A 43,851-nucleotide genomic window follows, 5' to 3' on the forward strand; every position below is an offset into this window, starting at 1 on the left:
GTGAGGCGGCACGACTCCCGGTGCGTCCACACGCGACATCGCACCCCTCCGCCCCGGCGGCCCCCCCCCCCGGGGCGAAGGGGTGCGATGCATCCGTGGTCAGACCCGGCCGCGGGCCAGACGGGTGAGCGGGCCGGTGGTGGGCTTGGCTGTGGAGCGCCCCACGGCGAAGGCGGTTCCGGCGACTCCGGCGACGGCTGCGGCGGCCCCGGCGACCATCGCCTTCCGGTGCTTGACCACCGTCCATGCGGTCGTGGCCACCGTCGCCGCCTTGGTGGCCGTGGCGGTCACAGCCTCCTGTCCGTTGGACAGTCCCGCGGCCGCGGCGCGGCCCGCACGCCTGGTGGCCGCACCGGCCGACCGGGCACCCTCCGATGCGGACTTCTTCGCGTCAAGGGCCGCCGACGCCGCACCTTCCGCTTCCGTCTTGGCCTTGGACGCGGCGTGCCCTCCGGCACGCTTGGTGGCGGCAGCCGTCTTGGGGCTCGCGGCCTTCTTCGCGCTGCGGCCGCCAGTCTGCTTGGTGTCATTGTTTTCAGCGGTCATAACATTGCTCCTTGCCTCACAACATGGTCTGAAACGCTCGCTGTTGTGATGTCGTCGTGGCTTCATTCCTGCCTGGGCAGCAGCGAGCCGAGAGGTCCGAGATCCAGATTCAGATCGTCCAGTGTGAGGTCGTAACGCTCACACAGCTCAGTCATGCGCTCCTGGAGGATCATCAGCGTCATACCGATGCGTTCCTCTTGTTGCTCGCTGAGGTCGCCCTGGTCAACGCGGTGGAGGGCCGTCCGCTCCATCAACTGCCGCAACAACTCCACGATGGTGAGGACGAGCTTCATCAGGTCCCGTTCCACCGACTCGGGGTCCGTTTCCAACCGTTGCGCGATGGCGTTTCCGGGACTGCGGGATGCGTTGGTGCCCGGCATGCGAACCTCCTCTGCTGATGGCTGTGCGGCCCTGTGTGCTGGGCTGTTTCCGTACATCACCAGGGGGCCGGTTCGTCAGCCGTGATGGACCGGATGACGGCCCGGAGACTGATGTGCACGAGATCGACGTCGGCGATGGACAGCACAAGGTCCCCGGTGACCACTGCTCCCCCGTTGAGCAGGCGATCCAGCAGATCGATGAGGGCCACAGGCGGGCCCGCAGAGGCACCGTCGTTCCGCGATGGCGTCCGCGCAGCGGTGGCCGTGGTCGCCCGGGAGGCGGTTTCCGGTGTCATCGCGAGGCGTCGCCCCCGTGCTCCAAGAGGCCCGCGAAGGAATACGGGGCCCATGGCCCGGTGACCTCGATTCGCACGCCAGGGCTGTCCCGGACCAGGGCGTCGAGGACTTCGCGGAACCGGGCGGCGTGCGACGCGGGCACCAGGTAGGCCTCGTTGGTGATGTTCGTTCCGGGGGCTGACGCGAGATCACCCTGTTGCGGACGGTGGACGACCCGGGCGGCGGCAAGGCCGGCCGCCTCGTGGACGGCCTCCTCGGCGACGGCGGCGGCCCGCCGGTGGAGGTCCTGACCGCTGCGCCGCTGTGCCCGGCGTTGCTGGAGGTAGGCACGCCCTGTGCCGGCAGTGGCGGTGCGAGGTGCCGCGTCCGCGGACTCGGTGCGGGGAGGCTCGACGTACACCTTCACCCCGAGCTCGACGTGCTGGTGGAGCCGATCGAGCAGCCCTTCGAACTCCGAACGTCGTTGCCGCAGTAGAGCGCGCACCCGGGCGTCGTCCAGGTACACGGTCGCCAACCGCATGGGAAGCACCGTACCCACGGCGAAAGCAGACCCGACCACGGTGTGGTGAGCACGGGCGATGCTCTCGAGCCGGGAGAGGTCTTCCATCTGCTTCTTCAGCCCCTGTTCACCGAACGCGTCCGCCGGGACTGACGACACCAGGGCGGCGACCGCCCCCTCGCTCACCCAGCGAACCGCCCGGTCGTCGATGCCCTCGAGCTCATCGGCGATGTGCTTCAGCGCCGTGTCCTCCGGGACGATCGCGTACACGTACGACAGTTCCTGGTCAGTGGAGGCGTCGGCGGGTTCGGCGGTCACCGCTCGACCTCCCTTCCGGAGGTGGCTCCCTGCTGCCGCGTCTGCTCCGGCGTCGCCACAGGACCGGCTGCCTGGCGCAGTTCGGCGAGCTGGGCCCGCAGCAATGCGTTCTCCTCGGCCAGTGCCTCGGCTGCGACCGGTGTGGCCGACGGCGCGGGGGCACGGGACGACAGCGAGGGATCGCGTTCCCACCAGTCGATCCCCATCTCCTTCGCCTTGTCCACGGAGGCGACGAGCAGCCGGAGCTTGATGGTGAGGAGCTCGATGTCCAGCAGGTTGATCTGGATGTCGCCCGCGATGACGACGCCCTTGTCCAGTACCCGTTCCAGGATGTCGGCGAGATTGGCAGATGAGCCGTGCTGGCCGTGAAGCGGAACGCTCGCGCGGCCGGCGAGTGGTTGGGTCATGACTTCACCCCTGTGTGCGGTCGTTGCTCGCCGTCAGTGGCGGGCCGACGAGGTGCGGCGGCGGACGGGCGGCTCCTCCTCGGCCGCGTCCTCGTCATCGACCACCTCGTCATCCTGGAACTCGTCGGCGTCCTCGGCGTCCTCGTAGTCGAGATCGTCGTCTGCCATCTCCTCATCGGGGTGGTCCTCGTCCGGGACCTCCCCGTCGTCATAGGCTTCGTGCTCGCCGTCTTCAAGTTCTTCTCCGGCTTCGAGCTCGCCGTCTTCAGGTTCTTCTCCGGCTTCGTGCTCGATGGCGTCCTCGTGCTCGACGACGACTTCGCCGTCCCGGATCTCGCCGCGCCAGCCGTCCGTGGCCTCGCCCCGCATCATGATGAACTTGCGGTAGAGCTTGAGGTCCAGACGCGCACGACGGCCCTGGGCACGCCAGATGTTCCCCGTCTTCTCGAAGAGGCCCTTGGGGAAGTACTCGAGGACCAGGAGGACCCGAGTCAGGTCGTCCGTGATGCCGTGGAAGGTCACCACGCCTTTGACCGTGCCCTTGGCTCCCTCCGTGGTCCAGGCGATGCGTTCGTCGGGTATCTGCTCGGTGACGTTCGCCTTCCAGCTGCGTGTGGACTTGGCGACCTTCACCTTCCAGTTGCTGCTCGTGTCGTCCGCCTTCTCGACACTCACGACACCCTTGGCGAAAGTGCTGAACTCCTGGAACTGGGTCCACTGGTCGTACGCTTCGCGCACCGGAACACCCACGTCGATGTCCTCGACGATGGTGACGCTCTTCGACTTTCCACCGCCGCTCTTGCGCCCCTTGCCGAACAGACTCCTGACCTTCTCCTTGAGGGTGTCCTTCAGATGGGACGCTCCCGCGGCCACCATGGCCTGAGCAGGTGTCCTGCCGTCGCGGAGCGCTTTGCCGCCCTTGGCCACGCTCTTGGCCAACGTCCCTGAGCCGTGTCCCGGTTGGGCGAGCTGGGAAACTCCCTCGCCGAGGCGATGGCCCAGATTCGTCACCGCGTGCTCGGCTCGGGCGGTCAGATAGCCCCGGAGCTCCTCCTTGAGCCGATCGGCTTCCGCGCTGCGGCCGATGTCATCCTTGATCCTGCTCAGCATCGAGTCAGTCATTGGCCTCACCCCGGGTCTTGCGGCCCGCCGCGGATGTGGAACGGCGAGGGGCACTGCTGCGCTTGCGTGCGGCGGCGGTCTTCTTCTGTGTACCGCCCGACGCCGAACGAGTACGGGTGGCTGCCTTCTTCTTCGCCGCCGGGGGAGCCTCCTCGTCATCCGCAGCCGTGTCCTCGGCCTCCGGCTCATCCCCCTGGTTGAGTTCCAGCGTGCGCTGGTGGAGGGAGTCCGCCAGGCTCGTGGCCCGTTCGGAGAGCGCGGTGGTCGCGGCGGACCGCGTGGCCTCGAACAACTCGCGGCGGACCTGGTCGTTGAGAGGCCCCAGAAGCGACGAGTTGGCCAGCACCTTGCCGAGGTGCCTGGGATCGAGATCCAGCTTCCTGCCGGCCAGGAACATGCCCAGACCGATCGCCATCCTGGCCTTGCGTGTCCTGCCCAGGAAGTAGCCACCAACCAGTGCGACACCTATCTTGACGTTGGTCGTCATCTGCTCCTCCACCTCACACTTTCGTGCTCGGAAATCGCGTCGAGCCGGTCGAGAAGTTCATCCTCACGCCGGTCGAACTCTTCGTCGGTGATGCGTCCGGTGATCAGGTCCTGCTCCAGTGCGGCGAGTGCGCTGCGCACAGGCGCCGGGTCGTAGTACTCGCGCTCGGCGGCCAGGACCAACTGGTCGAGAACCCACGCCGTGCCCCGGACGGGAGCGAGCGGGAGGGTCAGGATGCCGGTGATAAGGCCCATGGCGGATGCCTTCGGTGTCGGTTCGTGGAACGCGAACGTCGGCAGTTCAGACGAAGCTGTACGGCGGCAGCGGTCCGGTCAGCGTGAGGGTGTAGGCGTCCCCGCGCCGCCCCGCCTCCTCCTGAACCACGCGTGAGAATGCCGCCGCCGTCTCGCCCTTGATGAGGAACGAGGCGTTGAGGAAGTGGTTCCTGGTGGGTTCGCCGAGAGAGGTGCGGGCCGCTGACGGCTCGAACCGCGCCACCAGTTCAGCCGCTTCCCGCTCCTGACGCGACGCCACTTCGTGGGCAACCCGCTCGCCGAAAGCCATCCGCTCGTCGGGCGCCGCGGATGCAGCCCGGCTGCGCTCGTTGAAGCGGCGGATCTCCTCGGAATCCGTCATGATCTCCCGCAGCAGATCGTCCTCGTCGCGGGTGACCTTGAGATTGAACTCGACGTGCCCGGAGAGCTCGGCGAGGCGTTCGCCGTAGGTGTCGCGCTGCTGCTCGAGAGCCTCTGCCACCTGCTCATCGTCGGATCCGACCAGTCCGAAACGCATCGGCAGCGTCGCGCCGTCACGCATCAGCCGTTCGATCACGGTCTGATGGGCGATCACATCACGGCGCTTGGCCCTCAGCCCGGGGGGCGCGTCACTCACGACCGCGGCCAGGCCCCGGGTGGTGATGGTCCGCAAGGGGAGTGGCGGGTCCCCGATGCCCGCGAGCTCGTCCAGGAGCAGGGGGTGGTCAGCATGCGTGATCGCGTATACGTACGTGGACACGGTGTCACTCCCCCTTGCTCTGCGCCGACTGGCGACTCGACGCGGACTTGCGCGCGGGGCGCTTTCGCGGTTGCTCCTCGGACTCCTCGCTCCTGCCCTGCAGCGAATCGGTGAATGCCTCAACGGCGCCGCTCAGCGCGCCTTTCGACTTGCCTTTCGCTCCGCTCTCCGTCATATCGCCGACGAGGTCGGTGAGCTGACTGGGTGCCTTGCGGCCCGCCTCCAGATCCAGGCGGTTGCAGGCTTCCGCGAAGCGCAGATACGTGTCGACACTCGCGACGACGACCCGCACGTCTATCTTCAGGATTTCGATGCCGACCAGGGAGACGCGGATGAACGCGTCGATGACCAGTCCGCGGTCGAGAATGAGCTCCAGGACATCGTAGAGATTCCCGGAACCTCCCGAACTGCTGGGTGCGTTGCTCTGCTGCACGATCGTCATGATGAAACTCCTTTCGGCGTCACTCTTTACGGTCGGTTCAGCGCCGGTCGATCTGACCTCTCGCGTACCGGCGTATGCGCTCGTAGCCGACGAGGTTGCCGCCGGCATCGAGAGAAACGCGGTAGGAGGCCATCACGCTCATGGTGTCGGGGACTCTTTCGAGTTCGACCACTTCCACATCGGCACACCAACCGTCGTCCGTGGCCTTCATCGCGGAAACGGTGCCCGGCTTGCACTGGAGCAGTTCCGCGAGCTGACCCGAAGCGCAACGCAAGGCGCTGGAGACGTCCATTCGCTTCTCGGGAGCCTTACGGCCCTTTTCCTCTTGGGTGTTCATGAGATCCACCTCACGGCCCGACTGACCCTTTTGACGAGCTTCAAACACATGGCCCGGATGTATTGCGCTTGCCCGGGGGATCCGAACGTATGCTCCGCCGCTCACCAGTTCCTGACTGAGCGCGTCTTGTGCCTCATCCGCCTCAGAGGTACGGAATGCGAAGAACCGGCTGACATGCGCCGTACGGGGTGGGACGGTGGACGTCGCCGTCCACACCGGACGGTGCGTCGGTCACGAGACGAGGGGGAACGACTGTGCCCAAGGGGACCTACGCCAAGGACGCGACGGAAGCCGAGACTGACCTCATCGCCTACTGCAAGGCGAGCCACTTCGACCGGGAGTGGATGAGCGACGAGCGATGGGCTACCACCGTCCGCATCGCCTGCGACAAGGAGTACGGCTACGACGAGGCCTACCGCACCATCGACACGGATCAGGTGGCCCTGCTCGCCGAGACCGCCAAGCAGGGGCGCAAGAGCAAGCTGGACGCCGACGAGGACGACCTTCTCTCCTTGGTGGAGCGCGCCGACGAGCTGGCGAAGACGCTCGTGCCGAACATCCTCCAGCAGTGTGCCGACGCCTACCTGGGCGGGCAGCGGGTCAATCTCGGCTTCTCCAAGGCCATGGCCCGCACCGAGTTCGCCCAGCTGCGCAAGGACTGGACGGTGGCGGGCGAGTACGCCACGGGCGACGGCATGTTCACCAACTTCCACAGCTTCCCGCCGCAGGACAAACAGAAAGCGGGCAAGGGTTCGGTGGGCGACACGCTCGCGCACCGGGGCACGCAGGGAAACCTGCTCGTGAAGATCGCCGGACGGACCTTCAACATGCATGTGGACATCAAGGATTAGGTGCTCTGTCGGCAATCGGGCGCGTCGCCTGCGGGTCCGTCATGGCTGATCGCGCAGTCCCCCCGCCCCATGGGGCGCCGCCGGACCGCGCCGGATCCGCTGAGCGACAGCGGACGTGAGATCGCCCTCGGCCGGACCGACTCACGTGCCCGCGGCGCCGGGCCGCAGGTCGGGGTGTTCCTCGACCAGTCGGTCCGGCGCCGCCTGCCTCCAGGAGTCGACGAGGATGTCGCGCAGCTCGTCCAGGTCCTCAAGTGCGGCCAGTCGCACCCTCACCCAGGCCGAGCTCGCCTCGTGCGGTGGCACCCAGAACTTCTCCGGCTCAGCGGCGATGAGCTCTGTGCGCTCGTGTCTGGGACAGCGCACGGCGAACGACGTCTGATCATCGGGAATGGTGATGTACATCTTCCCGGCCACGCGGAATGTGGGCATGTCCCACGCCTCTTTCTCCGTTGTCTCGGGAAGCGACAGGGCGATTCGGCGGATGTCGTCGGCTTCGATCATGCGCCCCACCGTAGCCAGCGACACTGACACGCTCCCACGGCCAGAAATCCGTTGGGCCATCGCCTGGATCGGCCCGTGATCGGCGGTCGAGAACGATAGAAATGCCCTGTGCGTGAATCTTCGGGGCAGATCAGGGATGAACCGCCGAAACCGCCCGGCGGTGGCCATGCGTCCGGGTGGAGCATGCGGCGGTCGCTACGGCGCCTGCGTTCCCTGCTGGATGTACGCAGCCTCGCAGGCCAGGTGTTCCTGCTCCAGTTGGGGGTGGTGGTGCTGGTCGTCGCCACGGCGCTGGTGGCCCTCGTCGTACAGGCGGGCCACCACAGCACGGAGGACGCCCAGCAGCGGACACTCACCGCGGCCCAGACCTTCGCACACTCGCCGGGGCTTCTCGCCGCTCTGGAGAGTCCCGACCCCAGCGCGGTGCTGCAACCGAGCGCCGAGGCGGTCCGCAAGGCCGCCGGTGTCGACGCGATCATCGTCTACCAGCGGGACGGAATCGCCCTGACCCACAGCGATCCGAACCAGATCGGCAAGCACGTCATCGGCCCCTACGCGGAAGCAGCCACGGGAAAGACGTTCACCAAGACCTTCCAGGGGGCACTCGGGCTCTCCGTGATCTCGGCCGTGCCCGTCAGGGACGGCCGGGGTTCCGTCGTCGCCATCGTCTCCTCCGTCGTGACGGTCGGGAAGGTGCAGGACTGGGTGAACCAGCAGCTGCCGGTCCTGTTCGGGGTCGCGATCGGGTCGGTCGCCCTGGCGGCGGGCGGATCGGCACTGGTGAGCCGCCGTCTGCGGAGGCAGACCCATGGCCTGGGCCCGGCCGAGATGACCCGGATGTACGAACACCATGACGCGGTACTCCACGCCGTACGGGAAGGAGTGCTGATCGTCGGGGCCGACGGCCGGCTGCTGCTGGTCAACGACGAGGCCCGCCGCCTCCTGGATCTGCCGGCGGACGCGGAGCACCGCCCCGTGAACGCGCTGGGGCTGAGCGCCGAACTCGCCGAACTGCTGACATCGGATCTCCCCGCCACCGACGAGGTGCATCTGGCCGGCGACCGGCTGCTTGCCGTCAACAAACGGTTCGCCGAACCGGAGGGTCCAGCGAGCAGGGTGATGACGCTGCGGGACACCACCGAGCTCCAGGCCCTCGCCGGCCGGGCGGAGACCGCCCGCGAGCGGCTCCAACTGCTCTACGACGCCGGGGTGCGGATCGGGACCACCCTGGACGTCACCCGCACCGCCCGGGAACTCGCGGAGGTCGCGGTCCCCCATTTCGCCGACGTCGTATCCGTCGAGCTCCTCGAACCGGTCCTGCACGGCGAGGAGCCGTCGGGCGCGAGCACCGAGATGCGCCGTACCGCCGTCGCGGGCCTGGAGCGGGACGATCTCCTGTACCCGGCCGGCACACTGATCCGGTTCGTCAGCTCCACTCCCACGGCGGCAGGCGCGGCGGACGGCCGGGCGGTCCTGGTGAAGGACCTGAGCGTCTCTCCGGGCTGGCAGGCCCAGAACCCCGAGCGGGCCCGCCGGATCCTGGAGCACGGAGTCCACTCCTTGGTCGTGGTGCCGTTGCAGGCCCGCGGGGTGGTGCTCGGAACAGCCCACTACTGGCGGTCGGAGGCCTCCGCGCCGTTCGACGAGGAGGACGTGACCTTCGCGGAGGAGCTGACCGCCCGGGCGGCGGTGTGCATCGACAACGCCCGCCGCTACACCCGAGAGCACACCACGGCGGTCGCGCTCCAGCGCAGTCTGCTGCCCAGCGGGGTGCCCGAGCAGTCGGCCTTGAAGGTGGCCTACCGCTACATGCCCGCCCGGGCCGGCGTGGGCGGGGACTGGTTCGACGTCATCCCGCTGTCCGGTGCCCGGGTCGCCCTGGTCGTCGGTGACGTCGTGGGGCACGGTGTGCACGCAGCGGCCACCATGGGGCGGCTGCGCACCGCCGTGCACAACTTCTCCGTCCTGGACATCCCGCCGGAGGAGCTGCTGGGGCGTATGGACGAGCTGGTGGCCCAGATCGACTTCGACGAGTCCGACGACGGCGAGGGGCTGGGGATCACCGGCGCGACCTGTCTGTACGCCGTCTACGACCCCGCATCGGGGCAGTTGACGGCCGCCACCGCGGGCCATCCAGGACCTGCGGTGGTCGGCCCCGACGGGAGGGTGGAATTCCCGCAGCTACCGGTCTCCCCGCCGCTGGGCCTCGGAGCCTCGATGCCCGCCGAAAGCGCCGAGCTGACCGTGCCCGAGGGGTCACGACTGGTGCTCTACACCGATGGGCTGATCGAGGACCGGGACCGCGACCTGGACGACGGTCTCGCTGCTCTGCGCGACGCGCTGACGGGGCCCGACCGGTCCCCGGAGGCCACCTGCGCAGCGGTCATGGACGCCATGATGCCCGACCAGCACAGGGACGACATCGCGCTGCTGGTGGCCCGTACCCACCGGCTCGCCCGCTCCCGGATCGCGGAATGGACGGTGACCCGCGACCCGGCGGCGGTCGGCCCGGTCCGCGCCGACTGCGTACGCCGGCTCCGGGAGTGGGGACTCGACCGGATCGACTTCGCCGCCGAACTCGTCCTCAGCGAGCTGATCACCAACGCCGTCAACTACGGCACCGATCCCATCACTGTGCGGCTCCTCCGCGACCGAGCCCTGATCTGCGAGGTCTCCGACGGCAGCAGCACCTCGCCACGGCTGCGGCGGGCGACGGTCACCGACGAGGGCGGTCGCGGGCTCTTCCTGGTGGCTCAGTTCGCCGAACGCTGGGGTACTCGCTACACCCCCACCGGCAAGGTGATCTGGGCGGAGCTTTCCCTCCACGGCGGCGCAGGCCCATCGGTGGACGGACCGGCCGATTTCCTGTTCGACGAGGTGGAGCCGCTTGCCGGCGCAGGCGGAGAGCAGGCCGGCACAGGACGGTGAGGGACAATCGTGTGGTCAGCGCGCCTCCGCTCCCCCGGCGCGCCCGAGGACGCGCCGCATCCTCCGAAGGCCCGTATCCGCGCGGCCGGGCCACCGTGCCTCGCCTGCGGAGCCACGCGTTTCCCCTCCCCTCCGTTCCCCGGCGCCCGTGTCCTGGAGCAATCGTGACCGCACCTTGTGTTCGATCGGCTGTGGCCGCAGGCTGCCTCGGTCTGCTGCTCGCGAGCGGCTGCAGCGAGGCACCGGACTCCAGGCCCGTGAGGCCCGCGGTCGCCACCTCGGCGGCTGAGGCGGGTGGGATGAACGCGCTGACCGCCGCGGCGAAGCGGGAGGGTGCGCTGAACACCATCGCGCTGCCGCGCGACTGGGCCAACTACGGCGGCCTGATCGACGGCTTCGAGAAGAAGTACGGGATCAAGGTCGCTGTCGCCGATCCCGAGGCCTCCAGCCAGGACGAGATCGACGCCATCAAGATGGGCGGGAAGCGTGCCGACGCCCCCGATGTCATCGATGTGGGGGACACGTTCGCCCGGGCTGCGGCCCGGCAGAAGCTGCTGGCGCCGTACCGGGTCGCCGCGTACGACTCGATCCCGGCCAGCCAGAAGGACGGCGAGGCCCGCTGGTCCAACAACTACGGCGGCTATATCTCCATCGGGTGCGACGCCACCCGGGTCAAGCCCTGCCCCCAGACCTTCGCCGACCTGCTGGATCCCCGGTACAAGGGGAAGGTCTCGCTGGACGGTGACCCCACCCGTTCCAACACCGCATTCGCCGGTGTGTACGCGGCAGCCCTCGCGAACGGAGGGTCGTTCGACGACATCCAGCCCGGGCTCGACTTCTTCGCCGAGCTCAAGGAGCGGGGCAACTTCAATCCCGCCGAGTCCACATCAACCGCGGTGGAGACCGGCAGAACCCCCATCAGCATCGACTGGGACTACATCAATCTCGACTACGCGGACCAGTTCCGCGACAAGGGAGTGGACTGGCAGGTCTCGATCCCCTTCGACGGAAGCTTCGCCCAGTACTACGCCCTGGCCGTCAACAAGAACGCCCCACACCCGGCGGCGGCCCGCCTGTGGCTGGAGTATGTCTTCAGTGTGGCGGGGCAGAACCTCCGGCTCGCGGGCTACGCCCGCCCGGTGCTGATGGAGACCATGCGCAAGGACGGCACCCTTGACGAAGCCTCAGCGGCGAGACTGCCGACGGTCGAAGGGGAGCCGCAGTTCCCCACGGACGCACAACTGGAGAAGGCGAGGCTGACGGTGGACCGGGAGTGGGCCAAGACCATGGGGGGCTGAACACGCCTGTCCCCGGATGGCGGTGTGCCGCCCAAGCGGCGGTGTACGGGATGAGGGCCGCAAAACCTTGCCATACGGTCGCCTCATGGTACGAACTGACGGTATGCGAATGTCGGCTCGGCGGCGCATTGTTCTCGCGGCCGTGCCGCACGTCATCCTGGGCTGTGCGCTGATCGCGCCCACGTCGGCCCATGCCGAGCGGTCCGCCGGAGACAGCGGGGACTCGGCGGAGACGGCGGTTGTCTTCGAGGTGAAGGCCACTGGTGGACTGAGCATCAGCGCACCCGCCGCGGCGACGCTCACGCACACGGTCCCCGGCGGAACCTCCCGCGGCAGCATCGGCGAGGTGGAGGTGGTCGACGAGCGTGCGGTCTCCGACGCCCAGTGGACTGCCGTCGTCTCGCTGAGCCGTGCGTTCAGCACGGGGGAAGGACACTGGCACCAAACCATCCCGGGTTCCCGTGTCCGGTACGACCCGGGGGAAGCGATCGATCCCGTGAACGGTCCCTTCGTCCCAGGACTTCCCGGCAGTCTCGCGGACTCTCGTGCGGCCTTCCGGCACCCGACCGGCTCGGGCAGCAATTCCGTCGCCTGGGACCCCACGCTGGAGGTCCATGTGCCGACGCTGGTGGTAGCCGGTACGTACCGGGGAGTCGTGACCCACTCGGTGGCCTGATATGACGGCACATCACCTCGCCCTCTTATGTCATTTCACTTGATTCGGAGTACGGAAAGTCCGACCAACAGTTCCCGGACAAGCCCAATAGCGAGAAGCAAGGACACGCGTATATCCAGCGCGCTCCCCGCGGAAATTCATCCCTATAGTTCCTCCGGGTCATCACAGATGGCCTCTGCGCCCCGACGCGAACCGGGGCCGACATCATGGACACGGAGGTCGCCGTGCTCGATCATCGGGCTCATCGCGTCGGACACTCTGCAGAAGCGCGCAGACACGGCACTTGGTGCGGCGGCGCCGAGATCCACCCCGTCGGGACCCGCGCCGGGACGGTGACCTGTCCTGTTGCGTAACCATCCATGGGCCCGGCTGTGCATCCGGGCCGCCACCGCGACTGTCGCGACGGCGGCTTCGCTGGGCGTACTGGCCGGCGCACCCGTCATGGCCACGGCCGTGGCCGATCCGGATCCGGGCCTGATCGGCGTCCGTCTCGTCGACGCGCCCGTGGCCCGGCGCGACGACCCACGCGCACGCAGGTACATCGTCGACCACCTCAGACCGGGCACCACCATCAAACGCAGGATCGAGGTCTACAACAAGTCGGCCGCAGCCCGGCGTCTCGACCTCTACGCCGCCTCCGCCGGCATCCACAAGAACACGTTCACCTTCGGTCAGAAGCACACCGCCAACGAACTGTCCGGGTGGATCAAGGTCAACCCCGCCTGGGTGGTTCTGGCGCCCCGCGCCAGAACCCAGGCCATGCTGACCGTCACGGTTCCGAGGACCGCGCTGGACGGAGAGCGCTACGCGGTCGTCTGGGCCGAAGCCCAGGCCGCCCCGGATGCGCAGCACAACGTCGGCAGCATCCACCGCGTCGGAGTGCGCGTCTACCTCGACGTGGGTCCGGGCGGCGAGCCGCTGTCCGACTTCGTCATCGAGAGGATGACGGGAGCCCGGGACGAACAGGGCCGCCCGAGCGTGACCGCCGTCGTGCGCAACCTGGGCAGACGGGCCGTGGACCTGAGCGGTCAGCTCACTCTCGCCAAGGGCCCCGGCGGAGTCACCGCGGGTCCCTTCCGGGCCCCTCCGGGCACCACTCTGAGCTCGCACGGCTCGGGCACAGTCGTCGTTCCGCTCGAACCCCGCCTGCCCGACGGCCCGTGGAAAGCCACCCTGGAGCTGCGGAGCGGCCCTGCCAAGCGCTCCGCCACGGCAACCGTGATGCTCTCCCAGTGGAAGGAACCCACCTCATACGCACACCTGTACGCGATCGGGGCGGCAGTTGCCCTCGTCGTGTGCGGGCTCATCGCATGGGTGCTGATCCGTCGCAGACGACGCAACCGCGCGCAGCCGGCGGACCAGCCGTCCCCCTGACTGTGGGGCAGAGAACCGCACAGACCCCGGGGCCGCGCCTCGTGCGCGGACCTGGGGCGTCCGGCTCTGTCACAGCGGCTTCTGGTCCTGGGGTGCCGTGTTCCGGCCGCCGCCATGGCGCCGGTACGCGATGAGCAGGAGCACGGCGATCAGAGGCTGAAGGATGTCGGTGTAGATCGGCTGGACGTTGTTCGGAGCCCTGTTGTCATGGGCGGCGAGCTGCATGATGTGGCCGATGGCGTCCCCCCAGTACAGGATCGCCAGCGCGATGACCGCAGCCGTCATGAAGGAGTCCCGGCGCCAGATGGACAGGAAGCCGATGGTGCCGATCGCGATGTCGGCCCAGCCGACTTCCCACTGGAACGCACTGTGGGCGAAGCCGATGCCGTCGGCGATCTCTGGCGCGTTGGGACCGATGTGTCCGAGGCCGGTGAGCACGGACAGGAGGCCGCTGGCGCCGACGAACCAGAGCAGCCAGATCTCGATGACGCGAAAGCGCGTTCGGCGATTGGGCTGTCGGTCGACGAAGGTGTGGATCAACGGGCAGGCAATAAGCACAACAAAATAGACCACCAGGAACATAAAGGGAGCATAGGTTTGCCGCGCCGCCTGGGATGTTCAGCCGCGACTCGGCTCAACCGAACGGGTACGCGGCAGCCCGGCCCCCGCGGGCAAGGTGTCGCGTTGCCCCGACGGCCGGGCGGACCTGGCGGAGATCCGCGAATCACCGTGGGGGAGCCATGGCCCGGCCGGCGGCGGCGACCAGTGCGTCGGTCGCCTCGATCGCCGTCTCGCGGCGGGCGGCCAAGTCGCGGCGGTCGGTGGCGTCGCGCAGGTCGAACGCTGCCAGGGCTGCCTGACGGGCAGGCTCCGCGAGGGACTGGTCGAGAACGGATACCGCGACCAGCGGGCTGGTCACGGCCGAGCGCGTGCCACGGGAGGCCGTGCGGGCCGCATCGAGGGCCGCCTCACTCGCGCCGTCCAGGCGCAGGACTTCACGATGCCACATGGCTCTCCGGTGGTCGCCGAGGGCGGCCACCAGTTCACCCAGCGCCCGCCGCAGCGCCTCCGCCCGCTGGTCGGCCCGGACGGCACGCTGGGCGATCCGGGCACTCTTGATCTGGAGCAACCCGGTGAGCGCACCCCCGAGCAGTGTGCCGGCCACGGCGATGATGCTGGGCCACATCGCTGAGTCCCCCCTTTTGAACAGCAGCGCGGACAGGCATCGCTGGGGACGCCCGTCATCCGGTGACCGGCACTGTGCTCCTGTCGGGCGGCCTGCACAACTCGACGCCGGGATCGGTCTGACTGCCCTTCACCGATCCGCCGAGTGCGTCGCACCCTTCGACCGTGAAGGCCGGGCGTCGTCGCCTGCGCGGTGGTCGCTCCGATGACGCTCACACTGCCGACGAGAGCATCTGCGGCGAGCGCGCGGCCGAGCCGGCGTGGGCCGCGCAGGGCTTGCCCTTTCTCCGGATGACGACTCCCCTTCACCGGCATGACACCCGCGGCTTCAGCGGCTTCAGCGGCTTCAGCGGCAAACTAGGGGCGGGTGAGGACGACCTTGCCGACGGCCTTGATGCGGCCTTCCTCGTAGTCGCGCAGCACGTCGATGGCGTCCCCCATCGCGAAAGTGGCGCCGACATTGGTGACCAGACGCTTCCTGACGATGGACTCGATGGCCCGGTCCAGCCCACTGGTGTCGGCTATCGCGAACGCGGGCCGCGCGCGCCGCTTCGACACCAGGGCCCCGAGATGCCTGGGACCGGGCGTCATGGTGCGGAAGCAGCCCTTCCGGGAGAGCGCGGCTTCGACATCGCGGTACATGTACCGGTCCGACAGGTCGATGACGGTGTCGAAGCGCCTGCCGCTCCCGGCAAGGGTCTGCGTCCGGTAATCGAGGACCTCGTCGAGTCCGAACGAGCGGAGTGTGTCCGCTGCCGGGCCGCCGGCGACGGCCGTCACGAGTGCACCCGCGTCGCGCGCGAACTGGACGGCGTAGAGCCCGATTCCGCCACCGGCGCCGAGGACGGCGACGCGGTGGCCTCTCTGTCCGTGGCGGGGTGTCAGATACTTGGCGACCACCTTCGCGCCCGTGGCGGCACCCATGGGCAGGGTGCTCGCTTCGGCGAAGCCCAGACCGTCGGGAATGCGGCGCACCTTGCCCTCCTTCACCTTGACGAGGTCCGCGAAGCTCCGGGACCGCGGGGCGGAGAGGCCCGTCACCGCATCGCCGGGCACGAGGGTCGAGACCTCCGGGCCGACGGCGCGGACGACGCCGGCGAAGTCGAGCCCCATGCCCCTCGGGGATGGTTCGAACATGTTCGCCACACCCAGCTCGCCCGTGCGCATCTTGATGTCGGTCGGATTGACCGAGGCGGCCCTGACCTCGACCACGATCTCCTTCGGCCCGGGCGTGGGCTCGTCGACTTCGGCCCATTCGAGCACGTCCGGTCCGCCGCGGTGCCGGTACTGCAGTCGCTTCATGTCGGGGTTCCTCTCCGATATCAATCATCCAGGTCGTATGATTACTGTTCCTGTCTATCACACATGACGTATGATTTGCGCCTGAGCCTCGACATACGGCCTGCACAATCACTCAGACCGGATGATTTACGCGCGTATGATCACCGCATGTCTAACCACCGGCGCCGCCCGGAGCTGAGCAACCCACGGGTCCAGCGCACCCGCGCCCGCGTGCTGGCGGTCGCCCGTGAGCTCCTGCCCGAGGCCGGCCCCGCGGGACTGACCTACGCGCTGCTGGCCGAACGCGCCGACGTCACCCGCCAGACCCTCTACCGACACTGGCCCAACCGCGCGAGCCTGCTGTCCGACCTGCTACTGGAAGGCCCCGACGTGGGCTACCCCGCACCCGGCACCGATGTGCGGACCGTCGCCAGGGAATGGCTCACCAGCCTGCGCGCCGGGCTCAGCGACCGGCCCACCCGCGCCGCCGTGCTCGCCGTCATCGCGCAAACCGACTACGACCCCGACAGCACCGAGGCCCTGACCCGGATCGTCGAGAACCGGCACGCGGCCTTCAACACCCTGCTGGAACCCTCCGGACGGCAGGTCACCGCCGATGAGTACGCGCTGCTGACCTCTCCCGTGCTCTTCCGTCTGATCGTGGAAGGCCTGGAGGTCACCGACCGGTTCATCGACGCCGTGGTCACCCAATGGCTCAGCGGGCCGGGGGAACTCTGACGCATCGTGCCGAATCCCGGCAGGTCGGCGGGTGGTTCGCCGGGCTGTCGCGCGACGGACCGGTATCGTCCGGCGCGACGGGCCGGGCAGCCGGCCTGCGCTCCCGCCCGCGCTGAGGAGGACCGCCGTGAGCGATCGCCGGCACCGCACCGGTCCGGATGACGGATCGGCATCGCAGCCGTCGGCGGGTCATGGCTCTGGCGCACGTGACACGGTGCGTCTCGCGCTGGTGATCGGTGCGCTCGGCGTGGTGTTCGGCGATATCGGGACCAGTCCGATCTACACCCTCCAGACCGTGTTCAACCCGGGCGACCCGCACCCCGTTCCGGTCAGCACGGCGAATGTCTACGGGGTCGTCTCCCTGGTCTTCTGGGCGGTCATGATCATCGTCACGATCACCTACGTCTTGCTGGCGATGCGCGCCGACAACGACGGTGAGGGCGGCATCATGGCCCTGATCACCCTGCTGCGGCGGTGGAACGCCCAGCGCGGACGGCGAGCCGCAGCCGTGCTGGCGGTGCTGGGCCTCTTCGGCGCCTCGCTGTTCTTCGGCGACAGCATGATCACCCCGGCGATCTCGGTACTGTCCGCGGTCGAGGGGCTCAAGGTGGTCCAGCCGTCGCTGGAAGAGCTGGTCGTGCCGATCACCGCAGTGATCATCGTGGTGCTGTTCCTGGTGCAGCGCAGGGGAACGGCGGCGGTCGGCCGGGTCTTCGGGCCCATCATGATCGCCTGGTTCCTCGCCATCGGAGCGTGCGGGGTGAGCGGCATCGTCGACCACCCGGAGATCCTCAAGGCGCTGTCCCCGAGCTATGCGCTGGGCTTCCTGGCCGGCCACTTCGGCATCGCCTTCTTCGCACTGGCCGGAGTCGTGCTGGCGGTCACCGGTGCCGAGGCGCTGTACGCCGACATGGGGCACTTCGGGCGCAAGCCGATCACCCGCGGCTGGCTGTTCCTGGTGTTTCCCGCCTGCATGCTCAGCTATCTCGGCCAGGGCGCCCTGATCCTGGCCGATCCCGCCAATGTCAGCAGCCCGTTCTTCCTGCTCGTGCCGGACTGGGGGCGACTGCCGATGGTGCTGCTGGCCACGGCCGCCACCGTGATCGCCGCGCAGGCGGTGATCACGGGCGCGTACTCGGTCACCTCCCAGGCGGCCCAGCTGGGCTACCTGCCCAGGCTGCGGATCGCGCATACCTCCGAGTCCGCCATCGGCCAGATCTACGTGCCGTGGATCAACTGGCTGCTGATGGTCTCGGTGCTCACCCTCGTCTTCGCGTTCCGCAGTTCCGGGGCGCTGGCGTACGCGTATGGAATGGCCGTGGTCGGGACCATCACCATGACCACCCTGCTGTACTTCTACGTCGCCCGGGCGAAGTGGGGCACATCGCTGTGGCTGATCGGCACCGGCGCCACGGTTCTGCTGGTCGTGGACTTGCTGTTCGTGGCCGCGAACCTGACCAAGCTGGTCCACGGGGCGTGGATCCCGCTGCTCATCGGCCTCGTGGCGTTCACCGTGATGACCACGTGGCAGCGTGGCCGTGCGCTCGTCACCGCGGAGCGCGAACGACGCGAGGGCTCACTGCCCGAGTTCGTGGAGCAGCTGCGCAGCGGGAAGGCGTGGACGCTCCGCGTTCCCGGTACATCCGTGTTCCTCAACCGCGGCAAGCAGACCGCACCCCTCGCCCTGCGCGCGAACGTCGAGCACAACCACGTACGCCACGAGCAGGTCGTGATCCTGTCGCTCGTCACCGAACCCGTACCCCGGGTCCCGGACGACCAGCGGGTCGCGGTCGACGACCTCGGCTACGGCGACGACGGGATCATCCATGTCACCGCCCGGTTCGGTTACATGGAGACGCCGGATGTGCCCGGTACGCTGGCGCTGCTCGACCCGGCCTTGACCGAGGGCCCCTTGCACCTCGACCAGGCCTCCTACTTCCTGTCGAAGATCGAGCTCCGGCGCGGGAAGGCACCGACGATGGCGACGTGGCGCAAGCGTCTGTTCATCGCCACCTCCTACATCACGGCGGACGCCGCCGAGTACTTCGGCCTGCCCCGCGACCAGACGGTCAACATGGGCTCGCACATCGAGGTGTGACGGACCGTGAACCGATCAGGCAGCCGTGACTGACGCGGCCTCACGCGCGGAGCAGCAGGTGGCGCGGGTGCGCGACGAGCCGCGTGGGCGCTACGCGCTCGCGCAGGAGTTCTACCGGGTCGCCACGGGTCCCCGTCGTCGGTACGGCCGTGCCGAACTGAGCTTCATGCACTGGTCAGTGGCGCGTGGTGTGCTCGCGTCGGAGTCCGCGGAACCTGCGGGCAGCCCCTGGTGGCGTGCCGTCAATGAACGGCTTCTGCGGGACAAGGCCGAGGCCCACCTGCTGTGCACCTGGGGTACGGGCACCGCGAGCGCCCGAAGTGTGGAGTCCTGGGTGGAGTTCATCCGGACGCCCAGCCCCGGCCGCTGGTACCAGGCGCACAACGCCAGCATCGTCGCAGGGTATCTGGAGCACGAGGACCTGGCCACCGCAGAGCAGCAAGTGGAGCGGTTCATGATGAACGTGGCGCTGCTCCGCGTCCTCTTCACCCACGCGATGCTCGTACGGCCGCGACTCGCGCTGGGGCGCCTGTCCCCCTTCGGGCCGCCGCTGGCCGACCCGCGCCACCGGACCGTCCAGATGTTCCTCGACCTCGGCCGGTCCTTCCCACCCGTCTACCCGGTGCCGGCACCCATCGAGGACACCATCCTCGACGAACACGCGCTCGCCCGCATGCTCGACTACGGTCTGATCGCGCCACGGCTGCCCGAGCTCTACGCGTTCTCCGCCGAATCGCTCGGCCAACCACGGCTCACATCCCTGCTTGACGAGGGTTTGCCCGCCTACGCCTGGCCACACGGTGACCTGCCGGTCTGGTACATCGGCAACACCGGCCCGCATCTGCGCGCGATCGCCCGCTTCAGCGGAGCCCGCCTGCTCTGGGGGCGCTCCCCCGCGGTCCGTGCGCGACGCGGACGACCCGAGTGACGTGGGTGACGTAGGTGGCACCAGCGACTCAGAGTGACCCAGGCGGCCCAAGCGACACGGGCATCACGGGCGACAGGGGCGACAGGGGCGACAGGGTTCATTTCCTGTGAATCCCAGGCAGCCTCCGGAGAGGGCTTGGAGTGCTGACTTCCAGTCAATTACGATGCGCCCAGTTGATCACTCAGCGTGCGGTTCCGGCCATGATCCGTACACGCCCACAGCGAGTAGCCGCGGGCGCCGACGAACTGAAAGGGACTCAAGAGTGAAACCTGCACTGGTGGTACCCCCGATCTACGCGCCCATCCCGCCCGCGATACATCCGAACCACGCGGCCATCGACGCCCGGACCGCGGCGTGGGCGGACTCCTTCGACATCGGCTCCAAGGAGTGGCGCAGCCGCCTCGTGACCCAGGACATCGGCGTGTTCGCTGCGCGCATCCTCCCCGAAGGCGAGGAGGAGGTCGTCTCGATCCTCTCCGACTTCGTCATCTGGCTCTTCGGCGTGGACGACGGCTACTGCGAGGAAGGCGCACTCGGCAGCAAGCCGGGCGAGCTGGCGGCGGCACTCCAGAGGCTGCTGCGTATCGCGCAGAATCCGGAGGCGCCGATGCTCACGGACGACCCCCTGGCGGAGTCACTGCGGGACCTGACCCTCAGGCTTTCCCGCTGCGCGACCCCCCTTCAGGTCGGACGGTGGGTGGACACCCTTCGCGAGTACTTCTTCGCCGTGGTGTGGGAAGCGGAGAACCGCGCCGCGAGCAGGGTCCCCGACCTGAACGACTACACGCTGATGCGCCTGTACGACGGTGCGACATCGGTGGTGCAGCCCTTCCTGGAGATCGGACACGGATACGAGCTCCAGCCGTACGAGCGGGACAGCCGGGCGGTGCGGGCCGCCGCCGAGATGACCTCGTTCATCACCACGTGGGACAACGACATCTACTCCCACCACAAGGAAAGCCGCGGGACGCACTACTACCTCAACAACATCCGCGTGCTCGAGCACGAGTACGGCCTCAGCCGGGACGAGGCACTGACCAAGGCGATAGCCCAGCGCGATCGGGCGATGTGCCTCTTCATGAGCCTGCGCGCCAAGCTGGAGGACGAGGGCAGCCCGCAGGTGCGGCAGTACCTGCGCAGCCTCGCCGCCTTCATCCGGGCGACCCAGGACTGGAGCGTGAGCTCGCTGCGGTACACCACGCCCGACGACCCGGCGGCTTTGTCCGCGACCTTCACCGACACGCCGACCGACAGCAGCCCCGAGCCCCTGGACATCCCGTCCATCTCCTGGTGGTGGGACCTGGTCCCCGCGGTCCGGACCGAGGCCCTGCGGCCCGCCTGAGCGAAACCGCCGCCGTACCCCTCTGTGTGGTGCCACCGGGGGCTCCAGCACACAGAGGGCCATCCGCGTGACCTGCGGATTTCACCATAAGCTCGCATCCGGACACGCTTGGGCGGCCTCTGGTGACACTCCTGTGACAGTTGGCGGACAGCGCCATGAAATAGCGAGGACAACCTATCTAAAAGAGGCATAAAGGACATGTCGGTCATGGATCTCTGCTTCCGAGGGTGCGAGCAGCGAAGACCGGGCGACACGGACACACACCAGAGGACCAGCCATGAACCACACCCTCGCCACACCGGACACCGCGGCCCCTGCCCCCACGCTGGCCCCGCGCGAAGAGGAGACCCTCCGGCATATCGCCGCGGGACGCACGTACTTCCAGACGGCACGTCACATGGGTCTGTCCACCCACACGGTCGACGCCTACCTCCGCCGCATCCGCGCCAAGCTCAACATCAGCACCACCGCCGAACTCACCCGCATGGCCGTCTCCCTCGGCCTGTGAGGCCCGGAGCACTGCGCGACCGTACGGCTACGCGAAGCGAGAGGTGTCGCCCGCTCCCTCGCGCACGATCTCGGGCTCGCCACTGGAGAAGTCGATGACGGTGGTCGGTTCCGTGCCGCAGTCACCCGAGTCGAGCACGGCGTCCACCACATGGTCGAGCCGCTCCTTGATCTCCCACCCCTGAGTCAGCGGCTCCTCCTCGCCGGGCAGGAGCAGCGTGCTGGACAGCAGGGGCTCACCGAGCTCCGCGAGCAGGGTCTGGGTGACGACGTGGTCCGGGATCCGCACGCCGACCGTCTTCTTCTTCGGGTGCAAGAGCTGGCGCGGCACCTCCTTCGTCCCGGGGAGGATGAAGGTGTAGCTGCCCGGCGTCGCCGCCTTGACCGCGCGGAACACATCGTTGTCGAGCCGTACGAACTGGCCCAGCTGTGCGAAGTTCTGGCAGACGAGGGTGAAGTGGTGACGGTCGTCGAGACCACGGATGGACCTGATCCGGGCGAGGCCGTCCCGGTCCCCCACGCGGCACCCAAGCGCGAAACAGGAGTCCGTCGGATACGCGACGAGAGCGCCGGATCGGATCAGATCGGCCACGCTGGTGATGGTGCGCCGTTGCGGGTTCTCGGGGTGCACGTCGAAGTACTTGGCCATTCACGGAGCCTACGTGATCCGGCTGCGTCCTCCGGCTCCGGAACGCGGAGTACCGGCGGCGGACGAGTACTCAGGCTGCGGGCGGGTCGATGAGCACTCCGGGGTTGAGGATGCCCGCGGGGTCCAGGGCCTGCTTCGCGGCACGCAGGGCGTGGGCGAACGGTTCCGGACGCTGGCGGTCGTATCCCGGGCGGTGGTCGCGGCCCACGGCGTGGTGATGGGTGACGGTCGCACCGAGGTCGCCGAGCACGTCCATGGACGCCTGCTTGATCTCGTCCCACATCGCGACCTCGTGACCGCGGCGTCCGGGCACGATGACGGTGAAGTAGGGCGCGGGGCCGTCGGGATAGACATGGGTGAAGCGACAGTTGATCATGGCTTCGGCGCCGGCCACCCGACGCGCGACCTCGCCCAGTCGCCCGCGTACCGCCTCGTACAGTTCACCGGCGCGGTCCCAGGTGCAGGCGGTTTCGAAGGTCTCGCTGATCACGCTCATCCGGGCGAGTGCGTCCCGTAGGTACGGCATGCGCAGGAACGCCGAACGCCAGGTGCCGGCGGCCGTGTCCGCGCCCGCGTCACTGCCCTCCCGCGTGGGGGAGCCACCGTGGTCGCAGGCGAGCGTGACCAGTTCGGCGAGACGGTCGCCGACGGGGGCGTACGCCGACTCCAGGCCCAGCACGAGCACGCTCTCCCCGCCCCGGGCGACCCCGGCGAGGGCGGCCTCTCCCGGATCGAGGAGCCGGCAGTTGGCGGGGTGGAGGCCCGACTGGGCGATGGCGCGTACGGCGTCGATCGCCGCGGGGAACGAGTCGAACGACACGGTGGCCGAAGCCTTGTGGCATGGCCGGTCCTGGAGTCGCATCCACGCCTCGGTGATCACTCCAAGGGTCCCTTCTGAACCCAGGAACAGCCGGTCCGGCGAGGGGCCGGCCCCCGAACGGGGCAGCCTCAGCGACTCGTTGACCCCCACCGGGGTCAGCACCCGCATCGATTCCACCAGATCGTCGACATGGGTGTAGAGGGTCGCGTAGTGCCCCCCTGCGCGGGTGGCCAGCCAACCGCCCAGGGTGGAGAACTCGAAACTCTGCGGGAAGTGGCGCAGGGTCAGCCCGTGCGGCCGCAGTTGGGCCTCGAGGTGGGGGCCGAGGGCGCCGGCCTGGATCCGTGCCGCCCGGCTGACACGATCGATCTCGAGCACGCGGTCAAGCCCGGACAGGTCCAGGCTGACCACGCCACGATGGCGGTCCGCGCGGTACTCCACTCCCCCGACCACGGAACTGCCCGCCCCGTACGGAACCACGGCCACACCGGCGTCCGCCGCCCAGTCGAGGACGTCGGTGATGTCCTGCTCGGTGCGCGGGAAGGCGACCTGGTCAGGGGCCGGTGAGAGGTCTCCGTGCAGCGCCCGGACGATATCGCGGTACGCCTTGCCGTAGGTGTGGCCCGCGCGGTCGGCCGGGGCGTCCGACAGGAGCGGAGCGAGCGCTGGCGGTGGTGCGACGCGCGACTTCGGCAGCTCGACCGCACGGAGCTCGGGGACCGGTAGCGGCTCGGCCGCGGCTCCCGGGACCAGGGCGCCGAGTGCGGCGCATTCGGTGTCGGGAAGAGCCTTGTCGGTGGAGCCCCAGCCCCACCAGGACCGGTTCGCCGGGGCAGAGGCGGCTTGGACACGGTCGACCATGGGATATGACCTCTCGGTAATTTACCTCTTGGTAAGTTACCTGAACGTATACTCCCTTCCATGAGCACCGCAACGGGTCCGCGGCGCGGAGCTGGCACCAAAGGCGTGCCCCGCGCACAGCGCGAGGAACAGATCGTCGCCGCGGCCATGGAGGAATTCGGCCGCCGCGGCCACGCCGGTGCGTCGATGGCCGAGATCGCCCGCAGCGTGGGCGTCACCAAGCCGATGCTCTACAGCTACTTCGGGTCGAAGGACGGGCTCGCCACGGCCTGTGTGGACCGCATCGGCGCCCGCCTCGTCGAGGCCGTCACCACAGCCATGTCGTCTGGAGTGGGGGACGACCGGCTGGCGCACACCGTGCTCACCGCGGTCTTCGCGACCCTGCGGGGCCAGCGGCGGGCCTGGTTCGTCCTGTACGACCGCACACTGCCCCCGGACTCCGAACCCTGGCTCGCGGCCCGTCGTCACCGCGACACCATCGACGGCCTCGCGGCATCCGGCACCGCGGCGCTGCTGCGCGGGCACGGCAACGACGACGCCCTCGACGCCGACGCCCTCAAGCATGTGTGGACGGGAGTCGTCAGCGCCCTCGTCGGCTGGTGGGTGTCCCACCCGGACGAGTCGGCACAGGACATGGGTGAGCGCTGCGCCCGGCTCCTGTCGGCCGTGGGCAACGGCTCCTGAGGCCTCTGACGCCCCTCGCGCCGAACAGCATGTAGGTCGCAGTGAACAGCGGGGCGCATCGGCACGTATAGACGGAGGACCCCGTATCCGGGGACGCGCACCGATGGTGACGTCGCGTCAGTACGAGCATGGAGGCTGCGGATGAGGCACGCACGACGGACCCTCCAGCGGATCGTCCGGCTGGCGGCCGTCGGCGGGCTGGTCTGCGGCTCGCTGATGGTGTCCAACGCCGTGGCGAGCGAGCCCTCGGGCGGTGCGGCGACCAGATCCGGCACCACCAAGGCCGCGGATCCGGGCGCGGACCCCGCCGTACGCGCGATGACCCGGCTCGGGACCTCCCGTACCGCGGGCACCTGGATGGGGTCGGCGGGCCGCCGGGTCGTGGCCGTGACCGACACGGGCGCGGCGGCGGAGGTACGGCGAGCCGGGGCGGAGGCCAAGGTCGTGCGGTACAGCATGGACCGGCTCACTGCGGCGACCGAGCGGCTGCGGGCGGCGCCCCGGGTGCCGGGCACCGCCTGGGCGGTCGACTACCGTTCCAACGAGATCATGGTCCAGGCCGACAGCACGGTCTCGGCGGACGACTGGGGGCGGATGTCCGAAGTCGCCGAGGGGATCGGTGGATTCGTCACGATGGAACGGACAGCGGGGACCTTCACCACACGGGTGAACGGTGCCGCTCCGATCTTCGCGGACACCAGCCGCTGTTCCGCGGGGTTCAACGTGACCGACGGCAAGGACGCGTACATCCTGACGGCCGGGCACTGCGGCCCGGTCGGCACCGCCTGGTTCGGCGACCGCCGTGGCAATCGGGCAGTCGGCAGCACCACCGCCTCCAGCTTCCCCGGGGATGACTTCTCCCTGGTGCGATACGAAGGCGGGGCGCCGTCCGGGCGACTCGACGTGGTGGAGATCGGCGGCGGTCAGGGAGTACGGATCACGGGGGCCGCCGATCCCGTCGTGGGCCAGCAGGTGTTCCGCAGCGGAAGCACGACAGGGCTGCGCACGGGCCAGGTGACCGCGTTGAACGCCACGGTCAACTACCCCGAGGGAACGGTCACCGGGCTCATCCAGACCACGGTGTGCGCGGAGCCCGGGGACAGCGGGGGTCCGCTGCTGGCCCAGGGGCTGGCGCTCGGGGTCACATCGGGCGGCAACGGGGACTGCACCAGCGGAGGCGTCACGTACTTCCAGCCGGTGACGGAGGCGATGGCGACGCTCGGGGTGAGCCTGGCGGGCCAGAGTGGTTCCGGTGCCGGGAGCGGTTCGGGCCCGCAGACTCCGGGGAACGCGGAAGACCCGGGTGACACCGCGTCCCAGGGACCCGAAGCGGTCGCCCCCGCGGTGCCCGGGCCGCCCGCGGCAGGGGGAACCGGCGGGGTGGGCGGGATCAGCGGCACGGGCATCGTCACCGGGCTCGCATCCGGCCTGGGCCCTCTCGGCGCGGTCGGTCCCGGGCTCGCGGTAGTGATCACGAGCCTGGTCCTGCTGATCGCCAGCCGCTGGATCCAGTCGGCCCAGGGGCGCAGGAACTACCGCGACTACTACTCGCAGACCTGGGCCTGATCCGAGCGGCGCGAGCGGCTACGGGAGCGGTGTTCCGGTGGACTTCGCCATGCGGGCGGGGCGGCTGCCGGGCAGGGAACCGTGCCGGTGCCAGCCTGGTCACGTCATGCGGAACTCCGCTGTCGGACCAGGGCCTGGGGTGTGATGTGCGTGAACCTGCACGATGGCAGGGGCAGGACGCGCGATGCCCGGCGTCCGGGCTATCCGGCGGCGGCAGCGGTGTTCGCCATCGGAATGGCCGGGACGACTCTGCCGACTCCGCTGTACGGGCTCTACCAGGACCAGATCGGGTTCTCCGAGCTGATGGTGACCGTGGTGTTCGCGGTGTACGCCATCGCGGTGATCACCGTGCTGATGGTGGCGGGGAACTACTCCGACGAGGTCGGTCGCCGGCCGGTGATCCTCTGTGCCATGGCGCTGTCGGCCGCGAGTGCCGGGTGTTTCCTGCTGGAGAGCGGGCTGCCGCTGCTCTTCGCCGGCCGGCTGTTCTCGGGGTTCGCAGCCGGGCTGCTGAGCGGAGCGGCCACCGCGGCGGTCATCGAGCTGGCGGGCCCGGAGCGGCGGGCGCGGGCCGCCTTCGCCGCCACCGCGGCCAACATGGGCGGCCTCGGCTGCGGGCCCTTGCTGTCGGGGCTGCTGGCCGAGTACACCCCCTGGCCGCTGGTGCTGCCGTTCCTGGTCCACCTGGGTCTCGTGGCGGTGGCCGGCGTGATCACCTGGCTGCTGCCGGAGACCGTTGAGCACACCAAGCGACTGCCTCCCCTGAAACCCCAGGGGATCAGGGTGCCGCCGGAGGTCGCGGGGGTGTTCACGCCCGCCGCCGCCGCTGCCTTCGCCGGATTCGCCCTGCTCGGCCTGTTCACGGCGGTGGCGCCGAGTTTCGCCGCGCAGACACTGGGGGTGCACAACCTGGCGGTTTCGGGTGCCGTGGTGTTCTCCGTGTTCCTCGCCTCGACGCTCGGGCAGGCCCTGACCGGGAAGTTCGGCGCACGCCGGGCGCTGCCGGTGGGGTGCGCCGTGCTCATCGTCGGGCTGCTGCTGGTGGCCTCGTCGCTGATCGCCGCCTCATTGCCGCTGCTCGTCATGGGCGCGCTGTGCGGGGGCACGGGTCAGGGGCTGGCCTTTCGCGGGGCACTCACCCTGGTCGGCGGGGCCGCACCGGCGGACCAGCGCGGCGGGACCATCTCGGCGTTCTTCGTCGTCGCCTACGCGGGAATCTCCGTGCCGGTGGTGGGTGTGGGCGCCATGGCGATGTGGCTGGGACTGCGCGACGCCGGGCTGGTCTTCACTGCGTGTGTGGCGGTGCTGGCGGCGTGCGCCGGTGCGTATGCGCTGTGGCGTCCGCCGTCGGAGGCGTAGCGAGCGGACCGTGAAGGTACATGGGTCCGTGTTTCCTGATAACTGCCCATGTGAGCGCTTACCTGCTGCACCATGTCAGGCATCCGCGGTGCGCAGACGCGGATGTGGGGGGTGCGGGATGGAGCCGCTGAAGCCGCTGGAGGCCGGGGACCCGCGGGAAGTGGGCCCGTACCGGCTGGTGGCACGGCTCGGGGCGGGCGGGATGGGACGGGTGTTCCTGGGCCGCTCGCGCGGTGGGCGGGCAGTGGCCGTGAAGGTGGTCCGCCCGGAGCTGGCGGAGGGAGCCGAGTTCCGGGAGCGGTTCGCTCGCGAGGTGGCGGCGGCTCGCAGGGTCAACGGCGTCTTCACGGCAGGGGTCGTGGACGCCGACCCTGAGGCTCATCCGCCGTGGCTGGCCACCGCGTATGTGCCGGGTGTGTCCCTGGACGTGGCCGTGGCACGTTCGGGAGCCTGGCCGGAGGCACCGCTGATGTCGCTTGCCGCAGGGCTGGCGGAGGCGCTGGAGGTGATCCACGCCGCCGGTGTGGTCCACCGCGATCTGAAGCCCTCCAATGTGCTGCTGGCCGCGGACGGCCCCAGGGTGATCGACTTCGGCATTTCGGTGGCGAGCGAGCTGAGCGGCATCACGCGTACCGGCGCGGTGATCGGCACCCCTGGGTTCATGTCTCCCGAACAGCTGACGGGTGCGCATACGGGTGCGGAATGCGATGTGTTCGCGCTCGGCGCCGTACTGGCCTTCGCCGCGTCGGGCACGGGCCCCTTCGGCTCGGGCTCCGCCCAGGGCCTGATGTTCAGGATCGTGTACGCCGAGCCCGAGCTGGACCCCGTACCGGCGGGGCTGCGCCCGCTGGTGGCGCGTTGCCTGGCCAAGGATCCCCGGGACCGCCCGACGGTCGCGGAGGTGCTGGCGGCGGTGGCCGGATCGGCGGAAGCCGCGCGGACGACAGTGGTGTTCACGGATGCCGCGTGGCTGCCGCGGCCGGTGGCCCTGACCGTGCGCGAGTACGCCAGGACCGTCGCCGTGACCACGGCATCCGGAGTGCCGCACGGTGGCCCGGTGCGACCGGACGTGCCCCCGCCGCGAGGCGGGGCGCCGATGCCTCCAGCCGTACCACCGACTCCCCCGCCTGCTCTTCCCGCGACTCCCCCACCTGCCTGGGCGCCGTATCCGGCATCGTTCCCGGCGCCGGTGCCCGGAGCCTCACCAGGCTCCCCCTCGGGCCGCCGGTGGCTTGCCCTCGCGGCGTCGGCCGTGGCGGTGGTGGCCGTGGGAGTCATCGCCTGGCAGGCAGGAGCCATCCCCGGCTCCGGACGGTCGTCGTCATCGGGGGCGGCCTCGGGCGGCAGCTCGGCCCACACGTCCGCACCGGTCTCCCCCTCGGCCGCTCCGTCGGAGTCCTACTCGTACGCCCCCTCCCCCGTGGCTTCCGCCGCGATCTCCCCCACAGCCTCAGCGGCCTCACCGACGGAGGCGGGTACCGAGGAGGGCGGGGCAGAGGCGGTGGCCGGAAGCTGGCTCGGCACCTATGTCTGCAATCAGGGCATCACGGGACTGTCCCTGACCATCGAGGACGAAGGCGGTGGCGTCGTGTCGGCGCTTTTCCGCTTCTTCCCCGATCCCTCCAATCCGCTCGTCCCGCGCGGCTCGTTCGCGATGCGCGGGACCTTCCTGGACGGCGAGCTCGCCCTGCGCGGCGCCTACTGGATCGAGCAGCCTCCGGGCTTCCTGATGGTCGACCTCGCGGCGGAGTACGACCCGGGGACGCCGGGCCATCTGGACGGTGTGGTGTACGGCGCGAACTGCCTCAGCTTCTCCGTGGCGCGCTCCTGATCCGGGCTGCGGCAGGGCCGAGGCCTGAACTGCCCATTTCGGACTCTTGTGTCAGCAATTACAGAAAGCGGCACTCGCCGTGGACCATGATGATTCAGGTGCTAGAGACGCCCCTGCGGATATTCCCCTTCATCGATGAACCGCCTCACACGGGATCCTTCTCTGGCGAATCATGTGAAAGAGCGGCATTGTGTGGCTTTTCCACGCCCCCAGCGGCCACACCCAAGGCCCTCCACCATCGAGCTCTGGGACTCCAACGCAAAGGCGGGCATTCCCTCAAAAGGTCTCATGCAGATGATTGATCTGACATTTCGGATATACCATACAAATGGTACCTTCTGCGATATCTACGATCCCATTGCCGATATCGCGGCAGCATGCAACTACGCGGCCGACCGCTCCGGGTCCATGGACAACGTCAACGGCGCCTACTGACGCTTCGCTGGTCCGTTCGCCCGGGGAGTGGGACGCTGGAGAGCGGGGGACCGCGGCCGAGGAGACTCGGGAGGGCCGATGGGGCGCGATGTCCCGGCGCTGGTGTTCACCCGTGATGACCGCCGCCGATACCGGAACAAGATGCAGCAGTGCCTCGACGCGTTCGCGCAGATGCTGCGGGACGAGCGCTTCGAGGCCGAGCGGCCCCAGGTGGGTCTGGAAATCGAACTGAACCTGGTGGACGGGGCCGCCGAACCGACCATGCGGAACACCGACGTGCTCGAGGCGATCGCGGACTCCGCCTGGTCGAGCGAGCTCGGGCGGTTCAACCTGGAGATCAACGTCCCTCCTCGCGAGCTGACCGCAGGCGGCCCCGACTCCTGGGAGAAGGAGATCCGGGACGCCCTCAACCACGCCGAGGAGCGGGCTGCGGCCGTCGGGGCGCACCTGGTCATGGTGGGAATACTGCCCACACTGCGGCAGCACGACGTGAGCGAGGCGGCCCTCTCGGAGAACCCCCGCTACCGCCTCCTCAACGAGCAGGTGTTCGCTGCCAGGGGTGAGGACCTGCGGATATCGGTTGACGGCGTGGAGCGGCTGAGGACGTACGCGGACACGATCACACCGGAAGCCGCCTGCACCAGCACCCAGTTCCATCTCCAGGTGGCCCCGGACGAGTTCGCGCCGTACTGGAACGCGGCGCAGGCGATCGCGGGGGTGCAGGTGGCCCTGGCGGCGAACTCTCCGTTCCTGTTCGGCAAGGAGCTGTGGCGCGAGACCCGTATCCCGCTGTTCGAGCAGGCCACCGACACCCGTCCGGAGGAGATCAAGGTCCAGGGGGTGCGCCCGAGGGTGTGGTTCGGGGAACGGTGGATCACCAGCGTCTTCGACCTCTTCGAGGAGAACGTGCGCTACTTCCCGGCACTGCTCCCGTTGTGCGAGGACGAGGAACCGCTGGAGACCCTGGACCACGGCGACACCCCCGAGTTGGGCGAGCTCACCCTGCACAACGGGACGATCTACCGCTGGAACCGTCCGGTGTACGCGGTCACCCACGGCCGTCCCCATCTGCGGGTGGAGAACCGGGTGCTCCCGGCCGGGCCCACGGTGGCCGATGTGCTGGCGAACGGCGCCTTCTACTACGGACTGACACGGGCACTGGTCGAGGAGGACCGGCCGGTGTGGTCGCGGATGTCGTTCTCGGTGGCCGAGGACAATCTGCACGAGGCCGCCCGGCAGGGGATCGACGCACGGCTGTACTGGCCGGGTGTGGGTGAGGTGCCGGTGGCGGAGCTGGTGCTGCGGCGGCTGCTGCCCATGGCGCACCAGGGGCTGGAGCTGTCCGGCATGGACGCGGCATGGCGGGAGCCGCTGCTCGGCATCATCGAGCAGCGATGTGTGAACGTCCGCAACGGTGCGGTGTGGCAGGCCGAGATGTACCACCGGATCGCCGGTACCAGCCATGTCGACGATCATGAGGCGTTGCGGCTGATGACGCGGCAGTACATCGACTACATGCACCTCAACGCTCCGGCGCACACCTGGCCGGTGGACTGACCGCCCTGCGAGGGCCCGCCGCCGTCGCGCCGGCGGCCGCCGCTCCGGTCTTCCGCCGGGTCCCCTTCACCGGTCCCGGCGGCCGGCTCACCCCGGGAACAGCGTCGCCCCGGCCCACACCAGTGCGAGCCATCCGCCGACGACCGCGAGGGCGATGAGGAGCGCGCCCACCACCGCACCGGAAGGCAGCGGGTCGGGGGTCGCGGGGGCGGGGGGTTCCACGGGACAGCACTTCGAGCAGTGCGGCTCACTCATGCGTCAGAGAATGCCGAGCGCCACGGCTTACCGGTATGCGCGATCCGGACTATCTCGAAGGGTCCTTCAAGAGCCTTGACACTCCCGTGCCCGGGGTGATCCTGTACACGCCGCGCAGGATCAACGCCCCTGGGGCGCTTGGCCGTTGACATCTCGGGGGATCCCCGGGGGTCTCAGGAATCGGGGAGGCATCTCATGACCACTGGAGGCGACGCCGACCGGGGAGCAGACGAGGCGCCGTCCGGCCGGTCTGCCGTGTCCGATGTGCCCGTCGTACCCGGACCACCCCGGCTGCCCGGGCTCGGCAACCTTCCGGCGTTCGCCCGCGACCCGCTGGGGTTCTTCGTGAGACTCCGGGAACGCGGGGACATGGTGGCCTGGCGGCTGGGGCCGCAGCGCGCGCTCTTCGTATCGCGTCCGGAGCACATCGGTGAGCTGCTGACCGGAATCGAGACGGTGTTCAGCCATCCCGAGCTGGGGTGGGCGTTGAAGTTGGTGCTCGGGGACGGTGTGGTGACCTCGGAGGGCGCTGACTGGCGGCGCAAGCGGGCGCTGGTCCAGCCCGCGGTGCGACCGCGCCAGGTTCGTACGTACGCGGAGACGATGGCGGCCTGCGCCGCCGAGGTGGCGGACACCTGGCGGCCGGATCGCGTGATCGACGTACGGCGGGAGATGCTGGCGCTCACCCAGCGGATCGCCGTGCGCACGCTGTTCGGTGCGGACACGGCCGGGCGTGAGGAGGTGATCGGGACGGCGATGGATGTGGCTCAGCGGGCGATCGGCGACGAGTTCCGCGGTATCACCTTGTTCCTTCCCTCCTGGGTGCCCACACCCGGGCGGCGGAGGCTGCGCAGGGCGGTCGACGTGATCGACACCGAGGTCGGGCGGGTGACCGGTGGGCGGCGCCGCGGCGGCGGGGGACGGGACGATCTGCTGACCAGACTGCTGGCCGCCCGGGACGAACGGGGAATGCCGCTGTCCGACAAGGAGGTGCGTGACGAAGCGGTGACTCTCTACATCGGCGGGCACGAGACCACGGGCACCACCCTCACCTGGGCCTGGTACCTGCTGTCACGCAACCCCCTGGCCCGCGCGCGGCTCGGGGAGGAGCTGGAGCGGGTCCTCTGCGGTCGCACCCCGCAGTTCGACGACCTGCGTCTGCTCCCGTACACCGAACAGGTGGTCAAGGAGACCCTGCGGCTGTATCCCCCGGTGTGGCTGATGACGGGCGTCGCGAGGGAGGGCTCGACCCTCGGCGGCCGTCCGGTCCCGGAAGGGACGGTGGTGTGGTCGAGTCAGTGGAGCGCGCATCGCGACCCGCGCTGGTTCCCCGAGCCGGACGACTTCCGCCCGGAACGCTGGGACACGGCTGACGGCCCGGTGGCTCCGGACCACGCGTGGTTCCCCTTCGGCGGGGGCGCGCGGGCGTGTCTGGGAGCGCGGTTCGCGATGGTGGAGGCGGTCCTGGTGCTGGCGGCGCTCGCGCAGCGGTTCCATGTGGACGTGGAGCGGGGCGAGGTGCCGGCGAAGCCGGGGCTGACCCTGCAACCCGGCGCTCCGGTGAGGGCGGTGCTCCGGGCGGCATTCTGAGGGCTGAGGTGAGGCCGACGCGCCCGCGGTGTCCCTCTGCGCCCATCGCCGCCGACATATGCCAGGAGCACCACCATATCGAGTGTTGCCAAATCCCTTACGCGCCCTTGCACTCTGTGCAACAGTCGTAACTGGTCCATCTCTTACGACTTGGCCATGCGCGCCTGTAACGGAGTACGACATGCCGTCCCATCTGTTCGCGGAACGTTCCGCCCAGCCACCCGGGCGCGACACGGTGGACTCGTTGATCTCGCAGACCCGTCGGCTGCGTGGTGACGTGGACGCGGTGCGCAGGGACGCCATAGTGGACGAGGACGATCCACAGGTGCGCTGGCAGCGGGCACTGTGCGATCTGGCGGTCCATCAGCTGGACGACCTCGGCACCCATCTGGGCCAGCTCAAGGATGGGTTGCCGCCCTTCGAACAGGGATCCGAAGCCCCTGATGACGCCCCCCCACCGGAGACCGGGTCCCTGCTCAGCAGAGTCGGTACCGCGGAGTGGAACCTCCTCAACGACCAGGTCCGTTGGTCCGATGAGCTCCAGCAGATCTTCGGCCGGCCGGCCGAGAGCGGTCCGATGTCCCTCGACGAGCTGCCATCCATGGTGTTCGCCGAGGACCAGGGCCTGCTGACCTCCATGGTGACGGACTGTCTGATCGACGGGAAGCCCATCGATGGCGAATTCCGTATCGTCCGGTCCGACGGCCGAGTGCGCACCCTGCACATGACGGGCGAACCAGTGCTCGACGCGGACGGGTGCACGGCGTCGATGTGGGCGGTCTTACGGGACGTCAGCGAGCTGCGCAGGACTCAGCGCGCCGTGCGTGAATCGCGTGACACGCTGGCCCGCAAGCAGCACGTCGACCGCACCGAGCGCCGGATCGCCACAGAGCTCCAAGAGGCGGTACTGCCGTCCTGGCGCGACAGCGGTGAGGGCCCCGTTTCCCTTGACACGGCGGGCCACTGCCTTGCGGCGGCGGACAGTGCTCTGATCGGCGCCAACTGGTTCGACGCGGTCGAGCTGCCGGACGGTGGCGTGGTGCTGAGCGTCGGTGACATCACGGGCAGTGGGGTGACGACCACGTCCACGATGGCGATGCTGCTCGGGGCGTTGCGCGGTATGGCCCTGGCAGGTGTCCGGCCCGGTGCGCTGCTCGGACACCTCAACCAACTGCTCGACGCATCCGCTCAGCCGGCCCTGGGCAGCGCACTGTGCTGCCACTTCGATCCAGCGACGAGGACACTTCAGTGGGCGCAGGCCGGAAGCCCCGCCCCGCTGCTGTTCCGCGACGGGACGGGACGGGTGCTGACACCACCGGCGGGAATGCTGCTCGGAGCCACATCCGGCGCGAAGTACGAGCAGGCCGAGGCGCGACTTCGCTCCGGTGATCTGCTGGTGTTCCACACGGACGGACTGACCCGGGGTGCCGACGCACGCGAGGGGTCGAGGGCCGATCGCTTCTTCGCTCTGGCATCCCGCTTCACCGTGGCCCGCGCAGCACAGGACTGCGTGCGGTCGATCGTCGAGGAGTTCGGCGAGAGCGAGCCCGGCGACGATGCCTGTGTGATGGCGGCCAGGGTTCGCTAGCGCCACCAGGATCCCGTCCACTGCCGGTGTTCCCGCTGTTTCCGGCGCTCCGGGCCTCACGTGTCACCGACGGCATGGCGCCGTTCAGATTCCCACGCTGCGAGCGCGCTTGGACGGGCTGTTGGGCAGGGCGAGCTGAATCTCCTCGCGGAGGTCCTGAATCTTCGCGTACTCCGCGTACTGGCCGGTGAGCCGGTACATCTCGCGCAGCCGGTCCCAGGTGCGGTGGGAAGAGGTCTCCCCCATCGACACCAGGGCCAGCCGGGCGTACCGGTCCGCCTGTTCCGGGTCATCGGCGATGAAGCAGGCCGAGGCCAGGGAGATGTAGTCGAAGATCTTGGACCGCTGACGGCCGCCTTCCCTCAGCTCGAGCGCCTGCCTGGCGTGGCGCTGCGCGGTGTTCGCGGCCGCGGCGTCGTGCTCGGCGAGGGTGCGATACGCGAGGGCCTGCATACCGTGCAGGTCGGCCTCGTCGAAGAGCTGCATCCAACTGGGCGGGGGTACATCGCCCTTGTCGGCCACGAACAGCTCTTCGGCCTGTCCGAGGGTGCGGCGCATGGCCTGGCCCCGCCCCATGGAGGCCTGTGCCCAGGCTTCGATGGTGAGCAGCATCGCCTGCGTACGCGGAAGGGTCTCCTCACCCGAACCGGACTTGGCGAGCTCCATGAGGTCGAGGGCGTCGTCGGGGCGACCAAGGTGCACCATCTGGCGAGCGGCCCTGGAGAGCGCCTCTCCCGCACGGGGACGGTCGCCGCCCTCACGGGCCGCGTGGGCGGCGATCACGAAGTACTTCTGCGCCGTGGGTTCGAGACCGACGTCGTGCGACATCCAGCCGGCCAGGACGGCCAGGTTGGCGGCCACGCCCCAGAGGCGCCGCTGGAGATGGTCGGGGTGCCGGTAGGCGAGCATTCCACCCACCTCGTTGAGCTGGCCCACGACCGCCTTTCGCTGGAGACCCCCGCCACGGGAGGCGTCCCAGGCGCGGAACACTTCGACGGAGTGCTCCAGCGCCTCTACTTCCTCCGACCCGATGGGTGCGGCTTCGTAGCGGTCGAACCCTGCCGCGTCGGCGAGCAGGGTATGGGCGGCGGAGGCCCCCTGGGAGGTACGCATGGTTGCGGGGTCGGTATGCAGCCACTCGTACATGGCACTGCTGATTGCGGAGCCTGCGGCGAGCGCGGCACCCGCGCCCACCAAGCCGCGTCGGTTGAGCATGAGGTCCATTCCCGTGAATTCGGTGAGGACCGCCGCCGTACGGTCGGGTGCCCAGGGCAGGCCGTCAGGGTTCTGCGTGTGGCTGACGTCCCGCCTGCTGCCTGTGCGCTTCTGCCGTACGAGACCGAGGTCCTCGATGGTCACGACACGGCCGAGTCGTTCGGTGAACAGAGCCGCCAGCACCCGCGGCACGGGATCGCGTGGGGTCTCCCCCATGTCGATCCAACGCCGCACCCGCGAGGTGTCGGTCGCCAGCTGCGGATGGCCCATGGCCGCCGCGTGCCGGTTCACGAGCCGTGCGAGTTCGCCCTTGGACCAGCCGGCCAGGCCGAACAGGTCGGAAAGACGGGTGTTGGGTTCTCCGGTCACGTCAAGCCCCCAGGTTCTCGGCTGAGTTGACAGTAACCCCCTGTCAGATGCGTTGCGACTATTCGCCAGGGTTCGCCAGGGTCCGCCAGATGGTGTGCCACCTGCGCCCGGGTGTCAGGTAGGAACGCGCCACCCCGCCCCGGGGCCGACCGCATTCCCCAGGGTGCCGAAGGCTTCCAGGGCAGGGCAGCGCACGCGACTTGTCGGCACACGAAGGGATCTGCTCACCCATGTACACAGCATCGTCCTCCGTGTCCGCCCCGCCCCGGCCGCAGACGGTCGTCCCGGTCGGCGGCAGGACGTTTCTCGACCCCTCCCCCGCCGCCGCACGGTCCCGGCGCTGGCCGGCGACCACAGGCCAACCGCTCAGTGGGAGAATCGACTTGTCCGGCCCCCAGGGCGCGCAGTTGCGCATGGCGATCGCGTCGGTACACCGGATCTGCCCGGAGTTCAATCCGGTTCAGGTGCTGCGCAGGAGCGGACGCTCGGTCCTCCTGGTCGGCAGCACCGGGCGCGCCACAGCGGTGGCCAAGTGTTTACTCGACCAGTCCCAGGTATGGGCAGAGCGGTTCCAGCACGAAATAGCTGCTTATCGTGCGTTCGTCCGGCACCGCCCGCCGGTGCGGGTGCCTCGGCTGATCGCCGCGGATCCGGACAACTGCACACTGGTGATCGAGCGTATGGCCGGCCGTCCCGCCGCCCTCGTACGACATCCCTCCGATGCCCCGCCGCGCGCGGACGTACGGGCGGTGCTCGGGGCGATCACACGGCTCAACTCCTGGCGGCCACCGGCCGGTATGTTCGACGCTCCGCTCGACTACGCCACCCGGATCTCCCGCTATCACGAGCTCGGGCTGTTCACCGACCGTGATCTGGGCGATCTCCAGAAGCTGCTGCACGGAGTCGCCCACGCGGGCGGGCGGCAGGGTGTGGGGCAGTTCTGCCACGGCGACGCGCTGCTGTCGAACATCCTCCTGGCGCCGACCGGCCCCGTGCTGGTCGACTGGGAGCACGCGGGCTGGTATCTGCCGGGGTACGACCTGGCGACCCTCTGGGCCGTCATGGGCGACGCGCCCCTCGCGCGGCGCCATATCAGCCAGCTCGCCCAGCAGTCGGGGCCCGCGGCGCGGGATGCCTTCCTGGTGAATCTGATGCTGGTGCTGACTAGGGAGATCCGCACCTACGAGACGGCCGTGCAGCGGACGATGCGGGAGGCGGACCCTGCCAGGACCGTGCCGCAGCACCCTGGCGGGATGTCGGTCGGAGAAGAGCAACGGCTGTTGCTGCGCCGGCTGCACGACGACTGCGCGCTGGCACGGCGGGCCGTGCGCGCCGCGGTCGGCACACGCTGACCGTCAACGAGGGGGGATGTGCGCCGTGCGTCCAGTGCCGACACACTGGACGCACGGCGCCTTGTCGGTGCGGGACAGCTCTTGGACCGCCTTCTCGGCGGCCAGTTTCTGGAGCCGCTCCAGGCGTTCCCGCGACTCCGGGTCGGCCGGTGTGTAGGTGAGCAGGCGGGCGCCGCTCTCCGGACCGAGCCAGAGATCGGTGTGATCGAGGGTCAGCAGACCGACATAGGCGTTGTTGATCTGCTTGCGCCTGCCGTGCGCGGCGCTCACCACCTCATGGCGCTCCCATGTCTCGCAGAACTCGGGCGAGGCGGACTGAAGCCGTTTCAGCAGCACCTTCCAGGCGGGCTCGGCGAGATGCTCGGCCATCGCGGCGCGGAACTTCGCGGCCATCAGCCGCGAGGTCTCCTCCCAGAGCACCACCGATGAACGCCACTGCTCGTTCGTGTGGATCAGCAGCAGGCAGTTGCGGTCCTCCGGCGGCACCTCGTCCAGATCGCACAGCAGCCGCCCGTAGCTGCGGTTGTACGCGAGGATGTCGTACCGGCCGTTCTGGATGCACGCCGGAATCGGCTCCAACTGCTCCAGAACCGCGACCAGGGCGGGGGTGATGGAGGGGCACACCGTGCGGGGGGCCGGGTCGATCGCGCCCGCGAGATGGAACAGATGGCTGCGCTCGGTGGTGTCGAGCAGCAGGGTGCGCGCCAGGGAGTCGAGTACCTGTGCCGAGACCTGGATGTCGCGGGCCTGCTCGAGCCAGGTGTACCAGGTGACGCCGACCGCGGAGAGCTGGGCGACCTCCTCGCGGCGCAGTCCCGGCGTACGCCGACGGCGGCCGCGGTCCAGACCGACCGTTTCGGGACTGATCCGCTCCCGTCGGCTCCGCAGGAACGCGGCGAGCTCGCGACGGCGGATCTCCGACTCCTGCGCCGGCTGCTGCGGTACGGGTGGCGGCGATGCCGGTGCCCGCGTCTGCGTCCTCTGTGCCATGGTGCTCATGACTCCCAGCGTGCCGAACCGTCGAGCCTGTTTCCAGGTACTCCTTGTACCAGGATAAACAGACTCTGGTACCAGGCTCGCATGGGGAGCAGTCTCTTGTGACGTGAGCGAAACAGCAACTCTTCAGACCCATGGCAGCACGGCCCCGCCGGAAGCGCCGGCCCCCTCCGCGCTGGGCGGCCTCGGACTGTTCACCGTGCTGCTCGGAGCGGCACTGCCCATCATCGACTTCTTCATCGTCAATGTCGCCCTCTCCACGATCGGCCGCGATCTCGCCGCGGGAGAGGCGGTGCTGGAGCTCGTCGTGGCCGGGTACGGCGTCTCCTACTCGGTCCTTCTGGTGCTCGGTGGGCGGCTCGGCGACATGCTGGGCCGCCGCAGGCTCTTCATCGGCGGTATGGCCGCCTTCGGTCTCACCTCGCTCGCCTGCGGGCTCGCCCCCGACGCCTGGACGCTGGTCGCCGCTCGGGTCGCCCAGGGCGCGGCGTCGGCGATGCTGCTTCCGCAGGTGCTGGCCACCATCCAGGCGGCCACCGCAGGGCCCCGGCGCGCCCGTGCCATGAGCCTGTACGGCGCGATGGCCGGGCTCTCCATGGTCGCCGGGCAGATACTGGGAGGTCTCCTGGTGGCCTGGGACTTCGCGGGCACGGGCTGGCGCGCGGTGTTCCTGGTGAACGTGCCCGTCGTGGCGGTCGGTCTCTTCCTCGCGTCGCGGGCCGTGCCGGAGACGCGCGCCCAGCGCCCCGAGCCCATCGACGTCCCGGGCACGCTGCTGCTGACGGCGGCGCTGGTGACCCTGCTGGTGCCGCTGACCGAAGGGCGATCCGCCGGCTGGCCGCTGTGGACGTGGCTCGTACTCGCGCTCTTCCCGGTATCGGCGTATGGCTTCTACCGGGTCGAGCTGCGCTCCGACCGGCGGGGCCGCACTCCGCTGGTGCCGCCGAGCCTTTTCCGGCTGGTGTCGCTGCGGCGCGGGCTGCTGATCATCGTGCCCTTCTCGATCGGCTTCAGCGGTTTCATGTTCGTGATCGCGGTGGCCCTGCAGCAGGGCGCGTTGCTCGGCCCGGTCCCCGCGGGGCTGGCGCTGGCTCCGATGGCAGTGGCCTTCCTCGCGGTCTCGCTGGCGGGTCCGCGGCTGGTGCGCCGGTTCGGTACGCGGGTGGTGAGCGCGGGCGGGGCGGTGCAGGCGGTGGGCCTGGTCCTGATCGTGCTCGCCGTCTGGCGCGACTGGCCGGGGCTCGACGCCGTGTCGCTGCTGCCGGGCGCGGCGGTGGCGGGCGCGGGACAGGCCCTCCAGCTTCCCGTGCTCTTCAGGATCGTGCTCTCGGAGGTACCGGCGGACCGTGCCGGGGTGGGAAGTGGCGTGATGGTGACGGCCCAGCAGTCGTCCCTGGCCCTGGGTGTGGCCACGCTCGGTTCGCTGTTCCTGGGTCTGGTGCCGGTGGTGGGTATGCGGGACGCGCTGGTGGTGACGCTGCTGGTGCAGCTGGCGGGTGTCGTGTGCACGGCGCTGCTGAGCCTGCGTCTGCCGAGGCAGGTCGCATGAGGAGGCGCCGCGTCGCGCGGCGGACCCCGTCCGTCGCTGTGGCTGCGCTTTCATCCGGATGAGTGATCATCGTCGTCGCGTGGGCCGGATGGGCGACGGGTAGGACTGGCCCGTACGCGACCGGTCCGCGCGGCGCACGCGCGGACGTTCACCGAAAGGCCCGGGCACGCATGGCACAGCCCTTCGAACTGCCGGATTTCTATGTCCCCTATCCGGCCCGACTCAACCCCCATGTCGACGTGGCGCGGGAGCACACCCGGGAATGGGCGCGCCGGATGGGCATGCTGGAGGGGTCGGGGGTCTGGGTGCAGGAGGACCTCGACGCGCATGACTACGCCCTGCTGTGCGCGTACACCCACCCGGACTGTTCGGCGGAGGCCCTGTCCCTGGTGACGGACTGGTATGTGTGGGTCTTCTTCTTCGACGACCACTTCCTCGAGGTGTTCAAACGCACCGGGGACCTGGCGGGCGGCAAGGCCTATCTGGACCGGCTGCCGGCGTTCATGCCGCTGGATCCGGCGCAGGTCACCCCCGCGCCGACGAACCAGGTGGAGGCGGGCCTCGCCGATCTGTGGGCGCGCACCGTGCCGGACATGTCTCCCGACTGGCGGGCCCGGTTCGCGCTCGCGACCGAGTATCTGCTCAACGAGTCGATCTGGGAGCTCGACAACATCAACGAGGGACGGGTGTCCAACCCCGTCGAGTACATCGAGATGCGCCGCAAGGTGGGAGGCGCGCCGTGGTCGGCGGGGCTCGTCGAGTATGCGGCGGGTGCGGAGGTTCCCGCGCGGGTGGCGGGTTCGAGGCCGGTCCGGGTGCTGACCGAGACGTTCGCCGATGCCGTGCATCTGCGCAACGACCTGTTCTCCTACCAGCGCGAGGTGGAGGACGAGGGCGAGCTCAGCAACGGTGTGCTGGTGCTGGAGACGTTCCTCGGGTGCACGACGCAGGAGGCTGCCGAGTCCGTCAACGACCTGCTGACCTCACGGTTGCAGCAGTTCGAGAACACAGCGCTGACCGAAGTCCCCGCGATGTGTGTCGAGTTCGCTCTCGGTCCGGCCGAGTGCGCGGCGGTCGCGGCCTATGCGAAGGGATTGCAGGACTGGCAGTCGGGGGGCCATGAGTGGCATATGCGGTCGAGTCGCTATATGAACAAGGAGGTGCGGACGGGCCCTTCGCTGTTCGGCGGAGTGCTCGGCACCTCGGCCCTCGACATCGGCACGCTCTTCGGGCGCCCCGCGGCGGCCCGGTTGCGCGGTCTCACCCATGCGCCGCACCAGCGGACCGGTCCGTCGCTACTGCCCGATTTCGCGCTTCCGTTCCCGCTGACGCTCAGCCCGCACCTCGATGACGCACGCGTCAAGTCCCTTGCGTGGGCGCACCGCATGGGGCTGCTCGGCGATATCTGGGACGAGCCGATGCTCGCCGGGTTCGACTTCGCGCTGTGCTCGGCGGGGCTCGACCCCGATGCCACCCCCGACGAGCTGGAGCTGAGCGCCGAGTGGCTGACCTGGGGGACGTACGCCGACGACTACTATCCGCTGGTGTTCGGGCGCCCGCGCAGGCTTGTCGAGGCGAAGGCGTGCCACCAGCGGCTGATGGCCTGCATGCCCCTCGATGAGCCGGCGGCGGGGGCGGCGACGGCGGTGAGCCCGATGGAGCGGGGTCTCGCGGATCTGTGGGCGCGTACCGCGGGGCCGATGGTGCCCGAGGCACGGTCCGCGCTGCACCAGTCGATCGAGGTGATGCTGGAGAGCTGGCTGTGGGAGCTGCACAACCAGGCGCAGCACCGCGTGCCCGACCCGGTCGACTACATCGAGATGCGCCGGCGGACCTTCGGCACCGATCTGACGATGCTGCTGTGCCGGCTGCGGCACGGGGGCGAGTTGTCGGCCGAGGTGTACCACAGTGGCACGGTGCGGGGTCTGGAGCAGTCGGCGACGGACTACGCCACACTCATGAACGATCTGTTCTCCTACCAGAAGGAGATCGAGGTCGAGGGCGAGGTGCACAACGCCGTGCTGGTGGTGCAGTCCTTCTTCGACTGCGACTATCCGTCGGCGGTGCACATCACGGACGATCTGATGCGTTCCCGGCTGCGTCAGTTCCTGCATCTCAAAGAGCACGAGCTGCCGGTGCTGTGCGATCACCTGGGGCTCGACGAAGGGGGCCGGGTGGCATTGGACGCCTATGTGCGGGAGCTGGAGGACTGGCTCGCCGGGATCCTGCACTGGCACCGCAATGTGCGGCGGTACGCGGAGGAGGACCTGCCGCACGGCGCCGGTTCGCCGCTGCGGACCAGCGGGCCGACGGCGGTCGGCATGTCGGCGGCCAGGATCGTCGCGGCGCTGCGGCGGCCGGGCGGCGCGGTGGTGACGGGCGCGGTCCCGGCATAGGGGCGTGGCAGGGGACCGGGAACGGCCGCGGGCCCGCCGTGATGTGGTCACGGCGGGCCCGCGGGGGCGTCATCGAGGTCTCGCGCGGCGCTCCGTCAGCCCTGCTGGAAGAGCTCCGCGGGCAGCGGCTTGAGCAGCGCGTAGAGGTCGTCGGTGATCGGCCGGTCCCAGCTGGCGATGGTGACCAGAACGTTGTCACTGCGGTCGAACTGCACGCAGGAGACACGGCTCTCGGAGAGCTTGATCCGGCGGACGATCAGGAGGTTGTCGCCCTGCATCACGGGGACGTCCTCGGTGCCGGTGACGGTGACCTCCTCGTCGTTCTCCAATGCGACGAGCAGCTGGGCCACCTCGAAGGGGATCTGTCCCTCGCCGAGCTCCCGGGCGGGCGAGCCCTCGGGCAGATTGCCGATGATCATCGCCGGACCCCGGCCGCCGAACAGGTCGTAGCGCAGGAAGACGCCCTGGCAGCTGCCGTCGGGCGCGGGCAGCAGCCCCGCGCCGAGGTTGCCGGGCCAGTCGCTCGGGTCCATGGCCAGGACGTCGAAGTCAGGGCCCGCGGGGTGGGCGGCACTGCGGCGGCGGAGGAAGGACATGCGGCCATGGTACGTGTCCGGCGGCCTGGTGCGGCGATCCGGGTACGGCGTAGCGGGGGGGGCGAGGGGCTCAGTCCACGATGGCGTCGACCTCCACTTCGACCAGCCAGGCGGGGTCGATGAAACGGGACACCTCGACGAAGGTGCACACCGGGCGTACGGCGGCGAAGCGCTCGCCGTGAGCCTGTGCGGCCTCCCGCCAGCGTTCGATGTCCGTGAGCATGACGCGGGTGCGCACCACATCGCTCAGCGAGCCGCCCGCCTCGTGCAGGGCGCGCTCGGCGACGTCCAGGCAGCGGAGCGTCTGGGCGTGTACGTCACCCGGCGCGACGGTGCTGCCGTCGTCGCCGATGGGGGCGGTGCCCGCGACGGCGATATGAGAGCCCCTGCGGACCGCACGGGAGAAGCCGATCTCCGGTTCGAGGGGCGAACCCGAGCTCACCCGCTGGATATCCCGATCATCTGCCATGGCCCCATGATTCCAGTCCGGGTCCGGAACCGGTGCGCGGCCGCGGCGCGGCGGGCCTTGGGGAGGGGGGCCACCACCCCCGCGGGATTAAGGGTGGGTGATCAGACCAATGCGGGGCGTCAGGGCCAAATCGCGCCAATACGGGGGGGGTGGTA

The 43,851-nt window shown here is 69.5% G+C and carries 43 protein-coding genes; 21 read left to right on the forward strand and 22 right to left on the reverse strand.

What is annotated here, in order from left to right:
- Positions 1-99: 99 nt before the first annotated feature.
- From ACFV6V_RS27940 to ACFV6V_RS27990, 11 genes are all read right to left on the reverse strand, one after another.
- Positions 100-546 (reverse strand): hypothetical protein, encoded by a 447-nt coding sequence (locus tag ACFV6V_RS27940; protein WP_385570302.1) that lies wholly within the window; start codon positions 544-546, stop codon positions 100-102.
- A gap of 62 nt (positions 547-608) precedes the next feature.
- Positions 609-983, reverse strand: a complete 375-nt coding sequence (locus ACFV6V_RS27945) for a gas vesicle protein K (protein WP_385570304.1) — start codon at positions 981-983, stop codon at positions 609-611.
- Positions 983-1,222 (reverse strand): gas vesicle protein, encoded by a 240-nt coding sequence (locus tag ACFV6V_RS27950; protein ID WP_385570306.1) that lies wholly within the window; start codon positions 1,220-1,222, stop codon positions 983-985. Before ACFV6V_RS27950 ends, ACFV6V_RS27945 begins: the two co-directional genes overlap by 1 nt.
- Positions 1,219-2,040 (reverse strand): GvpL/GvpF family gas vesicle protein, encoded by an 822-nt coding sequence (locus ACFV6V_RS27955; RefSeq protein WP_385570308.1) that lies wholly within the window; start codon positions 2,038-2,040, stop codon positions 1,219-1,221. Before ACFV6V_RS27955 ends, ACFV6V_RS27950 begins: the two co-directional genes overlap by 4 nt.
- The gene (locus ACFV6V_RS27960; protein WP_385570310.1) at positions 2,037-2,447 is read right to left on the reverse strand and encodes a gas vesicle protein; all 411 of its coding nucleotides are present in this window, start codon (positions 2,445-2,447) and stop codon (positions 2,037-2,039) included. The genes ACFV6V_RS27955 and ACFV6V_RS27960 overlap by 4 nt, the downstream gene beginning before the upstream one ends.
- A 33-nt stretch (positions 2,448-2,480) precedes the next feature.
- Entirely contained in the window at positions 2,481-3,569 is a 1,089-nt protein-coding gene (locus tag ACFV6V_RS27965) for an SRPBCC family protein (protein WP_385570313.1), read from the reverse strand.
- Entirely contained in the window at positions 3,562-4,056 is a 495-nt protein-coding gene (locus ACFV6V_RS27970; RefSeq protein ID WP_385570316.1) for a hypothetical protein, read from the reverse strand. Before ACFV6V_RS27970 ends, ACFV6V_RS27965 begins: the two co-directional genes overlap by 8 nt.
- Entirely contained in the window at positions 4,053-4,310 is a 258-nt protein-coding gene (locus ACFV6V_RS27975) for a gas vesicle protein GvpG (protein ID WP_385570318.1), read from the reverse strand. Before ACFV6V_RS27975 ends, ACFV6V_RS27970 begins: the two co-directional genes overlap by 4 nt.
- 46 nt (positions 4,311-4,356) lie before the next feature.
- Positions 4,357-5,070, reverse strand: coding sequence for a GvpL/GvpF family gas vesicle protein (locus tag ACFV6V_RS27980; protein ID WP_385570319.1), 714 nt, complete (start codon positions 5,068-5,070; stop codon positions 4,357-4,359).
- Positions 5,071-5,074: 4 nt separating this feature from the next.
- On the reverse strand, positions 5,075-5,512 hold the full coding sequence (locus tag ACFV6V_RS27985) for a gas vesicle structural protein GvpA (protein ID WP_385570322.1): 438 nt from the start codon (positions 5,510-5,512) through the stop codon (positions 5,075-5,077).
- Between the two features lie 37 nt (positions 5,513-5,549).
- A complete protein-coding gene (locus tag ACFV6V_RS27990) occupies positions 5,550-5,849 on the reverse strand; it encodes a gas vesicle protein (protein ID WP_385570324.1) in 300 nt (99 codons plus the stop codon).
- 254 nt (positions 5,850-6,103) lie between these two features.
- On the opposite strand from ACFV6V_RS27990, the gene ACFV6V_RS27995 reads away from it, so the two are divergent.
- On the forward strand, positions 6,104-6,700 hold the full coding sequence (locus ACFV6V_RS27995) for a hypothetical protein (RefSeq protein WP_385570327.1): 597 nt from the start codon (positions 6,104-6,106) through the stop codon (positions 6,698-6,700).
- A 141-nt stretch (positions 6,701-6,841) separates the two neighbouring features.
- Here ACFV6V_RS27995 and ACFV6V_RS28000 read toward each other — a convergent pair whose 3' ends face one another.
- Positions 6,842-7,204, reverse strand: a complete 363-nt coding sequence (locus tag ACFV6V_RS28000) for an MmcQ/YjbR family DNA-binding protein (RefSeq protein WP_385570329.1) — start codon at positions 7,202-7,204, stop codon at positions 6,842-6,844.
- Between the two features lie 183 nt (positions 7,205-7,387).
- Between ACFV6V_RS28000 and ACFV6V_RS28005 the strand changes: the two genes are divergently transcribed.
- From ACFV6V_RS28005 to ACFV6V_RS28020, 4 genes are all read left to right on the forward strand, one after another.
- Positions 7,388-10,132: a SpoIIE family protein phosphatase gene (locus tag ACFV6V_RS28005; RefSeq protein ID WP_385570331.1), complete on the forward strand. Its 2,745-nt coding sequence runs from the start codon at positions 7,388-7,390 to the stop codon at positions 10,130-10,132.
- A gap of 164 nt (positions 10,133-10,296) precedes the next feature.
- Positions 10,297-11,430, forward strand: coding sequence for an ABC transporter substrate-binding protein (locus tag ACFV6V_RS28010; protein WP_385570333.1), 1,134 nt, complete (start codon positions 10,297-10,299; stop codon positions 11,428-11,430).
- 109 nt (positions 11,431-11,539) lie between these two features.
- On the forward strand, positions 11,540-12,106 hold the full coding sequence (locus tag ACFV6V_RS28015) for a hypothetical protein (protein ID WP_385570336.1): 567 nt from the start codon (positions 11,540-11,542) through the stop codon (positions 12,104-12,106).
- A gap of 345 nt (positions 12,107-12,451) precedes the next feature.
- Entirely contained in the window at positions 12,452-13,480 is a 1,029-nt protein-coding gene (locus tag ACFV6V_RS28020) for a peptidase (RefSeq protein WP_385570338.1), read from the forward strand.
- A 69-nt stretch (positions 13,481-13,549) separates the two neighbouring features.
- Here ACFV6V_RS28020 and ACFV6V_RS28025 read toward each other — a convergent pair whose 3' ends face one another.
- From ACFV6V_RS28025 to ACFV6V_RS28035, 3 genes are all read right to left on the reverse strand, one after another.
- A complete protein-coding gene (locus ACFV6V_RS28025) occupies positions 13,550-14,062 on the reverse strand; it encodes a DUF6790 family protein (RefSeq protein ID WP_385570341.1) in 513 nt (170 codons plus the stop codon).
- Between the two features lie 142 nt (positions 14,063-14,204).
- Complete coding sequence (locus ACFV6V_RS28030) at positions 14,205-14,666, reverse strand: protein kilB (protein ID WP_385570342.1); 462 nt, start codon at positions 14,664-14,666, stop codon at positions 14,205-14,207.
- Positions 14,667-15,022: 356 nt separating this feature from the next.
- Positions 15,023-15,967, reverse strand: a complete 945-nt coding sequence (locus ACFV6V_RS28035; RefSeq protein ID WP_385570345.1) for an NADP-dependent oxidoreductase — start codon at positions 15,965-15,967, stop codon at positions 15,023-15,025.
- A gap of 147 nt (positions 15,968-16,114) precedes the next feature.
- On the opposite strand from ACFV6V_RS28035, the gene ACFV6V_RS28040 reads away from it, so the two are divergent.
- The 5 genes from ACFV6V_RS28040 to ACFV6V_RS28060 all read left to right on the forward strand — a co-directional run bounded on the left by ACFV6V_RS28040 (position 16,115) and on the right by ACFV6V_RS28060 (position 21,560).
- On the forward strand, positions 16,115-16,684 hold the full coding sequence (locus ACFV6V_RS28040; protein ID WP_385570347.1) for a TetR/AcrR family transcriptional regulator: 570 nt from the start codon (positions 16,115-16,117) through the stop codon (positions 16,682-16,684).
- A 127-nt stretch (positions 16,685-16,811) separates the two neighbouring features.
- Complete coding sequence (locus ACFV6V_RS28045) at positions 16,812-18,782, forward strand: potassium transporter Kup (protein ID WP_385570350.1); 1,971 nt, start codon at positions 16,812-16,814, stop codon at positions 18,780-18,782.
- 25 nt (positions 18,783-18,807) lie between these two features.
- The gene (locus tag ACFV6V_RS28050) at positions 18,808-19,710 is read left to right on the forward strand and encodes a hypothetical protein (RefSeq protein WP_385570353.1); all 903 of its coding nucleotides are present in this window, start codon (positions 18,808-18,810) and stop codon (positions 19,708-19,710) included.
- 262 nt (positions 19,711-19,972) lie between these two features.
- Positions 19,973-21,052 (forward strand): selina-4(15),7(11)-diene synthase, encoded by a 1,080-nt coding sequence (locus ACFV6V_RS28055; RefSeq protein ID WP_385570355.1) that lies wholly within the window; start codon positions 19,973-19,975, stop codon positions 21,050-21,052.
- Positions 21,053-21,329: 277 nt separating this feature from the next.
- Positions 21,330-21,560: a response regulator transcription factor gene (locus ACFV6V_RS28060; RefSeq protein ID WP_385570358.1), complete on the forward strand. Its 231-nt coding sequence runs from the start codon at positions 21,330-21,332 to the stop codon at positions 21,558-21,560.
- 27 nt (positions 21,561-21,587) lie between these two features.
- On the opposite strand, the gene ACFV6V_RS28065 is transcribed toward ACFV6V_RS28060, so the two are convergent.
- Both ACFV6V_RS28065 and ACFV6V_RS28070 read right to left on the reverse strand, forming a co-directional pair.
- The gene (locus ACFV6V_RS28065; RefSeq protein WP_385570360.1) at positions 21,588-22,208 is read right to left on the reverse strand and encodes an L-threonylcarbamoyladenylate synthase; all 621 of its coding nucleotides are present in this window, start codon (positions 22,206-22,208) and stop codon (positions 21,588-21,590) included.
- A gap of 70 nt (positions 22,209-22,278) precedes the next feature.
- Complete coding sequence (locus ACFV6V_RS28070) at positions 22,279-23,889, reverse strand: FAD-binding oxidoreductase (RefSeq protein ID WP_385570363.1); 1,611 nt, start codon at positions 23,887-23,889, stop codon at positions 22,279-22,281.
- Positions 23,890-23,949: 60 nt separating this feature from the next.
- Between ACFV6V_RS28070 and ACFV6V_RS28075 the strand changes: the two genes are divergently transcribed.
- The 6 genes from ACFV6V_RS28075 (at position 23,950) to ACFV6V_RS28100 (ending at position 31,321) form a co-directional block, all read left to right on the forward strand.
- Positions 23,950-24,573, forward strand: a complete 624-nt coding sequence (locus tag ACFV6V_RS28075) for a TetR/AcrR family transcriptional regulator (RefSeq protein WP_385570365.1) — start codon at positions 23,950-23,952, stop codon at positions 24,571-24,573.
- A 141-nt stretch (positions 24,574-24,714) separates the two neighbouring features.
- Positions 24,715-26,139: a S1 family peptidase gene (locus ACFV6V_RS28080; protein WP_385570368.1), complete on the forward strand. Its 1,425-nt coding sequence runs from the start codon at positions 24,715-24,717 to the stop codon at positions 26,137-26,139.
- A 150-nt stretch (positions 26,140-26,289) separates the two neighbouring features.
- Entirely contained in the window at positions 26,290-27,498 is a 1,209-nt protein-coding gene (locus ACFV6V_RS28085; protein WP_385570371.1) for an MFS transporter, read from the forward strand.
- A 118-nt stretch (positions 27,499-27,616) separates the two neighbouring features.
- Entirely contained in the window at positions 27,617-29,329 is a 1,713-nt protein-coding gene (locus tag ACFV6V_RS28090) for a serine/threonine-protein kinase (protein WP_385570373.1), read from the forward strand.
- A gap of 135 nt (positions 29,330-29,464) precedes the next feature.
- Positions 29,465-29,764 carry a hypothetical protein gene (locus ACFV6V_RS28095; RefSeq protein WP_385570375.1) on the forward strand — a complete coding sequence of 100 codons (300 nt, stop codon included), beginning with the start codon at positions 29,465-29,467 and terminating at the stop codon, positions 29,762-29,764.
- A gap of 78 nt (positions 29,765-29,842) precedes the next feature.
- A complete protein-coding gene (locus tag ACFV6V_RS28100) occupies positions 29,843-31,321 on the forward strand; it encodes a glutamate--cysteine ligase (protein WP_385570377.1) in 1,479 nt (492 codons plus the stop codon).
- Between the two features lie 87 nt (positions 31,322-31,408).
- Here ACFV6V_RS28100 and ACFV6V_RS28105 read toward each other — a convergent pair whose 3' ends face one another.
- Positions 31,409-31,576: a hypothetical protein gene (locus tag ACFV6V_RS28105; RefSeq protein ID WP_385570380.1), complete on the reverse strand. Its 168-nt coding sequence runs from the start codon at positions 31,574-31,576 to the stop codon at positions 31,409-31,411.
- 195 nt (positions 31,577-31,771) lie between these two features.
- Between ACFV6V_RS28105 and ACFV6V_RS28110 the strand changes: the two genes are divergently transcribed.
- Both ACFV6V_RS28110 and ACFV6V_RS28115 read left to right on the forward strand, forming a co-directional pair.
- Positions 31,772-33,166 (forward strand): cytochrome P450, encoded by a 1,395-nt coding sequence (locus ACFV6V_RS28110; protein WP_385570382.1) that lies wholly within the window; start codon positions 31,772-31,774, stop codon positions 33,164-33,166.
- 181 nt (positions 33,167-33,347) lie between these two features.
- Positions 33,348-34,754, forward strand: a complete 1,407-nt coding sequence (locus ACFV6V_RS28115; protein ID WP_385570384.1) for a PP2C family protein-serine/threonine phosphatase — start codon at positions 33,348-33,350, stop codon at positions 34,752-34,754.
- Positions 34,755-34,838: 84 nt separating this feature from the next.
- Here the strand turns inward: ACFV6V_RS28115 and ACFV6V_RS28120 are convergent, their stop codons facing one another.
- Positions 34,839-36,338, reverse strand: coding sequence for a hypothetical protein (locus ACFV6V_RS28120; RefSeq protein WP_385570387.1), 1,500 nt, complete (start codon positions 36,336-36,338; stop codon positions 34,839-34,841).
- 230 nt (positions 36,339-36,568) lie between these two features.
- Between ACFV6V_RS28120 and ACFV6V_RS28125 the strand changes: the two genes are divergently transcribed.
- On the forward strand, positions 36,569-37,690 hold the full coding sequence (locus ACFV6V_RS28125) for an aminoglycoside phosphotransferase family protein (protein WP_385570389.1): 1,122 nt from the start codon (positions 36,569-36,571) through the stop codon (positions 37,688-37,690).
- A 3-nt stretch (positions 37,691-37,693) separates the two neighbouring features.
- Here ACFV6V_RS28125 and ACFV6V_RS28130 read toward each other — a convergent pair whose 3' ends face one another.
- Entirely contained in the window at positions 37,694-38,689 is a 996-nt protein-coding gene (locus tag ACFV6V_RS28130) for a helix-turn-helix transcriptional regulator (RefSeq protein WP_385570392.1), read from the reverse strand.
- A 103-nt stretch (positions 38,690-38,792) separates the two neighbouring features.
- Between ACFV6V_RS28130 and ACFV6V_RS28135 the strand changes: the two genes are divergently transcribed.
- Complete coding sequence (locus tag ACFV6V_RS28135) at positions 38,793-40,235, forward strand: MFS transporter (RefSeq protein ID WP_385570394.1); 1,443 nt, start codon at positions 38,793-38,795, stop codon at positions 40,233-40,235.
- 170 nt (positions 40,236-40,405) lie between these two features.
- On the forward strand, positions 40,406-42,631 hold the full coding sequence (locus ACFV6V_RS28140) for a germacradienol/geosmin synthase (RefSeq protein WP_385570397.1): 2,226 nt from the start codon (positions 40,406-40,408) through the stop codon (positions 42,629-42,631).
- Between the two features lie 95 nt (positions 42,632-42,726).
- Here the strand turns inward: ACFV6V_RS28140 and ACFV6V_RS28145 are convergent, their stop codons facing one another.
- Complete coding sequence (locus ACFV6V_RS28145) at positions 42,727-43,227, reverse strand: hypothetical protein (protein WP_361287282.1); 501 nt, start codon at positions 43,225-43,227, stop codon at positions 42,727-42,729.
- Positions 43,228-43,297: 70 nt separating this feature from the next.
- Positions 43,298-43,696 carry a RidA family protein gene (locus tag ACFV6V_RS28150; RefSeq protein WP_385570399.1) on the reverse strand — a complete coding sequence of 133 codons (399 nt, stop codon included), beginning with the start codon at positions 43,694-43,696 and terminating at the stop codon, positions 43,298-43,300.
- Positions 43,697-43,851 lie beyond the last annotated feature (155 nt).

Origin of the sequence: Streptomyces sp. NPDC059828 (assembly GCF_042731955.1) — a bacterium.
Taxonomy (GTDB): Bacteria; Actinomycetota; Actinomycetes; order Streptomycetales; family Streptomycetaceae; genus Streptomyces.

Bases quoted from the DNA above. Each gene is read 5' to 3' on its own strand.
- ACFV6V_RS28130 (WP_385570392.1), bottom strand. From the start codon at position 38,689: ATGAGCACCATGGCACAGAGGACGCAGACGCGGGCACCGGCATCGCCG.
- ACFV6V_RS28100 (WP_385570377.1), top strand. From the start codon at position 29,843: ATGGGGCGCGATGTCCCGGCGCTGGTGTTCACCCGTGATGACCGCCGC.
- ACFV6V_RS27975 (WP_385570318.1), bottom strand. From the start codon at position 4,310: ATGGGCCTTATCACCGGCATCCTGACCCTCCCGCTCGCTCCCGTCCGG.
- ACFV6V_RS27985 (WP_385570322.1), bottom strand. From the start codon at position 5,512: ATGACGATCGTGCAGCAGAGCAACGCACCCAGCAGTTCGGGAGGTTCC.
- ACFV6V_RS28025 (WP_385570341.1), bottom strand. From the start codon at position 14,062: ATGTTCCTGGTGGTCTATTTTGTTGTGCTTATTGCCTGCCCGTTGATC.
- ACFV6V_RS28060 (WP_385570358.1), top strand. From the start codon at position 21,330: ATGAACCACACCCTCGCCACACCGGACACCGCGGCCCCTGCCCCCACG.
- ACFV6V_RS27970 (WP_385570316.1), bottom strand. From the start codon at position 4,056: ATGACGACCAACGTCAAGATAGGTGTCGCACTGGTTGGTGGCTACTTC.
- ACFV6V_RS28065 (WP_385570360.1), bottom strand. From the start codon at position 22,208: ATGGCCAAGTACTTCGACGTGCACCCCGAGAACCCGCAACGGCGCACC.
- ACFV6V_RS28070 (WP_385570363.1), bottom strand. From the start codon at position 23,889: ATGGTCGACCGTGTCCAAGCCGCCTCTGCCCCGGCGAACCGGTCCTGG.
- ACFV6V_RS28035 (WP_385570345.1), bottom strand. From the start codon at position 15,967: ATGAAGCGACTGCAGTACCGGCACCGCGGCGGACCGGACGTGCTCGAA.
- ACFV6V_RS27990 (WP_385570324.1), bottom strand. From the start codon at position 5,849: ATGAACACCCAAGAGGAAAAGGGCCGTAAGGCTCCCGAGAAGCGAATG.
- ACFV6V_RS28080 (WP_385570368.1), top strand. From the start codon at position 24,715: ATGAGGCACGCACGACGGACCCTCCAGCGGATCGTCCGGCTGGCGGCC.
- ACFV6V_RS28145 (WP_361287282.1), bottom strand. From the start codon at position 43,227: ATGTCCTTCCTCCGCCGCCGCAGTGCCGCCCACCCCGCGGGCCCTGAC.
- ACFV6V_RS28110 (WP_385570382.1), top strand. From the start codon at position 31,772: ATGACCACTGGAGGCGACGCCGACCGGGGAGCAGACGAGGCGCCGTCC.
- ACFV6V_RS28015 (WP_385570336.1), top strand. From the start codon at position 11,540: ATGTCGGCTCGGCGGCGCATTGTTCTCGCGGCCGTGCCGCACGTCATC.
- ACFV6V_RS28000 (WP_385570329.1), bottom strand. From the start codon at position 7,204: ATGATCGAAGCCGACGACATCCGCCGAATCGCCCTGTCGCTTCCCGAG.
- ACFV6V_RS28150 (WP_385570399.1), bottom strand. From the start codon at position 43,696: ATGGCAGATGATCGGGATATCCAGCGGGTGAGCTCGGGTTCGCCCCTC.
- ACFV6V_RS28090 (WP_385570373.1), top strand. From the start codon at position 27,617: ATGGAGCCGCTGAAGCCGCTGGAGGCCGGGGACCCGCGGGAAGTGGGC.
- ACFV6V_RS28005 (WP_385570331.1), top strand. From the start codon at position 7,388: ATGCGGCGGTCGCTACGGCGCCTGCGTTCCCTGCTGGATGTACGCAGC.
- ACFV6V_RS27950 (WP_385570306.1), bottom strand. From the start codon at position 1,222: ATGACACCGGAAACCGCCTCCCGGGCGACCACGGCCACCGCTGCGCGG.
- ACFV6V_RS27945 (WP_385570304.1), bottom strand. From the start codon at position 983: ATGTACGGAAACAGCCCAGCACACAGGGCCGCACAGCCATCAGCAGAG.
- ACFV6V_RS27965 (WP_385570313.1), bottom strand. From the start codon at position 3,569: ATGACTGACTCGATGCTGAGCAGGATCAAGGATGACATCGGCCGCAGC.
- ACFV6V_RS28115 (WP_385570384.1), top strand. From the start codon at position 33,348: ATGCCGTCCCATCTGTTCGCGGAACGTTCCGCCCAGCCACCCGGGCGC.
- ACFV6V_RS27960 (WP_385570310.1), bottom strand. From the start codon at position 2,447: ATGACCCAACCACTCGCCGGCCGCGCGAGCGTTCCGCTTCACGGCCAG.
- ACFV6V_RS28075 (WP_385570365.1), top strand. From the start codon at position 23,950: ATGAGCACCGCAACGGGTCCGCGGCGCGGAGCTGGCACCAAAGGCGTG.
- ACFV6V_RS28105 (WP_385570380.1), bottom strand. From the start codon at position 31,576: ATGAGTGAGCCGCACTGCTCGAAGTGCTGTCCCGTGGAACCCCCCGCC.
- ACFV6V_RS28040 (WP_385570347.1), top strand. From the start codon at position 16,115: ATGTCTAACCACCGGCGCCGCCCGGAGCTGAGCAACCCACGGGTCCAG.
- ACFV6V_RS27940 (WP_385570302.1), bottom strand. From the start codon at position 546: ATGACCGCTGAAAACAATGACACCAAGCAGACTGGCGGCCGCAGCGCG.
- ACFV6V_RS28140 (WP_385570397.1), top strand. From the start codon at position 40,406: ATGGCACAGCCCTTCGAACTGCCGGATTTCTATGTCCCCTATCCGGCC.
- ACFV6V_RS28125 (WP_385570389.1), top strand. From the start codon at position 36,569: ATGTACACAGCATCGTCCTCCGTGTCCGCCCCGCCCCGGCCGCAGACG.
- ACFV6V_RS28030 (WP_385570342.1), bottom strand. From the start codon at position 14,666: ATGTGGCCCAGCATCATCGCCGTGGCCGGCACACTGCTCGGGGGTGCG.
- ACFV6V_RS28095 (WP_385570375.1), top strand. From the start codon at position 29,465: ATGAACCGCCTCACACGGGATCCTTCTCTGGCGAATCATGTGAAAGAG.